The 56,128-nt window shown below is 76.9% G+C and carries 53 protein-coding genes and 1 rRNA gene (1 of these 54 cut by a window edge); 24 read left to right on the forward strand and 30 right to left on the reverse strand.

What is annotated here, in order from left to right:
* Positions 1-143: 143 nt before the first annotated feature.
* From rrf to allB, 8 genes are all read left to right on the forward strand, one after another.
* Positions 144-260, forward strand: a 5S ribosomal RNA gene (gene rrf, locus ACI79F_RS19210).
* A 305-nt stretch (positions 261-565) separates the two neighbouring features.
* On the forward strand, positions 566-868 hold the full coding sequence (locus ACI79F_RS19215) for an urease subunit gamma (RefSeq protein WP_073417724.1): 303 nt from the start codon (positions 566-568) through the stop codon (positions 866-868).
* The gene (locus ACI79F_RS19220; RefSeq protein WP_456545125.1) at positions 865-1,176 is read left to right on the forward strand and encodes an urease subunit beta; all 312 of its coding nucleotides are present in this window, start codon (positions 865-867) and stop codon (positions 1,174-1,176) included. The genes ACI79F_RS19215 and ACI79F_RS19220 overlap by 4 nt, the downstream gene beginning before the upstream one ends.
* Positions 1,176-2,897: an urease subunit alpha gene (locus ACI79F_RS19225; RefSeq protein WP_456545124.1), complete on the forward strand. Its 1,722-nt coding sequence runs from the start codon at positions 1,176-1,178 to the stop codon at positions 2,895-2,897. Before ACI79F_RS19220 ends, ACI79F_RS19225 begins: the two co-directional genes overlap by 1 nt.
* Positions 2,897-3,568 (forward strand): urease accessory protein UreF, encoded by a 672-nt coding sequence (locus ACI79F_RS19230; protein WP_456545123.1) that lies wholly within the window; start codon positions 2,897-2,899, stop codon positions 3,566-3,568. The genes ACI79F_RS19225 and ACI79F_RS19230 overlap by 1 nt, the downstream gene beginning before the upstream one ends.
* Before the next feature lie 12 nt (positions 3,569-3,580).
* Entirely contained in the window at positions 3,581-4,258 is a 678-nt protein-coding gene (ureG, locus tag ACI79F_RS19235) for an urease accessory protein UreG (RefSeq protein ID WP_456545122.1), read from the forward strand.
* Positions 4,255-4,959: an urease accessory protein UreD gene (locus ACI79F_RS19240; RefSeq protein WP_456545121.1), complete on the forward strand. Its 705-nt coding sequence runs from the start codon at positions 4,255-4,257 to the stop codon at positions 4,957-4,959. Before ureG ends, ACI79F_RS19240 begins: the two co-directional genes overlap by 4 nt.
* Positions 4,956-6,275 carry an allantoinase AllB gene (gene allB, locus ACI79F_RS19245; protein WP_456545120.1) on the forward strand — a complete coding sequence of 440 codons (1,320 nt, stop codon included), beginning with the start codon at positions 4,956-4,958 and terminating at the stop codon, positions 6,273-6,275. The genes ACI79F_RS19240 and allB overlap by 4 nt, the downstream gene beginning before the upstream one ends.
* 1 nt (position 6,276) lies before the next feature.
* Here the strand turns inward: allB and ACI79F_RS19250 are convergent, their stop codons facing one another.
* On the reverse strand, positions 6,277-6,438 hold the full coding sequence (locus tag ACI79F_RS19250; RefSeq protein ID WP_456545119.1) for a hypothetical protein: 162 nt from the start codon (positions 6,436-6,438) through the stop codon (positions 6,277-6,279).
* 93 nt (positions 6,439-6,531) lie between these two features.
* On the opposite strand from ACI79F_RS19250, the gene alc reads away from it, so the two are divergent.
* Positions 6,532-7,530: an allantoicase gene (alc, locus tag ACI79F_RS19255; RefSeq protein ID WP_456545118.1), complete on the forward strand. Its 999-nt coding sequence runs from the start codon at positions 6,532-6,534 to the stop codon at positions 7,528-7,530.
* A gap of 35 nt (positions 7,531-7,565) precedes the next feature.
* Here alc and pucD read toward each other — a convergent pair whose 3' ends face one another.
* From pucD to ACI79F_RS19270, 3 genes are read right to left on the reverse strand one after another with little or no spacing between them, the layout of a single operon-like run.
* Positions 7,566-9,935: a xanthine dehydrogenase subunit D gene (pucD, locus tag ACI79F_RS19260; RefSeq protein ID WP_456545117.1), complete on the reverse strand. Its 2,370-nt coding sequence runs from the start codon at positions 9,933-9,935 to the stop codon at positions 7,566-7,568.
* Positions 9,932-10,423: a (2Fe-2S)-binding protein gene (locus ACI79F_RS19265; protein ID WP_456545116.1), complete on the reverse strand. Its 492-nt coding sequence runs from the start codon at positions 10,421-10,423 to the stop codon at positions 9,932-9,934. The genes pucD and ACI79F_RS19265 overlap by 4 nt, the downstream gene beginning before the upstream one ends.
* A gap of 1 nt (position 10,424) precedes the next feature.
* Positions 10,425-11,306, reverse strand: coding sequence for an FAD binding domain-containing protein (locus tag ACI79F_RS19270; protein WP_456545115.1), 882 nt, complete (start codon positions 11,304-11,306; stop codon positions 10,425-10,427).
* A gap of 120 nt (positions 11,307-11,426) precedes the next feature.
* On the opposite strand from ACI79F_RS19270, the gene ACI79F_RS19275 reads away from it, so the two are divergent.
* On the forward strand, positions 11,427-12,797 hold the full coding sequence (locus tag ACI79F_RS19275; protein ID WP_456545114.1) for an 8-oxoguanine deaminase: 1,371 nt from the start codon (positions 11,427-11,429) through the stop codon (positions 12,795-12,797).
* Positions 12,798-12,888: 91 nt separating this feature from the next.
* Here the strand turns inward: ACI79F_RS19275 and egtE are convergent, their stop codons facing one another.
* The 9 genes from egtE to egtA all read right to left on the reverse strand — a co-directional run bounded on the left by egtE (position 12,889) and on the right by egtA (position 21,299).
* On the reverse strand, positions 12,889-14,013 hold the full coding sequence (gene egtE / locus ACI79F_RS19280) for an ergothioneine biosynthesis PLP-dependent enzyme EgtE (RefSeq protein WP_456545113.1): 1,125 nt from the start codon (positions 14,011-14,013) through the stop codon (positions 12,889-12,891).
* A 35-nt stretch (positions 14,014-14,048) separates the two neighbouring features.
* Complete coding sequence (locus tag ACI79F_RS19285; protein ID WP_456545112.1) at positions 14,049-14,828, reverse strand: anti-sigma factor domain-containing protein; 780 nt, start codon at positions 14,826-14,828, stop codon at positions 14,049-14,051.
* On the reverse strand, positions 14,806-15,486 hold the full coding sequence (locus tag ACI79F_RS19290) for an RNA polymerase sigma factor (protein ID WP_456545111.1): 681 nt from the start codon (positions 15,484-15,486) through the stop codon (positions 14,806-14,808). The genes ACI79F_RS19285 and ACI79F_RS19290 overlap by 23 nt, the downstream gene beginning before the upstream one ends.
* Positions 15,483-16,157, reverse strand: a complete 675-nt coding sequence (locus tag ACI79F_RS19295) for a class F sortase (RefSeq protein ID WP_456545110.1) — start codon at positions 16,155-16,157, stop codon at positions 15,483-15,485. Before ACI79F_RS19295 ends, ACI79F_RS19290 begins: the two co-directional genes overlap by 4 nt.
* A gap of 25 nt (positions 16,158-16,182) precedes the next feature.
* Positions 16,183-17,004 (reverse strand): DUF4397 domain-containing protein, encoded by an 822-nt coding sequence (locus ACI79F_RS19300; RefSeq protein ID WP_456545109.1) that lies wholly within the window; start codon positions 17,002-17,004, stop codon positions 16,183-16,185.
* Between the two features lie 89 nt (positions 17,005-17,093).
* On the reverse strand, positions 17,094-18,062 hold the full coding sequence (gene egtD / locus ACI79F_RS19305; protein WP_456545108.1) for an L-histidine N(alpha)-methyltransferase: 969 nt from the start codon (positions 18,060-18,062) through the stop codon (positions 17,094-17,096).
* Entirely contained in the window at positions 18,059-18,754 is a 696-nt protein-coding gene (egtC, locus tag ACI79F_RS19310) for an ergothioneine biosynthesis protein EgtC (RefSeq protein ID WP_456545107.1), read from the reverse strand. Before egtC ends, egtD begins: the two co-directional genes overlap by 4 nt.
* Positions 18,754-20,052, reverse strand: a complete 1,299-nt coding sequence (gene egtB, locus ACI79F_RS19315) for an ergothioneine biosynthesis protein EgtB (RefSeq protein WP_456545106.1) — start codon at positions 20,050-20,052, stop codon at positions 18,754-18,756. The genes egtC and egtB overlap by 1 nt, the downstream gene beginning before the upstream one ends.
* Positions 20,049-21,299, reverse strand: a complete 1,251-nt coding sequence (gene egtA / locus ACI79F_RS19320) for an ergothioneine biosynthesis glutamate--cysteine ligase EgtA (RefSeq protein ID WP_456545105.1) — start codon at positions 21,297-21,299, stop codon at positions 20,049-20,051. The genes egtB and egtA overlap by 4 nt, the downstream gene beginning before the upstream one ends.
* Positions 21,300-21,465: 166 nt before the next feature.
* Between egtA and ACI79F_RS19325 the strand changes: the two genes are divergently transcribed.
* Positions 21,466-21,909, forward strand: a complete 444-nt coding sequence (locus ACI79F_RS19325) for a DUF309 domain-containing protein (RefSeq protein ID WP_456545104.1) — start codon at positions 21,466-21,468, stop codon at positions 21,907-21,909.
* Here the strand turns inward: ACI79F_RS19325 and ACI79F_RS19330 are convergent.
* A complete protein-coding gene (locus ACI79F_RS19330) occupies positions 21,900-25,181 on the reverse strand; it encodes a BTAD domain-containing putative transcriptional regulator (RefSeq protein WP_456545103.1) in 3,282 nt (1,093 codons plus the stop codon). The two genes, ACI79F_RS19325 and ACI79F_RS19330, sit on opposite strands and share 10 nt — an antisense overlap.
* 50 nt (positions 25,182-25,231) lie before the next feature.
* A complete protein-coding gene (locus ACI79F_RS19335; RefSeq protein WP_456545102.1) occupies positions 25,232-26,152 on the reverse strand; it encodes a CPBP family intramembrane glutamic endopeptidase in 921 nt (306 codons plus the stop codon).
* Between the two features lie 135 nt (positions 26,153-26,287).
* On the opposite strand from ACI79F_RS19335, the gene ACI79F_RS19340 reads away from it, so the two are divergent.
* The 4 genes from ACI79F_RS19340 to ACI79F_RS19355 all read left to right on the forward strand — a co-directional run bounded on the left by ACI79F_RS19340 (position 26,288) and on the right by ACI79F_RS19355 (position 30,304).
* Positions 26,288-26,665, forward strand: a complete 378-nt coding sequence (locus ACI79F_RS19340; protein WP_456545101.1) for a cupin domain-containing protein — start codon at positions 26,288-26,290, stop codon at positions 26,663-26,665.
* A 48-nt stretch (positions 26,666-26,713) separates the two neighbouring features.
* Positions 26,714-28,210 (forward strand): malic enzyme-like NAD(P)-binding protein, encoded by a 1,497-nt coding sequence (locus ACI79F_RS19345; RefSeq protein WP_456545100.1) that lies wholly within the window; start codon positions 26,714-26,716, stop codon positions 28,208-28,210.
* A gap of 8 nt (positions 28,211-28,218) precedes the next feature.
* Entirely contained in the window at positions 28,219-29,376 is a 1,158-nt protein-coding gene (locus ACI79F_RS19350; RefSeq protein WP_456545099.1) for a MalY/PatB family protein, read from the forward strand.
* A gap of 73 nt (positions 29,377-29,449) precedes the next feature.
* The gene (locus tag ACI79F_RS19355; protein ID WP_456545098.1) at positions 29,450-30,304 is read left to right on the forward strand and encodes an Fpg/Nei family DNA glycosylase; all 855 of its coding nucleotides are present in this window, start codon (positions 29,450-29,452) and stop codon (positions 30,302-30,304) included.
* Between the two features lie 42 nt (positions 30,305-30,346).
* On the opposite strand, the gene ACI79F_RS19360 is transcribed toward ACI79F_RS19355, so the two are convergent.
* On the reverse strand, positions 30,347-31,894 hold the full coding sequence (locus ACI79F_RS19360; RefSeq protein WP_456545097.1) for a GAF domain-containing protein: 1,548 nt from the start codon (positions 31,892-31,894) through the stop codon (positions 30,347-30,349).
* 158 nt (positions 31,895-32,052) lie between these two features.
* Positions 32,053-33,261, reverse strand: coding sequence for an MBL fold metallo-hydrolase (locus ACI79F_RS19365; protein WP_456545096.1), 1,209 nt, complete (start codon positions 33,259-33,261; stop codon positions 32,053-32,055).
* A gap of 51 nt (positions 33,262-33,312) precedes the next feature.
* On the opposite strand from ACI79F_RS19365, the gene ACI79F_RS19370 reads away from it, so the two are divergent.
* The 3 genes from ACI79F_RS19370 (at position 33,313) to ACI79F_RS19380 (ending at position 35,688) form a co-directional block, all read left to right on the forward strand.
* Complete coding sequence (locus ACI79F_RS19370; RefSeq protein WP_456545095.1) at positions 33,313-33,447, forward strand: hypothetical protein; 135 nt, start codon at positions 33,313-33,315, stop codon at positions 33,445-33,447.
* Positions 33,448-33,683: 236 nt separating this feature from the next.
* Complete coding sequence (locus ACI79F_RS19375; protein WP_456545094.1) at positions 33,684-34,055, forward strand: DUF485 domain-containing protein; 372 nt, start codon at positions 33,684-33,686, stop codon at positions 34,053-34,055.
* Entirely contained in the window at positions 34,048-35,688 is a 1,641-nt protein-coding gene (locus ACI79F_RS19380) for a solute symporter family protein (RefSeq protein ID WP_456545093.1), read from the forward strand. Before ACI79F_RS19375 ends, ACI79F_RS19380 begins: the two co-directional genes overlap by 8 nt.
* A gap of 71 nt (positions 35,689-35,759) precedes the next feature.
* Here ACI79F_RS19380 and ACI79F_RS19385 read toward each other — a convergent pair whose 3' ends face one another.
* Both ACI79F_RS19385 and ACI79F_RS19390 read right to left on the reverse strand, forming a co-directional pair.
* Positions 35,760-36,620, reverse strand: a complete 861-nt coding sequence (locus tag ACI79F_RS19385) for a manganese catalase family protein (protein WP_456545092.1) — start codon at positions 36,618-36,620, stop codon at positions 35,760-35,762.
* 160 nt (positions 36,621-36,780) lie between these two features.
* Entirely contained in the window at positions 36,781-37,515 is a 735-nt protein-coding gene (locus ACI79F_RS19390; RefSeq protein WP_456545091.1) for a sensor histidine kinase, read from the reverse strand.
* Positions 37,516-37,631: 116 nt separating this feature from the next.
* On the opposite strand from ACI79F_RS19390, the gene ACI79F_RS19395 reads away from it, so the two are divergent.
* Positions 37,632-38,270, forward strand: coding sequence for a response regulator (locus ACI79F_RS19395; RefSeq protein WP_456545090.1), 639 nt, complete (start codon positions 37,632-37,634; stop codon positions 38,268-38,270).
* A gap of 91 nt (positions 38,271-38,361) precedes the next feature.
* Here the strand turns inward: ACI79F_RS19395 and ACI79F_RS19400 are convergent, their stop codons facing one another.
* Positions 38,362-39,846: a PH domain-containing protein gene (locus ACI79F_RS19400; protein ID WP_456545089.1), complete on the reverse strand. Its 1,485-nt coding sequence runs from the start codon at positions 39,844-39,846 to the stop codon at positions 38,362-38,364.
* A 7-nt stretch (positions 39,847-39,853) separates the two neighbouring features.
* Positions 39,854-40,366 (reverse strand): PH domain-containing protein, encoded by a 513-nt coding sequence (locus tag ACI79F_RS19405; RefSeq protein WP_456545088.1) that lies wholly within the window; start codon positions 40,364-40,366, stop codon positions 39,854-39,856.
* 56 nt (positions 40,367-40,422) lie between these two features.
* Here ACI79F_RS19405 and ACI79F_RS19410 point away from each other — a divergent pair, with 56 nt between their 5' ends.
* Entirely contained in the window at positions 40,423-40,752 is a 330-nt protein-coding gene (locus ACI79F_RS19410) for a rhodanese-like domain-containing protein (RefSeq protein ID WP_456545130.1), read from the forward strand.
* 41 nt (positions 40,753-40,793) lie between these two features.
* Here the strand turns inward: ACI79F_RS19410 and ACI79F_RS19415 are convergent, their stop codons facing one another.
* The 5 genes from ACI79F_RS19415 to ACI79F_RS19435 form a co-directional block, all read right to left on the reverse strand.
* On the reverse strand, positions 40,794-42,410 hold the full coding sequence (locus ACI79F_RS19415) for a long-chain fatty acid--CoA ligase (protein ID WP_456545087.1): 1,617 nt from the start codon (positions 42,408-42,410) through the stop codon (positions 40,794-40,796).
* Positions 42,411-42,460: 50 nt separating this feature from the next.
* Positions 42,461-43,429, reverse strand: a complete 969-nt coding sequence (locus tag ACI79F_RS19420) for a hypothetical protein (protein WP_456545086.1) — start codon at positions 43,427-43,429, stop codon at positions 42,461-42,463.
* Positions 43,426-43,941, reverse strand: a complete 516-nt coding sequence (locus tag ACI79F_RS19425; protein ID WP_456545085.1) for a SigE family RNA polymerase sigma factor — start codon at positions 43,939-43,941, stop codon at positions 43,426-43,428. Before ACI79F_RS19425 ends, ACI79F_RS19420 begins: the two co-directional genes overlap by 4 nt.
* 201 nt (positions 43,942-44,142) lie before the next feature.
* Positions 44,143-45,420, reverse strand: a complete 1,278-nt coding sequence (locus ACI79F_RS19430; protein ID WP_456545084.1) for a DUF222 domain-containing protein — start codon at positions 45,418-45,420, stop codon at positions 44,143-44,145.
* Between the two features lie 101 nt (positions 45,421-45,521).
* Positions 45,522-46,733 (reverse strand): cytochrome P450, encoded by a 1,212-nt coding sequence (locus ACI79F_RS19435; protein ID WP_456545083.1) that lies wholly within the window; start codon positions 46,731-46,733, stop codon positions 45,522-45,524.
* A 43-nt stretch (positions 46,734-46,776) separates the two neighbouring features.
* Between ACI79F_RS19435 and ACI79F_RS19440 the strand changes: the two genes are divergently transcribed.
* Positions 46,777-47,715, forward strand: coding sequence for a DUF5926 family protein (locus tag ACI79F_RS19440; protein ID WP_456545082.1), 939 nt, complete (start codon positions 46,777-46,779; stop codon positions 47,713-47,715).
* A 64-nt stretch (positions 47,716-47,779) separates the two neighbouring features.
* Positions 47,780-48,436, forward strand: coding sequence for a hypothetical protein (locus tag ACI79F_RS19445; protein ID WP_456545081.1), 657 nt, complete (start codon positions 47,780-47,782; stop codon positions 48,434-48,436).
* A 67-nt stretch (positions 48,437-48,503) separates the two neighbouring features.
* Here ACI79F_RS19445 and ACI79F_RS19450 read toward each other — a convergent pair whose 3' ends face one another.
* Together ACI79F_RS19450 and ACI79F_RS19455 are read right to left on the reverse strand one after the other, a co-directional pair.
* Positions 48,504-49,397, reverse strand: coding sequence for a hypothetical protein (locus ACI79F_RS19450; RefSeq protein WP_456545080.1), 894 nt, complete (start codon positions 49,395-49,397; stop codon positions 48,504-48,506).
* Between the two features lie 118 nt (positions 49,398-49,515).
* On the reverse strand, positions 49,516-50,715 hold the full coding sequence (locus ACI79F_RS19455) for an arginine deiminase (RefSeq protein WP_456545079.1): 1,200 nt from the start codon (positions 50,713-50,715) through the stop codon (positions 49,516-49,518).
* Between the two features lie 157 nt (positions 50,716-50,872).
* Here ACI79F_RS19455 and ACI79F_RS19460 point away from each other — a divergent pair, with 157 nt between their 5' ends.
* Entirely contained in the window at positions 50,873-51,640 is a 768-nt protein-coding gene (locus ACI79F_RS19460) for an SDR family oxidoreductase (RefSeq protein ID WP_456545078.1), read from the forward strand.
* A gap of 18 nt (positions 51,641-51,658) precedes the next feature.
* Here ACI79F_RS19460 and ACI79F_RS19465 read toward each other — a convergent pair whose 3' ends face one another.
* Both ACI79F_RS19465 and ACI79F_RS19470 read right to left on the reverse strand, forming a co-directional pair.
* A complete protein-coding gene (locus tag ACI79F_RS19465) occupies positions 51,659-52,126 on the reverse strand; it encodes a DUF7144 family membrane protein (protein ID WP_456545077.1) in 468 nt (155 codons plus the stop codon).
* 92 nt (positions 52,127-52,218) lie between these two features.
* A complete protein-coding gene (locus tag ACI79F_RS19470; protein WP_456545076.1) occupies positions 52,219-55,602 on the reverse strand; it encodes a BTAD domain-containing putative transcriptional regulator in 3,384 nt (1,127 codons plus the stop codon).
* A 160-nt stretch (positions 55,603-55,762) separates the two neighbouring features.
* On the opposite strand from ACI79F_RS19470, the gene ACI79F_RS19475 reads away from it, so the two are divergent.
* Positions 55,763-56,128, forward strand: partial view of an FAD-binding oxidoreductase gene (locus ACI79F_RS19475; protein ID WP_456545075.1) — the beginning only. 1,095 nt of this gene lie beyond the right edge of the window; the window shows 366 of its 1,461 coding nt (coding positions 1-366); its start codon is at positions 55,763-55,765; the stop codon falls past the right edge of the window.

Genomic DNA, 56,128 nt, shown 5'->3' on the forward strand with positions numbered 1-56,128 from the left:
TGACCGGTACTAACAGGCCGAGGGCTTGACCACACAACCCACTTCACACCACGAACACCGCGGTGAAGAACAAGCGTCCACTGTGCAGCTCTGAACGAACGACCCCCACACACGTGGATGTGGGTCGGACAAGTTCACAGCGTTACGGCGGTCATGGCGAGAGGGAAACGCCCGGTCCCATTCCGAACCCGGAAGCTAAGCCTCTCAGCGCCGATGGTACTGCCCTGGAGACGGGGTGGGAGAGTAGGACACCGCCGGACAACCATTCCCGAAAGGGCCCCAGCCAGCCGGCTGGGGCCCTTTCGCATTCCCCGGCAACGAACACCGGCGCGCAACCGCCACACCGCCCTGCAGCGGGCGGGAGAGCCCAGCGGGTGCGCCCGCGCCGCACGAACGACCCGGTCCTGCCGCCTCGGCGCACCCGCTAGACCGGCCGGGCCGGCTCGAGGGCCAGTCCTGCCGGCAGCGCATCAGGGATCGAGCGGCGGGCGGGTGAACGACGCAACACGGCTGTCATCCGGCCGGGTTAGCGTCCGGGCTCCGCCCACGTCCGGAGGTCTCCCGCGTGCACCTGTCCCCGCACGAGCAGGAACGTCTGCTGCTCTCCTACGCCGCCGAGCTGGCGCGGCGCCGCCGGGCCCGGGGGCTGCGGCTGAACCTGCCGGAGGCGACGGCGATCGTCACCGACCACGTGCTCGAGGGCGCGCGGGACGGCGTCCTGGTCGCCGAGCTCATGCAGTCCGGACGCACCGTCCTCACCCGGGACGACGTGATGGACGGCGTCCCCGAGCTGCTGGAGGAGGTGCAGGTGGAGGCGACCTTCCCGGACGGGACGAAGCTGGTGACCGTCCACCACCCCATCCCGTGAGCGGGATCGTGCCCGGCGAGGTGATCCCGGCGGAGGGGTCCATCGAGACCCTCGAGGGGGCGCCGCGGATCGAGCTCGAGGTGACCAACACCGGCGACCGCCCCGTGCAGGTCGGCTCGCACTTCCACCTCGCCCAGGCCAACCGGGCGCTGCGCTTCGACCGCGCCGCGGCGCACGGTCACCGGCTCGACATCGCCGCCGGCACCGCCGTCCGGTTCGAGCCCGGCATCACCCGCACCGTGACCCTCGTGCCGCTGGCCGGCGCGCGCGTCGTCCCGGGCCTCACCAGCGAGGGGGGCCTGGGCTGATGGTGCAGCTGTCCCGCGAGCGCTACGCGCAGCTCTACGGCCCTACCACCGGGGACCGCATCCGGCTGGCCGACACCGACCTGCTGATCGAGGTCGAGGAGGACCGCAGCGGCGGGCCCGGACGGGCCGGCGAGGAGGCCGTGTTCGGCGGCGGCAAGGTGATCCGCGAGTCGATGGGCCAGGGCCGCGCCACCCGCGCCGACGGCGCGCCCGACCTGGTGATCACCGGCGCCGTCGTGCTGGACCACTGGGGGATCGTCAAGGCCGACGTCGGCGTCCGCGACGGGCGGATCGTGGCGCTGGGCAAGGCGGGCAACCCGGACACGATGGACGGCGTCCACCCGGACCTGGTCATCGGGCCGGGCACCGAGGTGCTGGCCGGCAACGGGCGGATCCTCACCGCCGGCGGGATCGACTGCCACGTGCACTTCATCTGCCCGCAGATCGTGCCGACGGCGCTCGGGTCGGGCGTCACCACACTGATCGGCGGCGGCACCGGCCCGGCCGAGGGGTCCAAGGCCACCACGATCACCCCGGGCGACTGGTACCTGGCCCGGATGCTCGAGGCGATGGACCCGTGGCCGGTCAACGTCGCGCTGCTGGGCAAGGGCAACACGGTCTCGCGGGCCTCGCTGGTCGAGCAGCTGCGGGCCGGCGCCAGCGGGTTCAAGCTGCACGAGGACTGGGGCTCGACGCCCGCGGCGATCGACGCGGCGCTGACCGTCGCCGGCGAACACGGCGTCCCCGTCGCCCTGCACAGCGACACCCTGAACGAGGCCGGCTTCGTCGAGGACACCCTCGCCGCCATCGCCGGCCGCAGCATCCACGCGTACCACACCGAGGGGGCCGGGGGCGGGCACGCGCCGGACATCATCACCGTCGCCGGGCACCCGAACGTGCTGCCGTCGAGCACCAACCCGACCCGGCCGCACACGGTGAACACGCTCGACGAGCACCTCGACATGCTCATGGTCTGCCACCACCTGGACAGCTCCGTGCCCGAGGACCTCGCCTTTGCCGAGAGCCGGATCCGGCCGACGACGATCGCCGCCGAGGACCTCCTGCACGACATCGGCGCGATCTCGATGATCGGCTCCGACGCCCAGGCGATGGGGCGGGTCGGCGAGGTCGTGCTGCGCACCTGGCAGACCGCGCACGTGATGAAGCGCAAGCGCGGGTCCCTGGCCGGCGACGGTGCGGCGGACAACCTGCGGGCCCGCCGGTACGTCGCCAAGTACACGATCTGCCCCGCGGTCGCGCACGGCATCGACGGCGAGGTCGGCTCGGTCGAGCCGGGCAAGCTCGCCGACCTGGTGCTGTGGGACCCGAAGCTGTTCGGGGTGCGGCCGCACGCCGTCCTCAAGGGCGGGGTCATCGCCTGGGCGCAGATGGGCGACGCGAACGCCTCCATCCCCACACCGCAGCCGGTGCTGCCGCGGCCGATGTTCGGCGCCTACGGGCGGGTGCCGGCCCGGACGTCGCTGCACTTCGTGGCGCCGGCGGCGCTCGAGGCGGGCCTGGCCGACCGGCTGGCCGTCGACCGGCGGCTGGCCGCGGTCACCGACACCAGCCGGCTGACCAAGGCCGACATGCCGGAGAACACCGCGCTGCCGGAGATCCGGGTCGACCCGGACACGTTCACGGTCACCGTGGACGGCGAGGTGTGGGAGCCCGAGCCGGTGCGCGAGCTGCCGATGGCGCAGCGGTACTTCCTCTTCTGATGACCGCTGCTCTCCTCACGCTCGCCGACTCCCGGCTCCCCGCCGGCGGGCACACCCACTCCGGCGGCGTCGAGCAGGCGATCGCGGCCGGGTACGTGCACGACCCGGGCTCCCTCGCGACGTTCCTGCGCCGCCGGCTGCAGACCGCCGGCGCCGTGGCCGCCGGGCTCGCGGCCGCGACGACTCTGTCGTCCTCGGGGAGCCCTCCCGGCCCCGCCTCGTCGGATCTCCTCCGGCTCGACGCCGAGGCCGACGCGCGGACGCCGTCCCCGGCGCTGCGCGCGGCCTCGCGACAGCAGGGCCGCGGGCTGGTCCGGGTGGGCCGGCGGGCCTGGCCCTCGCCGGTGTGGGACGCGCTGCCGCCCGCCCCGCACCACCCGGTCGCCCTGGGCGTGGCCGCCGCGGCCGGCGGGCTGACCGCCCGGGACGCCGCCGCGGCCGCCGCCTACCTGGCGATCAGCGGCCCGGCCACCGCGGCGCAGCGGCTGCTGGCCATGGACCCGCTGACCGTCGCCGCCGTGACCGCGCGGCTCTCGCCCGAGGTGGACGCCGTGGCCGCCCGGGCCGTCGACGAGGTGGCCGCCGGGCGGCTGCCCGCCGACACCGACCCCCTGCTGGACCTCCTCGCCGAGGTCCACACCGTCCGCAGCGACCGCTACTTCGCCTCGTGAACAGGAGTCCCCGTGCCGCCTGACCACAACCTCGACGACTACGTCGACCCGTACGAGCACGGCCACCGCCACGGCGGGCCGTTGCGGGTCGGCCTCGGCGGCCCGGTCGGCTCCGGCAAGACGGCGCTGGCCGCCGCGCTGTGCCGCACTCTCGGCACGGAGTACGACCTCGCCGTCGTGACCAACGACATCTACACGACCGAGGACGCCGACTTCCTGCGCCGCAACGCCGTCCTCCCCGACGACCGGATCGAGGCGGTGCAGACCGGCTGCTGCCCGCACACCGCGATCCGCGACGACATCACCGCCAACCTCGACGCCGTCGAGCTGCTCGAGGCCCGCCACCCCGGGCTGGAGCTCGTGCTCGTCGAGTCGGGCGGGGACAACCTGACCGCCAGCTTCAGCTACGGCCTGGTCGACGTGCAGATCTTCGTCATCGACGTCGCCGGCGGGGACAAGGTGCCGCGCAAGGGTGGGCCGGGCGTCACCGCCAGCGACCTGCTCGTGGTGAACAAGACCGACCTCGCGCCGCTGGTCGGCGCCGACCTCGACGTGATGCGCCGGGACTCGGCCGTGGTCCGCGGGGAGAAGCCGACCCTGCTGATCTCGCTGCGCGAGGACCCGACGGCGGCCGAGGTGGCCGAGTGGGTGCGCGAGCAGGTGCGGGCGCGGGCGAGGACGCCGGTGTGAGGACCCGGGTCGAGGTGGTCGCCCGGCCGGGGCCGGGCGGCCGCACCGTGCTGCCCGTGGTCCGGGCGAGCGGGCAGCTCGCGGTCCGCCGCACCGGTCCGGCCTCGGTGCACCTGGTCGCGACCGCCTTCGGCCCGCTCGGCGGGGACGACGCAGAGGTGTCCCTCGTCGTGGCGGAGGGCGCGCGGCTGGCCGTGCACACCGTCGCGGCGGCGGTCGCGCTGCCGGCCCGGGAGGGCGCGGCACCGTCGGTGCAGCGGGTGCACGCCGTCGTCGGCGGGTCGCTGACGCTGGCGCCCGAGCCGACGGTGGTCGCCGCGGGCGCCCACCACCGCGCCGAGCTGGTCGCGGAGCTCGCCGAGGGGGCCACGCTCACCGCGGTCGAGCAGGTGCTGCTCGGCCGCGCCGGGGAGGAGCCCGGCCGCTGGACCGGCACCACCCGCGTCGAGCGGGCCGGCCGGCCGCTGCTGCACACCACGGTGGCGCTGGGGCCGGGCGCGCCGGGCTGGCTGCCGCCGGTCGCGCCGCGCGCCTACGCGGCCACCGTGTCGGTCGGGGCGGCGCTCCCGGTCGCGACGGGGGACGATGCCGTGCGGCTGCCACTGGACGGCGGGTGGTCGGCGACCGCCTGGGGCAGCGAGCTGCACCGGGTGGTGCGCGCGGTGGAGGCCCTGGGCGGGGCGGGCGAGGAGGTGGCGTGAACCGGCTGGTGGTGCGGGCCCGCCGGGTGGTGCTGCCCGACGGCGAGCGGGCCGCGGCGGTGCACACCGAGGACGGCGTCGTCACCGCCGTCACCGCGTTCGACGACGCGCCCGCGGGCGCGGTCACCCTCGCCGACGACGAGGTGCTGCTGCCCGGGCTGGTCGACAGCCACGTGCACGTCAACGAGCCCGGCCGCACCGAGTGGGAGGGCTTCGCCACCGCGACCCGCGCCGCGGCGGCCGGCGGCGTCACCACGATCGTCGACATGCCCCTGAACTCCGTGCCGGCCACCACGACGCTCGACGCGCTGCGCGTCAAGCAGGAGGTGGCCCGCGGGCAGGTGGCCGTCGACGTCGCCTTCTGGGGCGGCGCGGTGCCCGGCAACGTCGACCAGCTGCGGCCGCTGCACGAGGCCGGCGTGGTGGGCTTCAAGTGCTTCCTGCTCGACTCCGGCGTCCCGGAGTTCCCGCCGCTGGACGACGCCGGGCTCCGCGCCGCCCTGACCGAGCTGGCCGGCCTGGACGCCCTGCTGATCGCGCACGCCGAGGACGCCGACGTCATCGCCGCCGCCCCCGAGCCCGCCGGCGCCAGCTACGCCGCGTTCCTGGCCTCCCGCCCGGAGGCGGCCGAGGAGACCGCGATCGGCCGGCTCGTCGCGGCGACCCGGGACACCGGCGCGCGCAGCCACGTCGTCCACCTGGCCGACGCCGACGCCCTGCCGCTGCTGCGCGCCGCCCGCGCCGAGGGCGTGCGGATCACCGTGGAGACCTGCCCTCACTACCTGACCTTCGCCGCCGAGGAGGTGCCCGACGGCGACACCGCCTACAAGTGCTGCCCGCCGATCCGCGAGGTCTGGCACCGGGAGGCGCTGTGGGCGGCGCTGGCCGACGGCCACGTGGACCTGGTCGTGAGCGACCACTCGCCCTGCACGCCGGAGCTCAAGCGGCTCGACGCCGGCGACTTCGGGCTGGCCTGGGGAGGCATCGCGTCGCTGCAGGTGGCGCTGCCGGCCGTCTGGAGCGGGGCGCGGGCCCGCGGGGTGCCGCTGACCCACGTCGTGCGCTGGATGTCCGCGGCGCCCGCGGCGCTGGCCGGGCTGACCGGCAAGGGGGCGATCGCCGTCGGGAAGGACGCCGACCTGGTCGCCTTCGCGCCCGAGGAGCGGTGGACGGTCGACCGGCTGCTGCACCGCAACCCGGTGACGCCCTACCGCGGGCGCGAGCTCACCGGGGTGGTGCGGCGCACCTGGCTGCGCGGGCGGGAGGCGGACGGGACGCCGACCGGCCGGCTGCTCGGCCGAGCGACGACCCGGTGACTCAGCTGGACTGCTCCCCCTCCTCGCGGGCGGCCTCGTCGAGCACCTGCGGGTCGTCCCGCACGCCCCCGGCGGGGTCGGCGTTGCCGAGGGCGGTCTCGGCGGGCAGCTGCTCGACGTGCTGGCGGGCCCGCTCGCGCAGGTCGTCGGTGGGTTCGGACACGGTGCCTCCCGGGGGGCGACGGACGGTGGGTCGAGGGACCCGGCTGCCCTACCCTCGCCGCCGCAGCGGAACCCGATCCGAGCGAGGAGCCCCATGACCGACCCGTTCGGCCTGCCCGACCTGGCCAGCCGGGCCCTGGGCGGCGCCGTGGTCAGCGCGAACGACGAGTTCTTCGCCGCCAAGGAGAACCTGGTCCTCCCCGGGCCGGCGCAGGCCCGGGCCGAGTTCGGGCACCGCGGCAAGGAGTACGACGGCTGGGAGACCCGCCGCCGCCGCGAGCCGGGCAGCGACTGGGCGGTCGTGCGGCTGGGTGCGCCCGGGGTGGTCAGCGGCGTCGTGATCGACACCGCGTACTTCCTCGGCAACTTCCCGCCGCGCGCCTCGGTGGAGGGCGCCGCCGTCGAGGGGTACCCGCCGGCCGCCGCGCTGGCGGGGGCCGACTGGTTCCCGCTGCTGCCGCGGTCGGACCTGGCCGGCGGCACGGCCAACGCCTTCGCCGTCGCGCCGGCGCCGCGGGTGACCCACGTGCGGCTGTCCATCCACCCCGACGGCGGCGTGGCCCGGTTCCGGGTGCACGGCACGGTCGTCCCCGATCCGCGGCTGCTGGACGCCGGCCCGCTGGACCTGGCCGCGCTGGAGAACGGCGGGCTGGTCACCGGCGTCAGCAACGCCTTCTACGGCACGCCGCACCAGCTGCTCGGCCGCGGGTTCGCCCGGTCGATGGGCGAGGGCTGGGAGACCGCCCGCCGCCGCGACGACGGCAACGACTGGGTCGACGTCGCGCTGGCCTGCGAGGGACGGGTGACCCTGGCCGAGCTGGACACCTCCTACTTCCTGGGCAACGCGCCCGGGGCGGCCGGGCTGACCGGCACCACGGCCGACGGCGGCGCGGTCGAGCTGCTGCCGCGCACGCCGCTGCAGCCCGACACCCGCCACCGCTTCGTGCTGCCCGGCGACGCCGCGGTCACCGGCGTGCGGCTGGACGTGTTCCCCGACGGCGGCATGGCCCGGCTGCGGCTGTGGGGCCGCCCGACCGACGCCGGCCGCGCGGCCCTGCAGCGCCGCTGGGAGGAGACCGCGCGCCGCGCGTAGCGCGGTCAGGCCCCCCGCAGGGTCCCGCCGCGAGCTCACGAGTGGTGGGGGGCGGGGGGTCCGTCAACGGTGAGGTGCTCCGGGCGCACGGGCACGCGGGAGAGCGGCAGCCCGGTCGCCTGCCGGATCGCGGCGAGCACCGCCGGCCCGGAGGAGATGTTGGGCGCCTCCCCGACCCCGCGCAGCCCGTAGGGGGCGTGCGGGTCGGCGTACTCGAGCACCTCGATCCGCATCGGCGGCATGTCGAGCACCGTCGGGATCAGGTAGTCGGTGAACGACGGGTTCTGCACCCGCCCGTCGCGGACCAGGATCTCCTCCATCACGGCCAGCCCCAGGCCCTGCGCCGTCCCGCCCTGGATCTGGCCGATGACCGCCTGCGGGTTGATGGCCTTGCCGACGTCCTGGGTGCAGGCCATCTCCACGACCTTGACCAGGCCGAGCTCGGTGTCGACGTCGACCACCGCGCGGTGGGCGGAGAACGCGTACTGCACGTGCGCGAACCCCTGCCCGGTCTCGGGGTCGATCGGCTGGGTGGGCCGGTGCCGCCACTCCAGGGTCTCCTCGACCGCGTCGTCGCCGAGCACCTCGGCCAGCGGCAGCTCCAGGCCCTCGGCGACCACCGCGCCGTCGAACAGCCGCAGCTCGCCGGCGGGCCGGCCGGTCAGCGCCGCCGCGCGCTCCAGCAGCCGGCCGCGCACGGCCTCGCAGGCCGCCTTGACCGCGCCGCCGGTGACGTAGGTCTGCCGGGACGCCGACGTGGAGCCGGCGGAGCCGACCTGGGTGTCCTTGGGGTGGACGACGACCCGGTCGACGCCGAGCTCGGTCCGTGCGATCTGCTGCTCGACGGTGACCAGGCCCTGCCCGACCTCGGCGGCGGCGGTGTGCACGGTGACCACCGGCTCGCCGCCGACCACCTCGATCCGCACCCGGGCGGTGGAGTGGTCGTCGAAGCCCTCGGAGAAGGCGACGTTCTTGTAGGCGACCGCGTACCCGACCCCGCGCCGCACGCCCTCGCCGTGGGTGGTGTTGGAGACCCCACCGGGCATGTGCCGGAGGTCGTCCGGGGCCGGGCCCGGCAGCGGCATGGCCTCCAGCCGGCGCAGCAGCTCGACCACCGGCGCCGGGCTGTCGACCACCTGGCCGTTCGGGGTCACCGAGCCCTGCTCCATGGCGTTGCGGCAGCGCAGCTCGACCGGGTCCATCCCGAGCTCGGCGGCGAGGGCGTCCATCTGCGACTCGTAGGCGAACGCCGTCTGCACCGAGCCGAAGCCGCGCATGGCGCCGCACGGCGGGTTGTTCGTGTACGCGCCGTAGCAGTCGACGTGCACGTTCGGGACGACGTAGGGCCCGATGCCCATCGTCCCGGCGTTGCCGACCACCGCGGGGGTGCTGGAGGCGTAGGCGCCGCCGTCCAGGTAGATCTCCGCCTTCACGTAGACCAGCCGGCCGTCGCGGGTGGCGCCGTGCTCGTAGCGCATCGTCGCCGGGTGGCGGTGCACGTGCCCGAAGAACGACTCCTCGCGGTTGTACGACATCTTCACCGGCCGCCCGGTGTGCAGCGCCAGCAGGCAGGCGTGCACGTGCATGGAGAGGTCCTCGCGGCCGCCGAACGCGCCGCCGACCCCGGCCAGGGTCAGCCGCACCCGCTCCGGCGGCAGGCCCAGCGCCGAGCAGATCTGCCGCTGGTCGACGTGCAGCCACTGCGTGGCCACGTGCAGCTCGACGCCGCCGTCCTCGGCTGGGACCGCCAGCCCGGACTCCGGGCCGAGGAAGGCCTGGTCCTGCATGCCGACCTCGTACTCGTTCACCACGACCACGTCGGCGGCCGGCGCGGGGTCGCCCTTGCGGATCTTCAGGTGGCGGACGAGGTTGCCCTCCGGGTGCAGGTGGGCGGCCTCCCGGCTGAGCTCGGTGACCGGGGCGGAGGAGTCGTGCAGCTGGTTCCAGGTGGGGTGGCCGAGCGCCTTCCGGGCGTCGGTGACCGGCTCCCACACCTCGTAGTCGACGACGATCCGCGCCGCCGCGCTCCGCGCGACCTCCGGGTGGTCGGCGGCGACCAGCGCGACCGGCTCGCCCTGGTAGCGGACGACGTCGACCGCCAGCACCGGCTGGTCGGCCAGCTCCAGCCCGTAGACCTTGGAGCCGGGGACGTCGGCGGAGGTGAGGACGGCGTGCACGCCCGGGACGGCCAGCGCCGGGCCGACGTCGATCGAGCGGATGCGGGCGTACGGGTGCGGGCTGCGCAGCGTGACGCCCCAGAGCATGTCGTCGGTCCACAGGTCGCTGCCGTAGGCGAACTCGCCGCGGACCTTGAGGGTGCCGTCGGGCCGCTGGGCGTCGGTGCCCACGCCGCCGCTGCCGGTCCCGGTGAGCTGCCCGGGGGCGGTGCGGGCGGGGGCGCTCATCGGGCCGTCTCCGACATCCGCTCGGCCGCCAGCCGGACGGCGTCGAGGATCTTCTCGTAGCCGGTGCAGCGGCACAGGTTGCCGGCCAGGGCCTCGCGGATCTCGGCGTCGCCGGGCGGTCCGCCGCCGTCGGCGAGCGCGCGGGTGAGCAGGTCGTCGGTGGCCACGAGCAGGCCGGGGGTGCAGAAGCCGCACTGGACGGCGCCGGCGTCGAGGAACGCCTGCTGGACCGGGTGCAGCGCCTCGTCGGTGGCCATCCCCTCGACGGTGCCGATCGCGCGGCCCTCGGCCTGGCCGGCGGCGACCAGGCACGAGCAGACCGGCACGCCGTCCAGGTAGACGGTGCACGAGCCGCACTCGCCCTGCTCGCAGGCGTTCTTCGAGCCGGGCAGGCCCATCCGCTCGCGCAGGACGTAGAGCAGGCTCTCGCCCTCCCAGACGTCGTCCACCTGCTGCGTGGTGCCGTTGACGGTGCAGGTCAGGCGCATGTCAGGCCTCCGTCCGGGAGTCGGTGCGGTAGTCGGCCCAGGCCCACGTCAGGGCCCGGCGGGCCATGACCGAGAGCGCGTGGACGCGGTAGGCGGCGGTGCCGCGGACGTCGTCGATGGGGGAGGCGGCCGTGGCGACCAGCTCGCCGAAGCGGGCGGCGGTGGCGGGCGGCAGCTCGGCGCGGGACCCCCACAGCCCCGTGTCGGCCAGCTCGCCGGCGAGGAACTCCTCGGCCGCGGTCGCCCGGCGCGGGGTGGGGGCGGCCGAGCCGATGCCGGTGCCGACGGCGCCGCGGTCGGGGTGCAGCGCCAGCGCGAAGGCGGCGACCGCGATCACCATGGCGTTGCGGGTGCCGATCTTGCTGTACTGCTGTGGGCCGGACGGCGGCCGCAGCAGCACGGCGGCGATGAGCTCGTCGTCGGCCAGGGCGCTGCGCTTGACCCCCCGGTAGAAGTCGGTCACCGGGATGCGCCGGGTGCCGCGGGCCGAGGCGACCTCGACCTGCGCGTCGGCGGCCAGCAGCGCGGGGTGCGCGTCGCCGGCGGGGGAGGCGGTGGCCAGGTTGCCGCCGACGGTGCCGCGGTTGCGGATCTGCGGCGAGCCGATGGTGCGGGCGGCCATCGCCAGGCCGGGCAGCCGGTCGCCGAGCTCGGTGATGACGCGGGCGTAGGGGACGCCGGCGCCCAGCCGCACCACGCCGTCCTCGGTGTCCCACTCCTGCAGCTCGCCGACCCGGGTCAGGTCCAGCAGCAGCGGCGGGCGCAGCCGGCCGAAGTTGATCGCGACCATGACGTCGGTGCCGCCGGCGATGGCGACGGCGTCCGGGTGCTCGGCCCTGGCCTCCAACGCCTCGGCCCACGTGGTGGGCTGCAGGAACCGCATGCGTCGCCTCTCGTCCGCCGGTCGGGGACGGTCACGGTAGCTCCGCGGTGTTCCGTTGGGGTTGCGGCCGCGCGCGCGGCGACTCGCCGCCGACACACGGCGTCGGCAGGATCGCGCGTCATGGACACCGCCGACCTGCTGGTGCGCGACGCCGAGCTGCTGGCCACCGTGGACGACGCCCGGCGGGAGCTCGCCGGCGGCTGGGTGGCGGTCACCGGCGGCGTGGTGACCGGGATCGGCGGGCCGGCCGACCCGCCGCCGGCCGCCGTCCGGACCGTCGACGCGCGGGGCTGCCTGGTCACACCGGGGCTGGTGAACACCCACCACCACCTGTACCAGAACCTGACCCGCGCCTACGCCCCCGCGCTCACCGGCGGCCTGTTCGACTGGCTGGTCACGCTGTACCCGCTGTGGGCGCGGCTGGACGAGGAGGCGGCGTACGTGTCGGCCTACGTCGGGCTGACCGAGCTCGCACTCGCCGGCTGCACGACCTCCACCGACCACCTCTACGTGCACCCGCGCGGTGGCGGCGACCTGATCTCCGCGGAGGTCGCGGCCGCCCGCGACCTCGGCGTGCGGTCGCAGTTCACCCGCGGCTCGATGTCGCTGTCGGAGAAGGACGGCGGGCTGCCCCCGGACTCCGTCGTCCAGGACGACGACGAGGTCCTGGCCGACTCGCAGCGGCTGGTGGAGGCCCACCACGACCGCTCGCCGACCGCGCTGACCCGGATCGCGCTGGCGCCGTGCTCGCCGTTCAGCGTGTCGACGTCGCTGATGACGCGGACGGCGGAGCTGGCCGAGACCCTCGACGTCCGGCTGCACACCCACCTGTGCGAGACGCAGGACGAGGACGCGTTCTGCCTGGAGACCTTCGGCCGCCGCCCCGTCGACTACCTCACCGATGTGGGCTGGCTGTCCGACCGGGTGTGGCTGGCGCACGTCGTCTGGCCCTCGCCGGACGAGGTGGCCCGGCTGGGCGCGGCGCGGGTCGGGGCGGCGCACTGCCCGTCGTCCAACATGGTGCTGGGCTCGGGGCTGGCGCCGGTCGCCGAGCTGCGGGCGGCCGGGGCGCCGGTGGGGCTGGGCGTGGACGGCTCGTCGTCGGCGGACGCGGCGTCGCTGTGGCTGGAGGCGCGGACGGCGATGCTGCAGGGCAAGCTGCGGCACGGCGCCGGCTCGTTCTCCGCCCGGGACGCGCTGGAGATCGCCACCCGCGGCGGCGCGGCCTGCCTGGGGCGCACCGGCGAGATCGGGGAGCTGTCGGTCGGCGCGTGCGGGGACCTCGTGGTGTGGCCGCTGGAGGGCGTGGCGTTCGCCGGCGCGCTGTCGGACCCGGTCGAGGCCTGGCTGCGCTGCGGGCCCGTGGCGGCGCGGCACACCGTGGTCGGCGGGCGGTTCGTGGTCGAGGACGGCGTCCCGGTGCACCCCGGGCTCGACGAGCAGCTCGCCGTCCACCGCCGGGTGTCGGCGCGGATCCAGGCCCCGCTGTGACCGGGCACGGGAAGCTCTCCGCGCGTCTCCGGGCGTAGGACGTGCGGCTTGCTTCCCATGCCTCGCGCGGTGGGCGCCTGCAGCGGGGCCGTCAGAGGGCGGCGGCGAGCGCCTCCAGGTCGTCGACGGTGGCGTCGACGTGCGGGGAGACCCGCAGCACCGGGCCGGTCATCTCGCCCGGCGCCCGCTCGACGCCGATCGCGGTGGTGACGATGCCGTGCTCGGTCAGCAGCCGGACCCGGGTGGCGACGACGTCGACGCCCTCGGGCGGGGTCAGGGTGGTGGCCGCCGTCGGCTCGTCGACGGGCTCGACCACCCGCCAGCCGGCCGCGCCGTCCAGCAGCTCCCGGCCGACCCGGCCGAGGGCGGCCAGCCGCTCCCGCACGCGCTCCGGCCCGGCCGCGAGGTGCTCGCCGACCGCCAGCACCAGCCCCACCCGGCCGGCGACGTGTGCCTCGCCCGACTCGAACGCCCGCATCGGCGGCAGGTCCGCGGGGGCGGCGAGCACCGGGGTGAGCCGCGCGGCCAGCGCCGGCCGCACGCACAGGAAGCCGACGCCCCGCGGACCGGCCAGCCACTTGCGCGAGGTGCCGTAGACGGCGTCGGCGCCCAGGTCGGCGTCCACCTGGCCCAGCGACTGGGCGGCGTCGAGGACCAGCGGCACCCCGGCCGCCCGGCACGCCGCGGCGACCTCGCGGGCGGGCTGGAGCAGGCCGCGGTGGCTGGGCACGTGGGTGAGGTGCACCGCGGCCGGCGGGTCCGCGGCCAGCAGCCGCTCCAGCTGGTCGGGCACGACCCGCCCGCGGGCATCGACCGGCAGCGGCACGGGCGTCAGCCCGGCCGCGCGGAGGATCGCGACGTTGGGCGCGTACTCGCCGGGCAGGACGGCGACCCGGCTGCCGGCCGGCAGCCGCCAGCCGGCCAGCAGCGTGGTGAGCGCGGCCTGCGCCGACTCGACGAACGCGAGGTCGGCCGCGGCCATCCCGACCAGGCCGGCCAGCACCGACCGGCCCTGCTGGAGCAGGTGCTCGGCGGTGGCCTCGGCGACGTACCCGCCCAGCTCGGCCTCGTGCCGGGCGTGGTGGGCGACCGCCTCCAGCACCCGCGAGCTCTGCCGGCTGCAGGCCGCGGTGTCCAGGTGCCGGCCGGCCGGGCGGGGGCGGGCGGCGCGCCAGGCGGCGGCGAGGTCATCGTGCGGGAGGGCGGTGAGGCTCACCGCCTCCACGCTAGGCGAGGGCCCGGAGGCGCCCGTCAGACCTCCAGCTGGCCGCGGACGATCGAGACGCCGGAGTGCGTCGGGTCGCCGTCCAGCGGCTCGATCGAGACGTCGACGATCGGGAACTCATCCAGGTCGAGGTCGGCGGGCAGCTCGAGCTCCTCGGTGCCGGCGTCGACCACGCCGACGGGGACCATGCCCTGGACCGCCTCGTCGATCAGCCACAGCTCGTAGTAGCCGTCCTCGGGTACGGCCCCGACGTCGAGCTCCAGCCGGAGCACGCGGGTGCCGTCCGGCCGCTCGACCACCTCGGCCTGGCCGGAGGAGTCGCTCCCGTCGAGCGGGTCGAGGTCGGCGGCGGCGAGCGCGACGACGGCGTCGTCCTCGTCGTCGTCCCCGCCGAGGGCGACCGCGCCCGCGCCGATCCCGGCGCCGACGACCAGCGACGCGGCGGCGGCCAGGAGCAGCCGCGACCGCCCGCGGCGCAGCGGCACCACCTCGGCGGCGGCCGGCGCGGGCGCGTCGTCGGCCGGCGCGGCCGCGGCGGGGACGGCCGGCGGGGACGGAGCGGCAGCCGGCGGGGCGGCGCGGACGCCGGTGGCCGCGGCGATCGCCGTCCACACGTGCGGCGGCGGGGCGACGGCGGCGCCGGGGGCGGCGAACTCGGGGATCGCCAGCGCCTCGACGCCGCGGCGCAGGCCCGCGACCTCGTCCGTGCAGGCCGGGCACCCGGCCAGGTGTGCGGCGTCCTCGGCGGGCAGCGGCTCGCCGAGGGCGGCCAGCGCGAGGTCCTCAGGCGTGCAGTGCTTCGGCACCGTCCACCTCCAACCGGCTGCGCAGGCGCTCCAGTGTGCGCCGGATGTGGCTCTTCACCGTGCCCAGCGGCAGCCCGGTCCGGGTCGCGATCTGGGCGTGGGTCAGGTCCTCGAAGAAGGCCAGCTCGATGATGCCGCGCTGCGGCTGGTCGATGCGGTCCAGCTCGTCGAGCAGCAGCACGCGGTCGGCGACCGCGGTGTCCAGCGGGCGCGCGGCCGACGGGCCGGGGCGGGCCTCGGCGTCGGCGGCCGCGGCCTCGGCGAGGCGGCGCTGGCGGTCCCGCCGGGCCCACGTGTCGGCGATCTTGTGCCGGCAGACGCCGACCAGCCAGGCCGGCAGCGGGCCGGACTCGGGGCGGTAGCCGGCCCGGCCGGTCCAGGCCGACACGAAGACCTGCTGGGTGACGTCCTCGGCGTCCGGGCCCGGGCCGAACGCCCGCACCGCCATGCCGTGCACCTGCCCGGCCCACCGCTGGTAGGCGATCGCCAGCGCCTGCTCGTCGCCCGCGGCGAAGCGGCGGCCGACCTCGGCGTCGTCGGGCTCCGGGGCGACCCCCGGGAGCGGGACGACGTCGTTGGCCACGAACTCGACCCTAGCCGGGCGGCGGCCGGGTGTTGATCGAGGTGCGACCGCCGGGCGGTCCAGGATCTCGGTCACGGCGCGGGCTCCGCCACCACGACGAGGTTGTCGCGGTAGCTGCGGTACTCGGGCAGGAACGGCCCGCCGCAGGTGACCAGCACCAGCCGGGGCGGGCCGCCGCGGGCGAAGAGGTCCTCCAGCGGCAGCTCCCGCTTGGTGATCAGCTCCCGGGCCACCACCCGCCAGCGGGTCGCCGTCCCGGCCGCGTCGGTGACGAGCACCTCGTCGCCGGGTTCGGCCTCCCGCAGCGGGGCGAGCGCGCCGAGGCCCTGGGCGGCGTCGTCCACGTGCCCGGCGAGGACGGCCGACCCGGGCGCGCCCGGCACGGGCCCGAACCGGTACCAGCCGACCCGGTCGACGTCGGCGGGGAGCTCCATCTGGCCGTCGGTGCCGACGCCGACGGGGTCGAGGGGCGCGTCGACGCCGAGCGCGGGGACGGCGACCCGCTGCGGCGCCGGCGCGTCGGCGGCGGGGGCGGGCGCGGCGTCCCGGGCGACGGCGGGTGGCAGCGAGCCGGGGTCCGTCGGCGCCGCCGGGAGGGGGAGCGGCGGCGCCGACGGGGTGGACGCGGACAGGACCTGCTCGACCGGCGCGCCCGCCGCCGCCGGCTCCCGGGTCAGCTGCCAGGTGACCGGCGCACCGATCGCCACGGCCAGGCCCAGGGCCGCTCCGGCGGCGGCGGGTCGCATCGAGGTCCTCCCGGTCCGGGTCCGGTCAGGCCCGCGAGCCGGCCAGCCGGCGGGCCGACAGCCCGGCGACGACGAGGCCGGCCAGCGACAGGGCCGCCAGCGGCGCGGGGAACCCGCCGTCGTCGGTCAGGCCGGCGCTGCCGCCGGGGACGCCGGAGGGAGCCGAGTGCCCGCCGGAGATCGTCTGGACGGCGAGCTCGTAGCCGGCGTCCTGGGAGCCCCAGGCGTAGACGATCGTGGTGGCGCCCTCGGCCAGGGTCAGGTCGGCCGGCCCGATGGCGACGGTGTCGGTCCCGGCGAGGACGACGTCGGCGCTGACGGTCCCCGCGGGCACCTCCAGCGTGGCCTCGTTGGGGTTGGCGAGCCCCGGCGCGACGACCTGCCCGCCGGCGCGCACGTCGACCGCGGGGGCGGCGGCGGTGTGCCGGACGGTGACCCGGGCCTGCCCCGCGGGGACGGCGGAGGCGTCGTTGACGAACGGCGTGAGCACCGGGCCGCCGTCGGCGTTCAGGTGCGCGACGACGGTGGCGTTCGCGCCGGCGGGCACGGCCACGCCGTTCGCCGACAGCAGCGGGGTGCCCGAGCCGTCCGCGGCGTCGGCCGGGAACAGCGCCAGGTCGTAGCTGCCGGCGGGCAGCTGCAGCGGGTCGGTCAGCGTGCCGGGCTGGAAGTCGTCGATCAGCCGCTCGCCGTTGGCGTAGACGTCGACGGGGGTGTCCGGCACGGCGTGCAGGACGGAGACGGTGGCCGTCTCCTCGGCGGCCGCGGGGCCGGCGCCGGCGACGAGCGCGGCGGTGACGGCGCCGGCCGCGCCGGCGGCGAGGCCCAGGGAGCGGGTCCGGGTCATGGGACGGGTCCTTCCGGGAGGGGGTGACTGCGTTGTCACCCCTCCTTCCGGGCGCCCGACAGGGCTGGATGCAGCCCCTCCGGCCCGACTCAGGCGGGCACGGACAGGGAGACGCCGAAGTCGCCGTCCGGGTCGGTCCACCAGTGCGTGAGCCGCAGGCCGGCCGCGGCGAGCTCGGCCGCCACCCCCTCGGGCCGGAACTTGGCCGACACCTCGGTGCGCATCTCCTCGCCGGCGGCGAAGGCGACCTGCAGGTCCAGCGCGGGCACCGCCACGACCTGGTCGATCGTCGAGCGCAGCCGCATCTCGATCCACTCGGCCCCGGCGTCCCACAGCGCGACGTGCTCGAAGGTCGCCGGGTCGAACCCGGCGCCCAGCTCACGGTTCAGCACGGTCAGCACGTTGCGGTTGAACTCCGCGGTCACGCCGGCCGCGTCGTCGTAGGCGGGCACCAGCCGGGCCGGGTCCTTGACCAGGTCGGTGCCGAGCAGGAACGCGTCCCCGGGAGCGAGCCCGGCGGCGAGCTCCGCGAGGAAGGCCGCGCGCGGGCCCGGCTCCAGGTTGCCGATCGTGGAGCCCAGGAAGGCGACCAGCCGCCGGCCGCCGCGCGGCAGCCGGGACAGGTGCTCGGTGAAGTCCCCGACCACCGCGTCGACGCCGACGCCGGGGTACTCGGCGGTGATCGCCGCGCCGGCCGCCTCCAGCACCGTCGGGTCCACGTCGAAGGGCACGAACCGGCGCAGCGTCCCGGCGCCGGCCAGCGCCGACAGCAGCAGCCGGGTCTTCTCCGACGTCCCGCTGCCCAGCTCGACCAGCACCTCGGCGCGGGTCGCCGCGGCGATCTCCGCGGCGCGGGCGGCGAGCACCGCCCGCTCGGCGCGGGTCGGGTAGTACTCGGGCAGCCGCGTGATCGCGTCGAACAGCTCGCTGCCCCGCTCGTCGTAGAACCACCGCGGCGGCAGCGACTTCGGCGTGGCGGTGAGCCCGGCCAGGGCGTCGGCGCGCAGGGCGGCGCGGGCGGCGTCGGGGGCGAGGTGGCTGGTCAGCGAGACCGTCATGCGGCTCCGATCGGGGTGAGGGTGAGGCCGTCCGGGGTGACCTCGACGAGGTGCCGGTCGGGGAGGTCGCGCCAGGCGGGGTCGTCGTCCCAGGGCTCGCTGGCCAGCGCCGTCCCCTCGTCGGTGACCAGCGCCGACAGCGTGTCGCCCCAGGTGGTGGCCAGCAGGCGGGTGCCGTCGGCGGCGAGCAGGTTCAGCCGCGCGGCCGGGTCGGCCGCGGCCACCTCGGCCACCGTGGCGGCGAGCGCGTCGAGGCCGCGGTCGAACACGAGCGCGGCCAGCAGCGCGCTGTCCACCGTCGACTCGGCGTCGCGGACCGGCGGCAGCACCGCCCGCTCGACCCGGCCGTTGTGCGACAGCAGCCGGCGCCCGTCGGTGAACGGCGCGGCGGCGCTCTCCTCCAGCGGCATGCCGACCGTCGCCGAGCGGACGGCGGCGACCACGCAGCCCGACCGCAGTACCGGCGCGACCGAGGCGAACGACGGGTCGCCCCACAGCGGGCGGGCCGACCGCCAGCGGGCCGGCTCCGGGCGGTCGGGCACGTAGAAGCCCACGCCCCAGCCGTCGGCGTTGACCGTGCCGTACCGCTGCCGCCGCGGCGCGTACGACTGCACCAGCAGGGACGACGGCGGCTCCAGCACCAGCGACGCCAGCGTGCGCGGCCGGCCGAGCCAGGCGAGGTGACGGCACATCAGGCGTCCGGCCCGTCGACGGACCAGGCCAGCCGGATGCCGCTGAAGACCTGCCGGCGGATCGGGTGGTCCCAGTTGCGGAAGCTCGGCCGCAGGATCGAGGCCCCGACCGCCCACGACCCGCCGCGCAGCACCTTGTAGTCGCCGCCGAAGAAGGGCGCGGAGTAGTCGGCGTAGAGCATCGGCCGGAACCCGGGCCAGGGGGTGAGGTCGGACGACGTCCACTCCCAGACGTCGCCCATCAACTGCTCGACGCCGGTGGCCGAGGCCCCGGCCGGGTAGGCGCCGACCGGGGCGGGGCGCAGGGCGGCGCCGTCCAGGTTGGCCAGGGCAGGGGTGGGCTCGCTGTCGCCCCACGGGAAGCGGCGGCGCCGGCCCCGCGCCGGGTCCCAGGCGGCGGCCTTCTCCCACTCGACCTCGGTGGGCAGCCGGGCGCCCGCCCAGGCGGCGTACGCCTCGGCCTCGAAGTACGTGACGTGCTGGACCGGTTCGTCCGGCGGCAGCTCCTCGACCACCCCGAACCGGGTGCGGGTGCCGTCGGCGCCCCAGTACATCGGCGCGGTGAGCCCGGCCTCGGTGCGGTGGGACCAGCCGCGGTCGGACCACCAGCGGCGCTCGCGGTACCCGCCGTCGGCGACGAACGCCGCGTACTCGGCGTTGGTCACCGGCACCCGGCCGATGCGGAAGGCCGGGACGTCGACCGTGTGCGCCGGCCGCTCGTTGTCCAGGCTGAACGGCTCGTCGGCCGCGTCGACCCCGAGCACGAACTCCCCGCCGGGAACGAGCACCGAGGTGCCCGCGACACCGGGCCGGCCGGGGGGCAGGGGCGCGCCGGCCCCCAGCAGCGGCGGGCCGGGCCGCAGCGCGAGCGCCTGCAGCATCGTCTCGTCGTGCTGCTGCTCGTGGCTGACGACCATCGCGAAGTGGAAGGGGTCGCCGTCTCCCTCGGTGCCCAGCCGTTCGAGCCGGTCCAGCACCCGGCCGCGGACCTCGCGGCAGAAGGCGCGGGCCTCGACCGGCGGCAGCAGCGGCAGCCGGGCGCGGACCGCGCGCGGCTGGGTGAACGCGTCGTACAGGGCCTCGACGTCGGGCGGCAGCAGACCGGGGCGGGCGGCGTCGCCGCGGCGCAGCAGCCAGAGGTCCTCCTGCTGGCCGACGTGCGCGAGGTCCCAGACCAGCGGCGACAGCAGGGGCGTGTGCTGGGCCAGCAGCTCGGGCTCGTCGTGGTCGGTGAGCAGCAGGGTGCGCTCGCGGGCGGCGGTCAGGTCGCGGGCCAGCCGCTCGCGGGGGTCGGTCACCGCTGCTCCCCGGTGGCCGCCAGCAGCGCCGCGGCCGGGCCGCCGGCGCGCAGCGCGTCGAGCAGCGCCCGGCCCGGGTCGGTGCCGCGCTCGACCAGCTCGGCCAGGGCCTCGACCTCGCCGCGCAGGTCGGCGGGGACGGCGTCCAGCGCGGCGGCCAGGCAGCCGCGGGCGGCGGCGTGCAGCGCCGGGTCGGCCAGCCCGGCGCGGGCGGCGCGGTCCCACGCGCCGGCGGTCGGGGCGCTCGCCTCGGCGGCCCGGCCGGCCGCGACCGGGTCGTCGAGCAGCACCGCGGTGACCGCGGCCAGCGCCGGCCACCACGGCTCCGGGGCGGCGTCGAGGTAGCGGATCTCCAGCCAGCCGCGCGGCCGCACCGGCGGGAACAGCGTGGTCAGGTGGTAGTCGAGGTCGGCGGCGGTCGCCCGGCGGGAGCCCAGCGGCACCTCGCCGGTCACCCAGTCGGAGAAGGCCACGCGCCCGAGCACCGGCTCCGCGGCGTCCCCGTCGCGGACCAGCATCACCGGCGCCGCGAGGGCGTAGGCCGCCCACTCCCCGGCCGGGTCGTCGCCGCGCAACAGCGGGCCGCAGCGCGCCTGGTCCAGGTCGCCCCACACCTGCTGTCGCGTCGACCGCCACCCGGTGGGCCGGCCGCCGGCCAGCGGCGAGGACGCCGAGACGGCGACCAGCACCGGCCCCAGCTGGTGGGCCAGGGCCACCCGGTCGCGCCAGCCGGCGGCGGGCCCCGCCTCGAGGTTGACCTGCAGCGACGCGGTCGAGGTCATCATCGCCGTCCCCGCGCCGGCGCAGCCGACGGCGGCGAAGTGCCGCTCCATCGCGGCGTACCGGGCCGCGGGGTTGACCCGCTGCGGCGGGCGCAGCGGGTCGACGCCGACGGGGGCCAGCGCCAGCCGGTCGGCGGCCAGGGCGGCGGCGAGCACCGCCCGGTCGGCCCGCAGCGCGGCCACCGCGGCGGCGACGCCGGGCAGCGGCGGGCCGGAGAGCTCCACCTGGCCGCCCGGCTCGCAGGTGAGCCGGCTGCCGCCGGGCAGCGGGGGCACCGAGGCCAGCGCGCCGCAGACCCGCCCCCACGGCACCCGGGCGGCCGGCCGCTCCAGGTCGACGAGGTGGCCCTCCAGCTCGAGGCCGACGGCGCCGACCGGCCCGTCGCGCAGCGCGGCCGCGGCCACGGCGGCGAACGCGGTGTCGAGGTCGAGCGCGCCGCGGCGCTGAGCGGTTCCGGGGGCCATCGGCCCCACCCCCTCCAGGTCCGGACCGGTCGCCGGGGCGACCGCGGGTCGGTGCGGGGGCGGCCCGTCGTGCCCGGCCGTCCTCGTCGTCCATCCTGCACGCGGGCACCGACAGGACAACCCCCGCCGGCGACCGCTCACCCCGTGTTCGTACGACGATGGCCGGGTGGATCCCCCCGACCCGCGGCAGGCGCCCCGTCCCCGCGACGCGCTGGGCCGGCCGCTGCCGCGCGGGGCCGCGGGTGTCGAGCGGATGCCGGAGGGGGTGCGGCGCACCCCGGAGGAGGCGCTCGACGAGGCGCAGCGGCTGCTCGACACCGGCCTGCCGTTCCACGCCCACGAGGTGCTGGAGGACGCCTGGAAGGCCACCGCCGGACCGGAGCGGGAGCTGTGGCGCGGGCTGGCGCAGCTCGCCGTCGGGGTGACCCACGCGGCCCGCGGCAACCCGCGCGGCGCGGCCACGCTGCTGGACCGGGCGGCGGGCAACCTCGCGCCGTTCGCCGCCGCGCCGCCGCACGGCGTCGACGTCGCCGGGCTGGTGGCCTGGGCGCGCACCGCCGACCCGGCCGGGCCGCTGACCCCGCCGCCGCTGCGCGCGGCTCAGCAGTAGGCGTCGAGCAGCCGCCGCGCCCGCGCGGCGAACGGCGCGAAGCCGAACAGCTCGCAGACCTCGACGGCCCGCTCGAGCTCGGCGCGGGCCGACGGGTCGCCGGTGAGCGCCAGCACCCCACCGCGGTAGAGCGCCGTCGGCCCGAGCACCGTGGTGCCGGCCCACAGCACGACGACGGTGTCGCCGTAGCCGCGCAGCGCCGGCAGGAGCGTCGCGGCGCGCCCGGCGTCGCCCAGCGTCAGGTGGACGTCGGCCAGCAGGATCGTCTTCACCGGCTCGCGGATGCCGGCGCCGGGTGCGGCCAGCATCCGGTCGGCGGCCGCCAACGCGGCGTCGGCCCGGCCGGCCTGGGCGTGGGCCAGCGCGACGACCCCGAGCCAGTCCAGATCGACCGTCGTCGCGAGGTCGACCACCTCCGGCATGACGGTGGGCAGCCGGTCCTCCAGCCAGGTGGCGATGCCCTCGATCGTCTGCCGGGACATGCGGGTGACGTCGGCGGCGGCCGGTGAGGTGGTGGGGGCGTCGCGGACGGCGTCGTCGGCCAGCCGCCGGGCCTCGTCGGTCTCGCCGCGGGCCAGGGCGAGCCCGGCGTGCCACCAGGCGTCGAGTTGCAGCAGGTCGCCGTCGCCGCGGCGCTGGGCGAGCTCGGTGAACCGGCGGGAGACGGCCGCGGCCTCGTCGGCCTGGACGCTCTCGGTGAGCGCGCAGCGCAGCAGGTGCAGCGCCGTGGCCTCGGCGACGGGGTCGCCCGTGCTCTCCCGCAGCATGCTGCGGGCCAGGTCGACCCGCGTGGCCGCGTGCGCCGGGGTCCAGCGGGCCACGAACCCGGCCACCCGCGCCCGGGCCCGGGCGCCGCGGTCGTCGCCGGCGGCGGCCAGCGCCCGCGCGGCCAGCTCCGGTGCACCCGGGCGGCCCGTGGTGGCCCGGCGCACGCCCAGCGCGGCCAGGGCGGCGGCGGCCAGCGGTGGGGAGACGGCGTCCGCCCGCGCGACCGCCTCCTCCAGCAGCGGCTCGTCGGCCGCCTGCAGCGCGCCGACGATCGCCCAGTAGCCGCCCACCCCGCCGCCGGCGGAGACGACGGCGGCGCGCACCAGCCGGTCGTCGTCCCCGGCCGCGCGGGCCAGGCCGGCGGCGGCGGACAGGGCGGCGCCGCTCTCCTCGATGAGGCCGAGCAGCCGCAGCGCGGCGCCGCGGATCAGCTGCAGGTCGGCGGCGGTGGCGTCGTCGCCCGCGGGCACGTGGGCCAGGCCGCGGCCGGCCAGCGCGGCGGCCTCCTCCACGCCCGCCCGGTCCAGCGCCTCGCGGGCCGCGCGCAGGCAGGCGAGCGCGGCGGCGGCGTCGCGCCGGCCGGCGGCCGCCTCGCTGCGGTGCACCGCGATCGCGGCCGCGGCGGTGGCCGCGGCCGGGGCGGCGGCCAGCGCGTCGGCCAGCCGGCCGTGCAGCGCCGCGCGGGGCACCGGGCCGAGGTCGGCCAGCACCACCTCGCGCACCAGGTCGTGGGCGATCCGGATCCGCCCGGGCGCCGGCTCGACCAGCAGGCCGGCCCGCAGCGCGCCGCCGACCGGGTCGCCGCCGGCCGGCTCGCCGCCGCCCGGGTCGCCGCCGCCCGGCCCGCCGCCGGCCGGCCCGCCGTCCAGCGCCGCCTCGAGCACCGCGACCGACACCTCCCGGCCGGCGACCGCGGCGGCGGCCAGCACGTCGCGGACCGGTGCCGGCAGCCCGTCCAGCCGCAGCCGGACGACGTCGCGGACCCCGGCCGGCACCGCGCCGCCGTCCCGCCCGCCGACCGCGGCCAGCTCGGTGACGAAGAACGGGTTGCCGCCGGAGCGCTCGGCCAGCTCGCGGGCGGCGTCGTCGTCCAGCGGCGCGCCGGTGAGCCCGGCGGCGAGCGCGGCCACCTCGCCGGAGGCCAGGCCGGCCAGCCGCAGCCGGCGGGCGCCGGGCAGCCGGGCGGCGGCCCCCAGCACCCGGGTCAGGGCCGCGGCGCCGAGGGCCTCCTCCCGGCAGGTGAGCGCGAGCAGCAGCCTGCTGCCGTGCAGCTGGGCGAGCACGACCTCCAGGACGTGCAGCGAGTCCGGGTCGGCCCACTGCAGGTCGTCGAGGACGACGAGCAGCGGCGCCTCCCCGGCGACCGCGCGCAGCCGCCGGGCGGTGTCCAGGCCGAGGGCGAACCGGGCGCCGGGGTCGCCGCCGCCGGCGCCCTCGGGCAGCCCGCCGAGGACCTGCTGCCACGGCCAGTAGGGCGGGGCGCCGCCGATCTCGGCGCACCGGCCCCAGCGGACCGCGGCGCCGACGCGGGCGGCGAAGGCCTCCACCAGGCGGGTCTTGCCGATGCCGGGCTCCCCGGTGACGACGACGGCGGTCCCGCGGCCGGCCGCGGCGGCCGACCAGGCGCCGGTCAGCGCGGCCAGCTCCTCCGGGCGGCCGACGAAGCCGTCGTCCGTGCCGGGCGCGGCCGGCGGCCGGGCGGCGGTCGCCTCCTCGCGCGCCGGGGCCGCCGGGGCCCGGATCCCCCGGGCCTCCAGTGCCGGGTCCTGGCGCAGCAGCGCGGCCTCGAGGTCGCGGACCTCCGGGGAGGCATCCAGGCCGAGCTCGTCGGCGATCCGCTCGCGGGTGCGGCGGAGGACCTCCAGCGCCTCGGCCTGCCGGCCGCCCCGGTAGAGCGCGCGGGCCAGCAGGGCCGCGGTGTGCTCGCGCAGCGGATCGGCGGCGGCCGCGGCGGAGAGGTCGGCGACCAGTTCCGCCCCGGTCCCCAGCGCCAGCCGCGCCTCGGCCAGCCGCTCCAGGCCGGCCAGCCGCAGCTCCTCCAGCCGGGTGGCGACCGGCGCGACCTCGGGGACGTCGGCGACGTCGGCGTAGGGCTCGCCCTGCCAGCGGGCCAGCGTGGCGGGCAGCCGCGCCGCGGCCTCGGCGTCCCCGGCGGCCGCGGCGGCGGGGACCTCGTCGGCGAAGGCGTGCGCGTCGACGGCGGCGCGCGGCAGCACCAGCGCGTAGCCGGCGCCGCGGGTGACCAGGACGGCCGCCTCCCGCGCGCCCAGCCCGGGGTCGAGCAGCCGGCGCAGCCGGGCCACGTGGCCCTGGAGCGTGGTCGTCGCCGAGGCCGGCGGCCGGCCGCGCCACAGCCGGTCGGCCAGCACGTCGGCGGCGACGGTGCGGCCCTCCGCGGCGGCCAGCAGCGCGAGGACCTCGGCGGGCTTGCGCCCGCCGAGGTCGAGGTCGGCGCCGTCGCGGGTCACGCGGGTCGGCCCGAGCACGTGTACCCGCAGCTCCACGGCTGCCGACGGTAGGGGACCGGAGCGGTTCCGCCGATCACCCGCGCGGGTCAGCTGTCCGCGGCCTGCGTGCCGCCGGCGGCGGTGCGGCGCAGCGGGTACCACCGGGACCAGACCACCGCGCCGCCGACCAGCGCCAGGGCCGGGAACAGGCCGCTCTCGGTGGCGAACCAGCCGGTGGAGCCGGTGTCCCCGGTCAGCGGGTCGAGCACGTGGTACAGCGCCGCGTTGACCACCGCGTGGGCCAGGACGCCCGGCCAGATCCCCCAGCGCAGCTGCATGCTCGCCAGCACCGCCCCGAACGCCGTGGTGCCGACGGCGAAGCAGAGCAGCGCCCACGCGACCGGCACCCCCTCCGGCGCGCCGCCGAGGAACACGATCAGCGGGGCGTGGAAGGCCGACCAAGCCAGGCCGCCGACCAGCACGACCGTCCGCGGGTCGGCGACCTGGGCCAGCCGGGTGACCAGCAGGCCGCGCCAGCCGACGTCCTCGGCCAGCGCCAGCAGCACGTACGGCGCGACCAGCACGGTCAGGCCCAGCGGCACCACGGCGTCCAGGCCCTCGGTGCGGAAGGCGCCGGTGCCGGTCGCCCACACCAGCGCGCCGCCGGCCAGCGTGGTGACCAGCGCCCACAGCCAGGCGCGGCCGAGGGCGCGCCACGAGGGCCGCCGGAAGCCCCAGCCGGGCCGGCGCAGGCTGCCGGCGGTGACGAACCGGGCGAGGAGCGCGGCCAGCAGCGGGATCAGCGCCTGGCCGAACAGGAGCGCCTGCACCAGCGGCGGCGCCTGGTCGACGTGCCGGACGTCGGCGTCCTGGCTCGCGGCGATCACGGTGGTGGCCGTCAGCAGCACCGCGACGGTGCCGAGGAAGACGCCGATCTCCTTCCGGGCCGTGGCGCGCGCCGGCGGGGGCGCGGCCTGGCCGGACAGCTGCGCGGACAGCTGCGGGGACAGCCGGGGGGACGTGGTCATGGCGGGAGGGCTCCTGCGTTCGAGGGGCGAGTGCGTCGCCGCAGACGCTGGGCCGCGCGCCTGGTCGGGTGCTTGTCGCTGCCTGGTCGGCCGCCACCAGCCGACCACCAGCGCCCGCGGGGACCGTGCCGGTCCATGGAGCCCCTGGACCTGCCCGGCCCGCCCGGCGTCGCCGTCGTCCCGCTGCCCGCGGGCGCGGCGCTGCCCCGCTGCCGGGCCCGCCGCGCCGACGTCGTCCTGGTGGTGCTCGCCGGCTGCCCCGAGGTCGCGGTCGGGGACGGCGCCGCCCGGCCCGCCGTCCCCGGCGACGTGCTGGTCTGCCCGCGCGGCGCGCCGTGGACCCTGCGGGCCGGCCCGCTGCCCGCCCGGCTGGTGGTCGTGGCGTTCCCGGCCGGGCCGGAACGCGCCGTCGCCGTCCTCGCCGGCCGCCCGCGGCTGGACGACGCGGCGCGGGTCGGGGTGGCCGCCGACGGCGGGCTGGAGCTCGTGCTCGAGCCGGCGCCGCCCGGCTGACCGCCGCCGCCCAGTGGCGCGAGTCACGGTGGGACCATCGGGGATGCCATGAGCACCGACACCACCGCCGCCGCGGACCCGACCTCCGGCGCCGAGCCCGCCGCGACGCCGGTCCGCGGGCCGGTCACCTCCGCGTCCTACTCGGTCACCGTGCGCCTGCGGGCCGACGTCGACCCGGCCAGCATCGGCCGGATCGCCACCGCAGTCGGCACCGCCGGCGGGGCGGTCACCGCCATCGACGTCGTCGAGTCGCGGTCGGACCACCTGACCGTCGACGTCACCTGCTCGGCCGCCGACGCGGCCCACTCGCAGGAGATGGTCGACGCGATGGGCGCCCTCCCCGGGGTGGAGGTGCGCAAGGTCAGCGACCGCACCTTCCTGCTGCACCTGGGCGGCAAGCTCGAGGTCGCCTCGAAGGTGCCGCTGAAGACCCGCGACGACCTGTCGATGGCCTACACCCCGGGCGTGGCCCGCGTCTGCCTGGCACTGGCCGACCACCCCGAGGACGTCCGCCGGCTGACCATCAAGGGCAACACGGTCGCCGTCGTCACCGACGGGTCGGCCGTGCTCGGCCTGGGCGACATCGGCCCCGGCGCCGCCCTGCCGGTGATGGAGGGCAAGGCGGTGCTGTTCAAGCGGTTCGCCGACATCGACGCCTGGCCGATCTGCCTGGACACCCAGGACGTCGACGAGATCGTGCGCACCGTCGAGCTGCTCGCCCCCGGCTTCGGCGGGATCAACCTCGAGGACATCTCCGCGCCCCGCTGCTTCGAGATCGAGAAGCGGCTGCGCGAGCGGCTGGACATCCCGGTCTTCCACGACGACCAGCACGGGACGGCGATCTGCGCCCTGGCCGCGCTGACCAACGCGCTGCGCGTGGTGGACAAGCACCTGCCCGACGTGCGGATCGCGGTGGCCGGCGGCGGCGCGGCGGGGACGGCGATCGTCAACCTGCTGCTGGCCGCGGGCGCCCGGCACGTCCTGGTCTGGGACCGCGAGGGCATCCTCAGCCCCGACGACGAGCGGCTCACCCCGGCCAAGCGGGACCTGGCACAGCGCACCAACCCCGACCGCGTGCGCGGGGAGCTGCCCGACGCGCTCGACGGCGCCGACGTCTTCATCGGCGTGAGCGCGGGCAACGTGCTCGCCGTCGAGGACCTGGCCCGGATGGCGCCCGGCGCCGTCGTCTTCCCGATGGCCAACCCCACGCCCGAGGTCGACCCGGTGCGGGCCCGCCAGCACGCCGCGGTCGTCGCGTCGGGCCGGTCGGACCTGCCGAACCAGATCAACAACGTGCTGGCGTTCCCCGGGGTGTTCCGCGGCCTGCTCGACGCCCGCGCCACCGAGATCGACACCGCGATGCTGCTGGCCGCGGCCGAGGCCCTGGCGGCGATCGTGCGCGACGACCAGCTCAACGCGAACTACATCATCCCCAGCGTCTTCGACCCGGCCGTGACGACCGCGGTGGCGCAGGCCGTGGCCGACGCGGCGCGCGCGACCGGCGCGGTGGTCGAGCTCCCCGGCCGGCCCGGCCTGTCCGACTGAGGGCCGGCGTGACCGCCTTCGACGCCCCGTCGGCGGAGGAGCTGCGGGCGGCGGGCAGCCTGAAGTGGACCCGCTTCGCGCCCGCCCTCGGCGCGTGGGTGGCGGAGATGGACTGGGGGACGGCGCCCGCCGTCACCGCCGCCCTGCACGCCGCGGTCGACGCCGGCCTGCTCGGCTACCTGCCGGACGGGCTCGCGGAGGAGATGGCCCGCGAGTGCGCCGCCTTCCTGGCCCGCCGGCACGGCTGGTCGCTGCCCGCGGAGTGGATCACCCCGCTGCCCGACGTCCTCGCCGGGCTCCGGGCCGCGATCGAGCACTTCACCCCGCCCGGGTCGCCGGTCGTGCTGCCCACGCCGGCGTACATGCCGTTCCTGACGCTGCCCGGGCTGCTCGGGCGGGAGGTCCTCGAGGTCCCGCTGGTGCCCGGCCCCGACGGCCGGCCCACCTACGACCTGGCCGGGCTGGACCGCGCGTTCGCCGCCGGCGGCCGGCTGCTGGTGCACTGCAACCCGCACAACCCCGTCGGGCGGGTGTTCACCGAGGCCGAGCAGCTCGCCGTCGCCGAGGTGGTCGCCCGGCACGGCGCCCGGGTCTTCGCCGACGAGATCCACGCGCCGCTGGTCCACCCCGGGGCGGTGCACCGCCCGTACGCGGCGCTGTCGGCGGTCACCGCCGCCCACGCGGTGACGGCCACGTCGGCGTCCAAGGCGTGGAACCTGCCGGGCCTCAAGGCGGCGCAGCTGCTGCTGTCGGACGAGGCCGACGCCGCGCACTGGGCGGCGGTGGGCGCGGAGATCGCGCACGGCACCTCGACGCTCGGCGTCGTCGCCAACACGGCGGCCTACCGCGACGGCGAGCCGTGGCTGGCCGACGTCCTCGCCGTCCTGGACGCCAACCGCCGGCTGCTGGCCGACCTGCTGGCCGAGCACCTCCCGCGGGTCCGGTACACCCCGCCGGAGGGCACCTACCTGGCCTGGCTGGACTGCCGCGCGCTCGGCGTGGAGCAGCCGGTGGGGGAGCTGCTGCTCGCCCGGGCCGGCGTCGCCCTCGTCGACGGGCCGGCCTGCGGCGCCCCGGGCGCGGGTCACGTCCGGCTGAACCTCGCGACGCCGGCGCCCGTGCTGCGCGAGGTCGTCGAGCGGATGGCCGCCGTCCTGCCCCGCTGACCTCGGGCGACGGCTCACCTGCACGGGGGACGGCGCCTGGCCGCGGTGTCGCCCGGAGGGCGACGATGTGGTCGTGCCCGAGTTGCCCGAGGTGGAGGCGCTGGCGGCGTTCCTGCGGGAGAACGCCGTCGGCAGGGTCCTGACGCGCGCCGACCTGGCGTCGGTCCAGGCGATCAAGACGTTCGACCCGCCGCTGTCGGCGCTGGCCGGCCTGGAGGTCACCGGCGCCGCCCGGCACGGCAAGTTCCTCGACCTCGACGTCTCCGGGCTGCACCTCGTCGTCCACCTGGCGCGGGCCGGCTGGCTGCACTGGCGGGAGAACCTGCCGGCCGCGCCGCCGAAGCCGGGCAAGGGGCCGCTGGCGCTGCGCGTGCACCTGGAGGACGGCAACGGCTTCGACCTCACCGAGCAGGGCACCCGCAAGGGGCTGGCGCTGTACGTCGTCCGCTCGCCGGCCGAGGTGCCGGGCATCGACCGGCTCGGGCCCGACGCGCTGGCCGTCGACCGCGAGCAGTTCGCCGCGCTGCTGGCCGGCCGCAGCGGCCAGCTCAAGGGCGCGCTCACCGACCAGACGCTCATCGCCGGGATCGGCAACGCCTACTCCGACGAGATCCTGCACGCCGCCCGGCTGTCGCCGTTCAAGATGGCCGACAAGCTCACCGACGACGAGGTGATCCGGCTCTACGACGCGATGCGCGCCGAGCTCACCGACGCCCTGGACCGCCAGGTCGGCCAGCGGGCGGCGACGATGAAGGGCGAGAAGCGGTCGGGGCTGCAGGTGCACGCCCGCACCGGGCTGCCGTGCCCGGTCTGCGGCGACACCGTCCGCGAGGTGAGCTTCGCCGACACCTCGCTGCAGTACTGCCCGACCTGCCAGACCGGCGGCAAGCCCCTCGCCGACCGCCGGATGTCCAAGCTGCTCCGGTAGCGGAGTCGCTCGGGAACGGAGACCGTTCCCGAGCGACTCCGCTCAGGACAGCAGCTCGCGGGTCACGGCCGACTGCTCGGTCAGCACCCCGCCGATCACCTGCTGCGTCTCGTTGATGCTCTCCACCAGGGCGCTGATCGCCGCCAGTGCGGTGACGACGCGGTCGACCTGCTGCTGGATCGCGGTCACCTTGCCGTCGACGTCGGTGGTCGCCCGGGCGGTCTCGGTCGCGAGCTCCTTGACCTCGTTGGCGACGACCGCGAACCCCCGCCCGGCCTCCCCGGCGCGCGCGGCCTCGATCGTGGCGTTGAGCGCGAGCAGGTTGGTCTGGTCGGCGATCCCGCGGATCACCTTGACCACCTTCCCGATGTCCTGGCTGGACCCGCCCAGCCCGGCGACCTCCTCGTTGGCCTGCGCGGTCAGCCGCTGCCCGTCCGAGGCCACCGCCGTCGCCGACAGCACGTTGCGCTCCACCTCGGTGATCGACTCCAGCAGCTGCCGGCCGGCCTCGGCCAGCCGCTCGGTCGCCGCGAACCGCTCCAGGGCCTGGCCGAGCAGGAACGCGGCGCTGCGCAGCGCGGAGGCCCGCCCGGGGGCGAGGACGAGGGTGCGGGTGGCGAAGAAGTCCATCGTGCCCACGACCTCGCCGCCGACCAGGATCGGCAGGCACACGCCGCTCCTCACGCCCGCGCGCCGGGCGGCCGGCGCGCGCACGCAGTCGGTCATCTCCGCCAAGTCCTCGACGAAGAACAGGTCGCGGGTCCTCCAGGCGCGGCCGGACAGCCCCACGCCCTCGCGGAACGACGCCGTGAGCGTCACCTCGCGGAACTCCTGGCCGGCGCTGCCGGACTCCAGCACGAAGTGCAGCGCGCGGTCGGCCGGGTCGACGGCCCAGTAGGAGCCGTAGTCCCAGCCGAAGCCGTCGCGGATGGTCGACAGCGCCCGCCGCATCGCCTCCTCGCGGGTGGTGGCGGCGGTGACCTCGCGCAGCAGGTCGGTGACGGCCTGGGTGTCCTCGGCGGCCTCGGCCTGGCGGACGGCGGCGCTCATCCGCTCCAGGGCCTGCGACACCAGGACGCCGACCGCGCGCAGCGTCCCCAGGCGGGCGTCGGAGAGGGTGAGCGTCTCGGTGGTGGAGAAGTCCAGGGTCCCGGTGACGACGCCGTCCTCGGTGAGCGGGATGCACACGCCGCTGCGGAGGCCGGCGCGCTGGGCGGCCGGGGCCCGCACGCAGTCGCCGAGCCGGCCGAGGTCGGCGACGGCGACCACGTCGCGGGCGCGCCAGGCGCGGCCGGCGAGCCCGACACCCTCGCGGAAGGTGGCCGCGCGGGTGACCTCGCGGAACTCCGGGCCGGCGTCCCCGGACTCCTGCGCGAAGCGCAGCACCCGCTCGGCGGGGTCCACGCGCCAGTGGGAGCCGTAGGCCCAGCTGAAGCGCTGCCGGACGAGGTCGAGGGCGGTGGCCACCGCCTGGTCTGGGGTGGCGCTGTCGCGCAGCGCGGCGACGATGTCGGTGACGGCGCCGACGTCGGACCGCGCCTCGAGCACGGACGGGGCGTCGGCGGGGGCGGGACGGCGGGCGAACGGCATGGCGAGACTCTCCTGTGAGGCTGCCGGGACGCCGGGCGCGCTGGTTGGCCCGACGTCCGACCTTCGGCCCCGCGGGTGGCGGACTTGAGTCCGAACTGAGTCTGTTTCGCCCACGAGAGTTGGGCGCAATGGAACGGGAACGGGCTCGTTTCGCCTGCTCAGCGGGGCGCGCGTCGCCCGGTGAGCCAGGCGCCGGCCCGCGCGACGGCGCTCGAGGTGCTGCCCGCGTCGTCCCCGCCGGCGAGCTCGTCGGCCCGCGAGCCGACCGCCGTCCACCAGTCGGCGGCCGGCGGCGGGGCCAGGGCGTCCACCCGCTCCCCGGGCCGGGGGACGGCGACGGTCGCCCCGGACCGCTCGGCCGCCGCGCACAGCCGCTGCACCGGCTCGGCCCAGCGGTGGAACCCGAGGTTGAACGTCGCCCAGTGCACCGGCACGAGCAGCCGGCCGCCCAGGTCCCCGTGCGCCCGCACCGCCTCCTCGGGCGTCATGTGGATGAACCGCCACGCCTCGTTGTAGGCGCCCACCGGCAGCAGCGTCAGGTCGAAGGGGCCCAGCCGGGCGCCGATGGCGGCGAACGCGGGCGTGTAGCCGGTGTCGCCGCCGAAGAACACCCGGTGCCGCGGGCCGGCGACGACCCACGAGGACCACAGCGTCGTGTCCCGGGAGAGGAACCGGCCGGAGAAGTGCCGGGCCTCGGTGCAGGTCAGGGTGAGGCCGCCGAGCTGCACCTCGCCGTCCCAGTCCAGCTCGACCACGCGGTCCTCCGGCACCCCCCAGCGGCGCAGGTGGGCACCGATCCCCAGCGGGACGACGAACGGCGCCCGCTGCGTCCGCAGCAGCACGCGCACGGTGGGCAGGTCGAGGTGGTCGTAGTGGTCGTGGCTGATCAGGACGGCGTCGACGTCCGGCAGCTCGTCCAGCGGGGTCGGCGCGGGGTGCAGCCGCTCGGGGCCCACCAGGGGGGACGGCGAGACGCGGCGCCCCCACACCGGGTCGACCAGCACCCGCCGGCCGTCGACCTCCAGCAGCGCGCTGGAGTGGCCGAACCAGGTGACGGCGAGCTCGGCGGCCTCGGCGGGGAACCGCGACCCGGCCAGCGGCACGGGCCGGGCGGGCACCCCCTTCAGCCGGTCCTCGCGGACCTGCTTCCACAGGAGGCGGCGCTCCTCGGGGCCCGGCAGCGAGGGCGTGGGCAGCGCGTTGTGGAACCGGCCCTCGGCGAACTGCGGCGAGCCCGCGACGTGCGGGCGCAGCGCCCGTCGGCTCGCGCCCAGCGCCGTCGGCAGGCTCCACGCGGCGCGGGTCACCCAGGCGGCGGGGGCGGCGAGCAGGGCGGCGGCGGCGAGGCGGCGGGCGCGGGAGGGCACGACGTCGAGCATCCCAGGCCGGGCGGGCCGCCGTCGGCGCATGCTGACCGGGTGGCCGACGACGAGGAGACGGGCGGCGACCCGGTGTGCTGGCTGGACCGGGTGTGCCCCGCCTGCGGGCGGCTGGCGGAGGGCGAGCCGCGACCCGAGCGCTGCCCGGAGTGCGGCGAGCCCCTGCCGGACTGAGCGCCCGCCCGGCCGGCGTCCTCCCTCACCCCAGCGCGTCCTCCCTCGCCGCAGCGCCTTCTCCCTCACCGCCGACCGTGAGGGAGGACGCGCCACGATCAGGGGACCTGATCCGGGCCGGGCGACGCCGGCCGCCGGCTCCGGATGCCGGTCGACGGCGACCTCCATAGGGTGATCCAGATCACAACTGTTCTCCCCCCTGCTGGAGGCGCACCGTGACAGGACCAGAACGCCGGATGCTCACTCCGGAGGAGTACCGCCAGGCGCAGGACTCCCCGGAGTTCACCGAGCTGCGCCGCCGCTTCCGCCGTTTCGCCTTCCCGATGACGGTGGCCTTCTTCACCTGGTACCTGCTGTACGTCCTCCTCTCGACCTACGCCGACGACTTCATGGCGCAGGAGGTCTTCGGGGCCGTCAACGTCGGCCTCCTGCTGGGCCTGGCGCAGTTCGTGACGACGTTCCTGATCACCCAGCTCTACGTGCGGCATGCCGGGCGCAACACCGACCCGATCGCCGACGAGATGCGCGAGCGGCTCGAGCACCACGAGTACGCACGGCACCCGCAGGCCGGCGGCGACGCCGCGACGCAGGGGGTGCCCCGTGCCTGACGCCGCCGGCGTCTCCGTCACGGCCGCCGACTCCACGATCGGCGAGCCCGCGGTCAACATCGCGATCTTCGGTGCGTTCGTGCTGATCACGCTCGTCATCACGTTCCGCGCCAGCCGCAACAACCGCACCGCCGCCGACTACTACGCCGCCGGCCGCAGCATCAGCGGCACCCAGAACGGCCTCGCGATCGCCGGCGACTACCTGTCCGCGGCCTCGTTCCTGGGCATCGCCGGCGCGATCGCCCTGTTCGGCTATGACGGCTTCCTCTACTCCATCGGCTTCCTGGTGGCCTGGCTGGTCGCCCTGCTGCTGGTCGCCGAGCTGCTGCGCAACACCGCCCGCTTCACGATGGCCGACGTCCTGGCCTTCCGGATGCGGCAGCGCCCGGTGCGCATGGCCGCCGCCATCTCGACGCTGGCCGTCTGCCTCTTCTACCTGGTGGCGCAGATGAGCGGCGCCGGCGGCCTGGTCACCCTGCTGCTCGGCGTGGAGGGCGACGCAGCGCAGGCCCTCGTCGTCGTCCTGGTCGGCGCGCTGATGATCATCTACGTCCTGGTCGGCGGCATGCGCGGCACCACCTACGTGCAGATCATCAAGGCCTCGCTGCTGATCGCCGGCGCGCTGGTCATGACCCTGTGGGTGCTGGTGGAGGTCGGGTTCAACCTGTCCACCCTGCTCGGCGACGCCCAGGAGAGCGCAAACACCGTGGCCGAGCCGGTGAACGTGCTGGCCCCCGGCGCCCAGTACGGCGCGACGTCGACCAGCCAGCTCGACTTCGTCTCGCTCGGCCTGGCGCTGGTGCTGGGGACGGCGGGCCTGCCGCACGTTCTCATGCGCTTCTACACCGTGCCGACGGCGAAGGACGCCCGCCGCTCGGTGCAGTGGGCCATCTGGCTGATCGGCACCTTCTACCTGTTCAGCCTGATCATCGGCTACGGCGCCGGCGCGCTGGTCGGGCCGAACGAGATCGCCAACGCGCCCGGCGCGGTCAACTCGGCGGCTCCGCTGCTGGCCTTCGAGCTCGGCGGCACCGTGCTGCTGGGCGTCATCGCCGGCGTCGCGTTCGCCACGATCCTCGCCGTCGTCGCCGGGTTGACCATCACCGCGTCGGCGTCGTTCGCGCACGACGTCTACGCGTCGGTGATCAAGAAAGGCGACGTGCCGCCCAACGGCGAGGTCCGGGTCGCCCGCATCACCGCGGTGGTGATCGGGGCGATCGCGATCGGGCTGGGGATCCTGGCGCTGCAGGCCGGCCTGAACATCGCCTTCCTGGTGGCGCTGGCCTTCGCCGTCGCAGCCTCGGCGAACCTGCCGACGATCCTCTACACGCTGTTCTGGAAGCGGTTCACCACCCAGGGCGCGCTGTGGTCGATCTACGGCGGGCTCGTCGTGTGCGTCGGGCTGATCGTGTTCTCGCCGTCGGTGTCCGGGTCGCCGACGTCGATGTTCCCCGACGTCGACTTCTCGTGGTTCCCGCTGGCCAACCCCGGCATCGTGTCCATCCCGCTGTCGTTCTTCCTCGGCTGGCTGGGCACCGTGCTCTCCCAGGAGAAGCCCGACACCGACAAGTACGCCGAGCTCGAGGTGCGGGCACTGACCGGCATCGGGGCGGAGAAGGCAGTCCAGCACTGAGGTCCCGCCGGCCGGCGGCCGATCGATCGGATCGGCCGCCGGCGCGGCGACGGAGCGGGTGCTGCCGGCCCTCAGGTGAGCTTGTCCTTCAGCTTCTGCAGCGTGGACTGGCCGGGCTGCTGCGGCGTCGGGAACAGCCGCGGGTCGCCCGGCGGGAGGATCGGCGCGTCGGCCGTGGCCTCGATCGGGCGGGCGGCGAACTCGGCGCGGCCGTCGACCGACGGGCCCGAGGCCCACTTGCCCGCGGCGGCCTCGGGGCCGTCGGAGGCGTCGATGAACGTGTAGCCCAGGTCGCCGACCTCCTCCTCGATCGGGAACGCCTCGGGCACCGGGATGCCCTCCAGCCCGTCCTCCTTGAGCTGCTCGATCGCGGCCAGCCACATCTGCTGGTGGTAGTGGTCGCGGGTGATGAGGAACCGCAGCATGTCCTTGACCCCGGGGTCGTCGGTCATGTTGTAGAGCCGGGCCACCTGCAGCCGGCCCTGCATCTCGGCGGTCACGTTGTACTGGAAGTCGGCCATCAGGTTGCCGCTGGCGGTGACGTACGCGCCGGTCCAGGGGTTGCCCATGCTGTCCATGTACGAGGCGCCCGCGCCGTTGACGATCGGGTGCTGCGGGTTGTGCTGGCCGTAGCCGGCGGCGGCCTCCTTGGTGCGGTCGGCGGCGTCGGGCTTGAGCGGGATGTGGTCCAGCAGCCGGTCGATCATCGTCACGATCATCTCGACGTGGGCGAGCTCCTCGGTGCCGACGGCGAGGAGGAGGTCCTTGTACTTGCCGGGCAGCCGGCAGTTCCAGCCCTGCAGCAGGTACTGGGTGGCCACGGTCATCTCACCCCACTGACCGCCCAGGACCTCCTGCATCTTGCGCGCGAAGTCCGGGTCGGGGCCGTCGGGCTTGGCCTCGTACTGCAGGGCGTGGGTGTGCGTGAACATGGGGTCCTCCCTCACTCGTCGCGACCACCGCCGGTGCGGTGACACCAGGGATCTGCCCGCGCCCGGTGGCCCGCCCGTGCCGTCCGCTGGCCCCCGGGTGCCAACCTCCGGCGGGGCGCCCGGGCGCGGATCCCGCCCGCCGGCGCCCCCCGCGCACCCCTCAGCGGTCGGGGAGCTGGATGGTCAGGGTGAGCGAGGCGCCGTCGTCCTCGGCGAGGATCCGGCCGCCCAGCTCCCCGGTCTGCCGCTGCACCGACCACAGCCCGAGCCCGGTGAGGTCGACCGGCGGCGTCCGCGTCCGCAGCTGCCCCACCACGCGGTGGGCCGGCACCCCGGCCTGGGTGAGGGAGAGGTCGACCCAGCCGGGGCGGCACGCCACCGACAGCCGCACCGGCTCGCCCCGGCCGTGGCGGTGGGCGTTCTCCAGCAGGTTGGTGAGGATCCGCTGCACCCGGGCGTCGGCGACGGTGACGTCGGCGGCGCAGCCGGACATCGCGGTGGTCAGCTGCCCGGCCGGCAGCCCGGAGGCGGCGATCGCGGCGCGGACGACGTCCACCAGCCGGCGCCGGGCCGGCCCGCGCCGCTGCGCGCCGCCGGTGGCGTCGGCGGTGCGCAGCATCGACGACAGGTGCGCGGTCTGCGCCCGGGCCAGGTCGAGCAGCTCGGCCCGGGCGGGGTCGGCCTCGTCGAGCGAGCCGAGGGCGGCCTCCAGCGAGGCCAGCGGGCTGCGCATGTCGTGGCACATCGCCCGCAGCAGCGCCTCGCGCGGGTCGGGCGGCGGCGCCTCCGCGGTCGCCCGGCGGCGGCGGGTCAGGTGGTCGCGCAGGACGCGCCCGAGGTCCGCCACCAGGCGGGCGGGCGACGAGGTGGCCGGGGGGTTGGCGATGACGGTCATGGGCACCTCCGGTTGTGCGACCCGGTGAGAACCGCCGGACGCGCACGACCGTCGGGGAGCGATACCGGGTGGATGACGCCGTCTCTGGACGTCGGACGGAACTGGACGTCGTCCTGGTGGACGACCACCCCCTGTTCAGCCGCGGGCTGGCGCTGCTGCTGCCGGGCGTGAGCGGGGGACGGGTTCGCGTGGTGGGGACGACGGAGGACGCCTCGGCGGCCGCCGCCCTGGTGCGCCGGCACCACGCGGACGTCGCCGTCGTCGACCTGCACATGCCGCCGCCGGGCGGCACCCGGGCGATCGCCGCCATCCGCCGGGCCGACCCGATGGTGCGGGTCGTGGCGCTGTCCGGGCTGGCGGAGGCCGACGCCGCGCTGGAGGCGCTGCGGGCCGGCGCGGTCGGCTTCCTGCCGAAGACGGCCGACCCGGAGGCGCTGGTCCGGCCGCTGCTCGCGGTGCTGGACGGCTGGTCGGTGCTGCCCGAGGAGCTGCTGCGCCAGCTGCTGGACTCCGCCGCGCCGACCGGGGGGCAGGGCGTGGCGGCCCGGCTGTCCGCCGACGAGCGGCGGCTGTGGCGGCTGGTGGCCGACGGCACCGCGACGGTGGACATCGCGACGACGCTGCACGTCTCCGAGCGGACGGCGAAGCGGCTGGTCGCCTCGCTGCTGCGCTCCCTCGGCGTCTCGACGCGGGTCGAGGCGGCCGCGCTGGCCGGGCGGGTCGGCCTGGACAAGGGCGGCACCGCGACGGACTGAGGCGGACCGGTCCGTCTCGGAGAGCATGGCGGCCGGGCTACCCGGCCCGGAGATCGACACTCCCGATGCCGCGGTGAACTCTGGAAGCGTTCTAGTCGGCGAGCGCTCCGGCCCACTCCCCGGACGCCGCCCGGGTGAACGGGACGACGTCGCCGGCGGCCAGGTCCACCGCGGAGTAGCCGCCGCTGCCGGCGCCGACGCAGGCGACCACCGTGGCCACCCCCGCGCGCCGCTGGAACGGGGACTGCCGGACCTGCCAGCCGACCACCGCCCGGCGCTGCAGCACGGCCCGCTCCTGGACCACCCAGCCGCTGCGGACGGCGAACGAGCGCGGGCCGGCCGCGTGCCCCAGCGCGGCGTAGCGGCCGAGGCCCACCGGCACGCCGAGCACGGCCAGCGCGGCCCCGGCGGCCAGCAGCGGCCACCAGCCGGCCGCCAGCGCGGTCGCGACGGCGCCGGCCGCGGCCACGGCGAGCCCGGGCGCCACGGCGCGGACCAGCCGCCGGCGGCGGGCCGCCGCCGGGTGCCGGCGCAGCGGGCCCGGGTCGTCGGCCAGCCGGCCGGCCAGCTCCTCGGCGCGCGGGCGCGGGCCCAGCGGCAGCAGCTGGCCGGGGCGCTGCTGGCCGCCCAGGCCGGTGACCAGCGCGCTGACCCGCGCCGCCCCCACCCAGCGCATGCCCAGCCCCGCCGAGACGGTGACGCCGCGGATCCGGTCGATCTCGAGCTCGGTGTGCCGCCGGGTCACCAGCCCGCGGACGGCGACCAGCGAGCCGCCGCGCCGGACCAGCCGGAACCGCCAGTTGACCACCGCCGCCCCGACCACCGAGCCCGCCACCAGCAGGAGGAGCGCGACCGGCAGCACGACGAGCAGCACCCGCGGGGAGCTGAGGTCGGGCCCCGGCACGTCGGGCACCAGGCTGCGGGGGAGCTCCTGCGCCAGCCGCATGAGCGCCCCGACCGCGGCCAGCGGGACGGCCAGGTAGCTGCCGACCAGCGGCGCGTACAGGAGCCAGCGGTGGTCGAAGCGGGCCACGACCTCCTCCGGCTCGGGGAGGGGGTCGGGCTCGACGGGTGCCGCGTCGTCCCCGACCGGGCCGGCCGGCACGCGGCGCCGGTCCAGCAGCGCGGTGCGCAGGCGCTCGCCCTCGGCGCGCGGGACGCCGTCCAGGACGACCTCCTCGCCCTGGCCGGTGGCCGCGCCCGCGGCGGCGTCCACCCGGACCCGCACCAGGCCCAGCAGCCGGTGCAGCGGCGGAGCCTCGACCTCCACGCCGCGGATCCGGTCGCGCGGCACGGTCCGCACCGAGCGGGCCAGCAGCCCGCGGGTGACCACCACCGCGGTCGGCCCGTCGGCGTAGCCGAAGCGCCACCAGTTCAGCGCGGCGAAGGCCAGCGAGGCGAGAGTGACGAGCACGACCAGCACCACCACGGTCGCCGCGCCGCCGTCCAGCCCGATCGCCGCGGCGAGGGGCAGCACCACGGGCACGAACTGCCGGGCCTGCTTGAAGGTGACCGTGTGCACCAGCACGACCAGCGGCGACGTCCGCCGGGCCGGGGCCCCGTCGGCCGTGCTCACCGCCCGCTCACGTCGCCTCGTCCCGCACCTGGTCGGCCCGCCGGACGAGGTCGGCGGCGACCCGCTCGGCGACGTCCGCGGGCAGGTGCCGGATGGTGACGGTGCCCTGCGAGGACGCGGTGAGGACGGCGATGCTGGCCAGGCCGTAGAGCTGCTGGGTGACCCCGCGGGTGACGTCGACGGTCTGGATGCGGGCGATCGGCACCAGCGTCCAGGTGCGGGTCAGCCAGCCGGTGAGGGCGTAGACCGCGTCGCCGGTGACCTCCCAGCGGTGCACCCGGTAGCGGATCCACGGCTCGAGGCCGATCGAGACGACCGCGTACAGGGCGAGCAGCGCCGGGCCGGCCCAGGGCAGCAGCGACAGCGGCGCCTCGTCGGTGGGCACGAGGAGCAGGGCGACGGTGAGCAGGACGCCCCAGAACAGCGTGCCGATCACCCCGTGGGTGACCCACAGCCAGATCGCGGAGCGGGACAGCGGCCACGCCGGCTCGCGGACCGGGGCGCTGCTGGGGGCGGTCATCGCGGCCATCCTCCCAGCCGGACCGGCGGCGCCGGGGTGGGACCATGGGTGGCGTGATGCCCCAGCAGGTGCCGACCGTGTCCGCCGACCAGGTCCCCGAGGACGCCGTCGTCCTCGACGTGCGCGAGGACGACGAGTGGGCCGCCGGCCACGTCGAGGGTGCCACCCACATCCGGATGGGGGAGGTGCCGGCGCGGCTGGACGACCTGCCGGAGGCCGACCCGCTCTACGTCATCTGCCGCAGCGGCGGCCGCTCGGCGCGGGTTGCCGCGTGGCTCAACGTCAACGGCGTCGACGCGGTGAACGTCGCCGGCGGGATGGGCGAGTGGGAGGCGGCCGGCCGGCCCATGGTCAGCGAGACCGGCCGGCCCCCCTTCACGCTCTAGCGGAGTGCGGGAGCGCAGGTCTCCTGCGCGCCCCACTCCCCTCAGGACTCGAGCTGGTACTCGGCGAACTTCGAGCGCAGGTCCTTCTTGGAGAACTTGCCGACGCTGGTCTTGGGCACCTCGTCGATGAACTCGACGGCGTCGGGCATCCACCACTTCGCGACCAGCGGCTTGATGTGCTCGAGGATCTCCTCCTCGGTGGCGTCCTCGCCCTCCTTGAGGACGACGCAGGCCAGCGGGCGCTCGTCCCACTTCGGGTGCGGGATGCCGACGACCGCGGCCTCCTTGACCTTCGGGTGGCTCATGATCGCGTTCTCGAGGTCGACGGAGCTGATCCACTCGCCGCCGGACTTGATGAGGTCCTTGGTGCGGTCGGCGATCCGGATCGACCCGTGCTCGTCCATGGCGGCGACGTCGCCGGTGCGCATCCAGCCGTCCGGGGTGGTCAGCTGCACGCCCGCGTCCGGGTTGTAGTAGTCCTGCGCGCACCACGGGCCGCGGACCTGCAGCTCGCCGGTGGCCTTGTCGTCCCACGGCTGCGGCTCGAGGCTCTCGGCGTCCACGATCCGCGCCTCGACGCCGAACAGCGGGGTGCCGGCCCGGGCCCGCCGGTCGGCCTTGGTGGCCTCGTCCGCGTCGAGGTAGCCGAGGGGGAGCATCGCCGACGAGGCGACCGGGTGCGTCTCGGTCATGCCCCAGGCCTGCAGGATCGGCAGGCCGACCTGCTCGCGGTAGGCCTCGCTCAGCGCCTTGGGCACCGCCGACCCGCCGCAGCCGATCTCCCGCAGCTTGTGCGGCTTGCCGGCCAGGTGCGGCAGCACGCCCTGCCAGATGGTCGGGACGCCGGCGGTGAACGTGACGCCCTCCTCGACGATCAGCTTCGCCAGCGCTTCGGGCTGCATCATCGGACCGGGCATGACCAGCGAGGCGCCGGCGGCCGGGGCGGCCTGCGCGATGCCCCAGGCGTTGGCGTGGAACATCGGCACGACCGGCATGGCGACGTCCCGCACGCCGAGCCCGAACACGTTGGGCGCGATGACGGCCATGGTGTGCAGGTACGTCGAGCGGTGCGAGTAGACGACGCCCTTCGGGTTGCCCGTGGTGCCGGACGTGTAGCACATCGAGGCGGCCGAGTTCTCGTCCGTCACGCGGAAGTCGACCGGCTGCGCCTCGGCCAGCAGCGCCTCGTAGTCGAGCACCCGCGGGTCGTCGGGGATCTCGTTGTCGCCGCCGTCGTCCATGACCACGACGTGCCGGACGGTCGTCATGGTGTCGACGAGCTTCCAGAACAGCGGCAGCACCGAGCGGTCGACGAAGACGACCTCGTCCTCGGCGTGGTTCGCGATGTAGGTGAGCTGCTCGGGGAACAGCCGGATGTTGAGGGTGTGCAGCACCCGGCCGGTGGACGGCGCCGCGAAGTACAGCTCCAGGTGCCGCTGGCTGTTCCAGCCGAAGGTGCCGACCCGACCGTCGGCGCTGATGCCGAGGGTCTCCAGCACCCCGCCCAGACGGCGGGTCCGGTCGGCCCACTCGGCGTAGGTGACTCGGGTGACCCCACCCGGGTGCCCGGTGGCGATCGTCCCGTCGCCGTAGTGCTGCTCGACGTGCCGGAAGATCGCGTCGATCGTGAGGGGGTAGTCCTGCATCAGGCCACGCATGGCGAGATCGTGCCAGTGGCGCCGCTCACCTTCTACCCATGGGTAGCCGGTCAGCCGTAGATCGCGCTCACTTCCCCGACGAGCACGGCGAGCGCCTCGGCGGAGCTGGTCCCGGTCTCCGTCTGCGCGCTGGCGGCGAGGGTCCACACGCCCCCGCCGCGGGCGTCGGGGAGGACCAGCGTCCACTCCGCGTCGTAGCGCGCGTCCGGGGACCCGCAGCGCAGGAGCGCGCCGCCGCCGGGGACGTCGGTGGAGGGGCAGGGGAGACCGCCGGGGAACTCGTCCTGCCCGCCGCCCATCACGAACTGGCCGCGCTGCTGGTCGACCGTGGTGCCGCCCTCGAAGGCGACGCGGACGACGTAGGCGTAGTCGTAGGGCCCGTCGTAGCGCAGCGGCACCGGCACCCAGGTGCAGCCGCCGGGGTACGGCAGCGTGCCGGTCCAGTAGCTGAAGCGCATGCCGAACTCGGCCCCGAGCCGGTCGGCCAGCCGCGGGCAGGTCGAGATGTCCTCCTCGGTGGACGCACCCGGGTAGGGCTTGTCGCCGGGGAGCCACCGGTCCCACTCGGCCGGGGAGGACAGGACGACCGGGCCGCCGAGGGCGGCGGCGAGCGCGTCGAGCTCGGGCTGCGCCGCCTGCTGGGCGGCCGTGGCCGCAGCGGCCGCCGCGGCCTGCTGCTCGGCGACCTGGCGGCCGGCCTCCTCCTGACGGCTCTCCGCGGCTGCCGACGCGGAGGCGGCCGACGCCTCGGCGTCCGGTTCGGCGGTGGGGCCCGCGGTGGACGTCGTGGCGCCCGGGCCGGCGACCTCGCCGGGAGCGGCCGACAGGGATCCGGCCACCGTCGGCACGGCGACGACGAGCGCGGCGACGGCGGCCGCGGCGGCGACCAGGCCGGCGCGGGTGCGCCGCCGGCGGCGGTGCCGCGCGAGGACGGCGGCGGGGGAGACGTCCGGGTCCGGCCAGGTCAGCTCGTCGGCCAGCGCGGTCAGCCGGGCCGGCAGGTCGTGCTCGACGGTCACGAGGCCCCCCTCGTGGGCTCGGGCTGCGGGGCGAGCAGCGTGCGCAGCACGGCCAGGCCCCGGGTGACGTGGTTGTTCACGGTGCTGCGCGAGCAGGACATGAGCCGCGCGGTCTCGGCCTCGCTGAGGTCGTCGAAGTACCGCAGGACGACGGCGGTGCGCACCCGCGGGGACAACCGCAGCAGCGCCGCCCGCAGCTCCGCGGCCTCGGCGTGCGCGGCCTGCAGGTCGGCGCCGTCGCCGCGGTCGGGCACGGTCTCGACCACCTGCTCGGTGCTGGTGAGCCGGCGCAGCCAGCTCAGGTGGGCGTTGACCATGACCCGGCGGACGTAGGCGACCGGGTCGTCGGCGGCGCGGACGGTGGCCCACCGCCCGTAGGCGCGGGCCAACGCGGTCTGCACCAGGTCCTCGCCGGAGTGTCGGTCGCCGGTCAGCAGGACGGCGGTGCGCAGCAGCCGGGGCCCGCAGTCGAGGACGAAGTCGGTGAACCCGTCGTCCCGCTCTCGTGCCACCCGCGCTCCCCGTGGTCGGTGCCTCCACCCCGTAGACGCATCGGCAGCGGCAGTCGACCCCAGGACGGACCGGTCTCGGTTCGGTAACGACCCTCCGACCGGGAGGAGCCCCGCGCGCGCACGCCGCCCGCCCCCGCGGACGGTGTCCGTGGGGGTGGCGGCGGCGCCGTTCCGGTGCCCGGCCGGCAGCGGCCGGTGGGGTCAGACGGGGACGAACGCCTCGTCCGGGTCCACGGTCAGGTCGCGGTCGGGGAGCTCCTCCTGGATGGCGAGGGCCACCTGGCTGAGGAGGTCGTCCCGGTCGATCAGGATCTCGGTGCCGTCGGGCCGGTAGGTGTGCCACCGACCGTCGGGGTCGCGTTCGATGCGGTAGCCGTGATGGACCTTGCCGTGGTGGCGCTCGCACAGCAGGCCCAGGTTCTCGGGTGTGGTCTGGCCGCCGAAGGCCCAGTGGATGCGGTGGTGGGCCTCGCACCACCAGTGCGGGGCGTCGCAGCCGGCGAACACGCAGCCCCGGTCCCGCAGGTCGAGCAGCTGGCGGAGGGCGGCGGGGACGATGCGGACCTCGCGGCCGCGGTGGATCGGTTCCCCGTCCGGGCCCATCACGATCCGGGCGACGGTGGAGTCGCAGGCCAGCCAGCGGGCGCGGGCGGCGGAGATGGTGGCGCCGAAGCCCAGCTCCGCGGCGGTCTTGCCGATCGCCGGGTCGACCAGGTCGTCCAGGTCCAGCACGGCGGCGATGCCCGGCCGGCGGGTGCGCTGGATGGGCACCGCTCCGGCGGCGAGGGTGTTGTCGGCCCACTGCACGAGCACGTCCCCGCGGAGCTGGGCGGGGGTGCGCTCGTCCCCGGCGCAGCGGGAGGTCGCGGCCATCGGTTCGATGACGGCCTTGATCTTCTCCCCGCCGACGGCGTCCAGCTCCGCGTAGAGGGTGACGGTGCTGTCGGGGTGGGTGAGGATCCGCAGCGACCGCTGGGTGATCGGCTCCGGCTCCGGGCCGTCGGGGTCGAGCCGGGCCAGGTAGTCGGCCACCGCTTCGGCGAGGGTCTGGAAGCTCTGCCCGGCGGCGATCGTGGCCAGCGCCTGGTCGACCTGCCCCAGGTCGATGCCCTGCTCGGCGGCCATCGCCGCATGCCTGGGTGCCACCACCTTGCTGATCTCGGTGACATGCCCGACCCCGATCGCGCCGGCGGCGAACGCGGCGACGGTGGCGGGAAGCAGCTGCAGCGCCCGGCCGCGGTGCACCAGCGCCGCGGCGGCGTTCGCCTTCAGCCCGGTATGGGTGCGCAGCCAGGCCTGCATCGTCTTCACCCCGTCGTGCTCACACGCCAGCCGCGCATCGGCCGCCCGCACCGCGGCGGTCAACCGCGCAGCCACCCGGTTCTGCTCGGCGGCCAACTCGGCCACCTCGGCCAACAGCTCACCGTCGGACAGCGCATGCAAGGCCTCGTCGGACGGATCACCACCGGTCGAACACATGTACGGATCCTATCGGCTCGGCCCCTCTCCGAGCCGACAGATCCCCAGGTCAGGCGCCCATCCACAGATCGTCGTGCAGGGTTGCGTCAGCCCGAGCGCCGCTATCTCGGCGTGAGGACCACGGGCAGCTCCGCCAGCCCCCGGATCACGAACTCCGGCCGCCGCCGGGCCGGCCGCCCGAGCTCCAGCCGCGACGTGCGGTCGAGCAGCGCGCCGAAGGAGGCCTGCAGCTCGACACGGGCCAGCGGGGCCCCGATGCAGAAGTGGACGCCCGCGCCGAAGGAGATCTGCGGGTTGGGGGTGCGGCCGACGTCCAGGGTGTCCGGGTCGGCGAAGACGGCGGGGTCGCGGTTGGCGCTGCCCAGCAGGGCGGCGATCTTCCGCCCGCGCGGCACGACCACGCCGCCGATCTCGACGTCCTCGGTCGCCGTGCGCTCGAACAGCTGCAGCGGCGAGTCGAAGCGCATCAGCTCCTCGACCGCCGTCGGCAGCAGGCCGGGGTCCTCGCGCAGCCGGGCCAGCTGGTCCGGGTGCTGCAGCAGCGCCAGCAGCCCGTTGCCCGAGACGTTGACGGTCGCCTCGTGGCCGGCGTTGAGCAGCAGGATGCAGGTGGTGACCAGCTCGTCCTCGGTCAGCCGGTCGCCGTCGGCGTCCCGGACCGAGACGAGGTGGGAGAGCAGGTCCTCGCCGGGGGAGCGGCGGCGCTGCCCGGTCAGCTCGCGCAGGTAGGCGACGAACTCCGCGGCGGCCCGCTCGGCGGCGTCCTCGACCGCCGTCGTCCGGCCGTACTCGTACATCTTCACGATCGCGTTGGACCACGGCCGCAGCAGCGGCCGGTCGGCGTGCGGCACCCCGAGCAGCTCGGCGATCACGGCGACCGGCAGCTCCTCGGCCATCCCCGAGAGGACGTCGACCGGCTCGGTGCCGGCCGACCGCTCGACCAGGCCGTCGACCAGCTCCCGGGCCAGCTCCTCCACCCACGGGCGCAGCCGCTCCACGTGCCCGCGGGCGAACGCGGTGCTGATCAGCCGGCGCAGCCGGGTGTGGTCCGGCGGCTCCATCTCCAGGATCGCGTTGCGGTGGATGAGGTTGAACGCCTCGAACCGCTCGCCGGGCTCCCTGTCCCGCCAGATGCGGCCCAGCCGCCGGTCACGCAGCACGGCCCCGGCCTCGGCGTGGGAGAACGCCAGCCACAGGCCCAGGCCCTGGTGCCACTGCACCGGCGCCTGCGCGCGGGCCCGGGCGAAGGAGGGGTACGGGTCGGCCACCACCGCCGGGTCGCTGAGGTCCAGGGGCGGGGCGGTGCTCGTCACCGTCGAAGCCTAGGACGGTGGCCCGCTCACTAACCTGGACCCCATGGCCCGCTCCGCGACCCGCCGCAAGCCCAGCTCCCCCGCCGCCGAGAGCGGTGGCGTCAACCCCAAGGCGCCCTGCCCCTGCGGCTCCGGCCGCCGCTACAAGCACTGCCACGGCTCGGGCTACGCCCCGCCCGTCACCCGGCCGTTCGAGGGTCTGCCCGGCGAGCCGGACTGGGTGGCGCTGCGCGAGCTGGTCCCGGCCGCGACGGCCCCGCTGAAGACGGCGGACGGCCGCGAGGTCACCCTGGCCAGCGTCCTGCCGGGCGGGGCGCCGGCGCTGGTGCGGGCCAACGGCGAGATCCTGCTCGGCGTCCAGCTGCCGACGTCCTCCGACGACGTCAGCCGCGACCTCGGCACCGCGCTGGCCGCCGCACTGGAGGCGCCGAAGGGCGCGCCGGTCGACCCGGGCCCGGTCGGCGCGGCCGGCTCGGCCGGGCCGCGGCTGCAGGAGCTGCTGGACCTCGAGGCCCCGCTCGAGGTCACCGTGCACGAGGACTTCGCGTTCTGGCTGGAGGGCGCCGACCCGTCCCCGGCCGCGCAGGCCGGGCTCGAGCAGGCCAACCAGGCGGTGCTGCCGACCGTGCGGCTGCCCGGCCTCGGCGCCGCCTACTGGGTGCGGCCCAGCGGCGAGCGGGCGCACCTGCGCTGGGTCCGCCCCGAGCCGGAGGAGCCGCTGCTCGACGCGCTGGCCCGGCTGTCGGCGTCCGAGCAGATCCTGCTCGGCGAGGGCACCCGCTACGCCGGGGCGTTCCGGGCGCACGGCCTCGTCGTCCCCGTCTGGGACCTGCCCGCCGACGCGCTCGCCGACGACTGGACCGACGCCGCGACCGACTTCCAGGCCCGCCTGGAGCAGGCCCTGACGGTCACCGACCCGCTGACCGCCGACGAGCGCCGCGCCCGCGCCGGGCTGATCTCCCGCCAGATCACCCTGCGCTAGACCCCGGGGGAGCCGTGGCCGTGGCCATACCGCTGCGGCCCCGGCTCCCCTACATTGCCGCGCCGTGACGCAGCAGCAGGAGCTCTCGCCGCGGGCGCAGCGGCGGCTGGAGAAGCGCCTCCGCGAGGCGCTGCCGCCCCACGACGGGCCGGAGGCGGTCTCCCCGCCGCTGCGCTGGGTCCGCCGGTTCACCCCGCTCGGCATCGGCCGGCGCCGGGTGGTCCTGCGAATCGAGGGCGGCCGGCTGCAGGTCGTCCGGACGCCGTTGCTCCGCGCCGAGCGGGTCGTGGCGGAGGGCCCGCTCGCCGAGTTCCACGGCGCGGCCGCCTCGCGCAGCGGCCGCGGGCTGCACCTCTGGCACGGTGACCGGCTCTACCGGCTCACCGGCCGGTCCGACGCGAGCCACGGCGGCGGTGGCGACACGAACTCGTGGACGCTCGGCGACGACCCGGTCAGCGCGGTGATCGGCCTCATCCTGCTGCCGTTCCTGCTGATCTACGGGGTGTGGTTGCTGCTGGGGCTGTGGTCCTCGACGGTCGCGTCGGAGCGGGAGAACGCGACGACCACCCTGCGGTGGCTCGCCCCGGTGCTGGGGGCGGCGCCGCCCGGCCGCGGCTACCGCCGGCCGCTGCCCGGGGGGTGGCTGAGCCTCGGCCGGTGGCTGGTGCGGCTGGCGGTCCTCGGCGCGCTCGTCGCCGTCCCGGTGGTCCTGCTCGGCTAGGGGTCCCGGCGTGCTCGTGCTCCGCCCACCACGGTGGGCAGAGCACGAGCACCCGGAGGAGAGGTGGTCAGGCCTGGCGGCGGCGGCCCAGGAGCTGCAGCCCGGCGCCGAGCCCGAGGGCGGCCACCCCGCCGAACAGGTAGGGCTTCGGGTCCAGGCCGGTGTAGGCCAGCTGGCCGCCACCGCCGGTGGGGCCGCCACTGGACACCGGCACGACGGCCGGCTGCGGCTGCTGCTCCGGGTGGACGACGGGGTGCGCCGGCTGCGGGTGCTGCGGCTGCTCGGGCCGGGGCTGCTCCGGCGCCGGGCCCGGGATGAGCGCGCACAGCTGCTCGACCAGGCCGACCAGCGGCGCCGGGTCCACGCCGAGGGCGGCACCGCCCTGCTCGATCAGGCCGATCAGCGAGTCGCAGCCCTCCTCGAGGCTCGTCGGCAGCGCGGCCAGCAGCTGCTCCAGCAGGTCCTGGATCGCCGCAGTCGGGTCGGCCTCGGCCGCCTCGCAGAGCTGGTCGATCCCGGCGGCCAGCTGCGGGTCCAGCGCGCCCAGCCCGTCGCGGAGCTGGCCGCACAGCCCGGCGACCGGGTTGGGCGCCGGCTCGTCGGCCCCGGGGTCCCCGGCCGTCTCGGCCGGGGTCTGCTCACCGGAGGCGCCGGCGCCGGAGCCGCTCCCGGGAGCCGGGTCGCCGCCGGCCCCGGGGATCGCGCCGGGAAGCGCCTCGCCGGCCTCCTGGAGCGCCTCGGGCAGCGCCGTGCCGGGCTCGGTCCCGCCCGTGGTCCCGGACGGCGCCGGTGCCGGTGGCGTCGGGAGCTCCGGGAAGCCGCCGGTCAGGGTGTCGGAGAGGTCCCGCAGCGCGCCGAGCGGGTCGGGGGTGGCGGGCTCGGCGGAGGCCGTCCCCGGCGAGACGGCGAGCAGGGCGAGCGCTGCGGCGGGTGCGAGCAGCAGGCGGGTCTTGCGGGACACGGATCCCCCGAGGAGTCGGCACCGGTTGGCGCGCTGTCCTACGAGCGGCGGCGAGGGAGGTCACGCCGTCGTTTCGGTGCCCTGCGCGCCGCCACCCAGCGTGACGGAGCGGTCCGCGTCAGGTGAGCGGATCGCGCGCGATCGGGCAGGACATGCACCGCGGGCCGCCGCGGCCGCTGCCCAGCTCCGCCCCCGCGATCGCGACCACCTCGATGCCGGCGGCCTCCAGCGCGGCGTTGGTGACGGTGTTCCGCTCGTAGGCCACGGCCAGCCGCGGGGCCAGCGCCAGGGTGTTGTTGCCGTCGTCCCACTGCTCGCGCTCGGCGGTGACCGGGTCCAGGCCGGTGTCGATGACCCGCAGCCGGTCGATCCCCATCGCCCGGGCGGCGGCGGTCAGGAAGGGCTCGGGCCCGCGGACGGCGAGGTCGGTCGCGTCGGCGTCGTCCCCCGGGCCGTCCGCGGTGACGGTCCAGGCGACCAGCGAGCCGGCGACCGCCGGGTACATGACCATGGCGTCGGCGTCGACCATCGTGGCGATGGTGTCCAGGTGCATCGTCGCCCGCCGCTGCGCGATGGGGACGGCGAGCACCGTGTGCGCCAGCCCGCGGGCGAACACCCGCCGCGCCAGCCGCTCGGCGCCGCCGGCCGTCGTCCGCTCGCCGACGCCGACCGCCACCACCCCGGGCGCCAGCAGCAGGACGTCGCCGCCCTCCAGGTGCTCCAGCGACGGGTCGTAGAGCCGGTCGACGCCGGCGAAGCGCGGGTGGTGGGCGTACAGCGCGCCGGTGATGGTCGACTCCCGCCGCCGGGCCGGCATGGCCAGCGACGTCACCGCCACCTGCCCGCCCACCCACACCGACGAGTCGCGGGTGAACAGCAGGTTCGGCAGCGGCGGGACGACGAAGCCGCCCCGCCCCATGAGCTCCCACCCCAGCCCGCGGGCGCCGGGCAGCTCGTCGTGCGCCAGCCCCGCGATCAGCGTGGCCGCGAGCTCGGCGGCCGGCAGGTCCGACAGGTGGGCGGCCGCGGTGCGGCGCAGCGTGGCGCCCAGCCGGGGGTCGTCGACGGCGGCGTCGACCAGCTCGGCCCGGGCCGCGGGCAGCTCGAGCACCTCGGCCAGCAGCCGGTCGACGTGCAGCACCTCGACGCCGCGGGCGGTCAGCTCGGCGGCGAACGCGTCGTGCTCCTCCTGCGCCCGGGCCACCCACGGCACGCCGTCGAACAGCAGCTCGTCGTTGTTGCGCGGGGTCAGCCGGCGCAGCTCGGCGCCGGGCCGGTGCAGCAGGACGGTGCGCAGGCGGCCGACCTCGCTGGTCACGCCCAGGCCCTGCCGCAGGGGCCCACCGCGAGCCTGCGAGTGGGAGGGGGCGGCGGGGTCCTTCATCACCTCCCGAGGCTGCCACCGGCACGCGGAGGGCGCTCGGTAGCGTCGTCCGTCCGGGGGACGGCGCCGTCCCCGCGAGACGGAGGTACGCGTGGACCTGTTCGACCTCACCGGGAAGGTCGCCCTCGTCACCGGGGGCACCCGCGGCATCGGTCTGATGATGGCCCGCGGGCTGCTGCAGGCCGGGGCCTCGGTGTTCATCAGCTCCCGCAAGGCCGACGCCGGGGAGGCCGCGGTCGCCGAGCTGTCGCCGTTCGGGCGGGTGGAGTCGATCCCGGCCGACGTCTCCACCGAGGCCGAGTGCCTGCGGCTGGCCGAGGAGGTCGGTCGGCGCACCGACCGGCTGCACGTGCTGGTCAACAACGCCGGCGCCACGTGGGGCACGCCCTACGAGGAGTTCCCCGCCTCGGCGTGGGACAAGGTCCTCGACCTCAACCTCAAGGCGCCGTTCTTCCTCACCCGCGCGTGCACGCCGCTGCTCGAGGCGGCCGCCACCCCCGACGACCCAGCCCGCGTGGTGAACGTCGGCAGCATCGACGGGCTGCACGTGCCCGCGCTGCCCACCTACTCCTACTCGGCCAGCAAGGCCGGCGTGCACCAGCTGACCCGGGTGCTCGCCAAGGAGCTGGGCCCGCGCGGCATCACGGTCAACGCCGTCGCGCCGGGGCCGTTCGAGTCGAAGATGATGGCCGCCACGCTGGCCGCGTTCGGCGACGAGATCGCCGCGTCCGCGCCGCTCAAGCGGATCGGCCGCCCCGACGACATGGCCGGCGTCGTCGTCTACCTGACCAGCCGGGCCGGCGCCTACGTCACCGGCGCCGTCATCCCCGTCGACGGCGGCCGCGCGACGACCCTCTGACCGGGGTCGGGGTCGGGGTCAGGCCGACGCCGCGACCTCCGACCCGTGCACGGTGATCGCGTAGATCACGATCACGTCGAAGGCGATGATCAGCGCCGACCAGAAGGGGAAGGCCGGCAGGAACGCCAGGTGGACCACGGCGTTGACGCCGGCGAACACCACGCCGGCGATCAGAGCCGCGCGGTGGCCGCGCATCAGCCCCGCGCCGACGACGATCGCCAGCGCGCCCAGGACGACGTGCACCCATCCCCAGGTGGTGTAGCCCAGGTCGAGCAGCAGCGCCTCCGACCGCACCGGGAAGAAGTCGTCGTTGACCAGCGCGGAGAGCCCCTCCACCAGCGCGAAGAAGCCGATGATCACCAGCATCACGGCGGCGAAGACGATCCAGGACGCCCAGCCGGTCGGGCGGTCCGTGTCCCCCCGGAGGCCGCCTCGCTCGCCGGCCCGCCAGTCGACCCCGTACCCGCTGCTGTTCGCCGTGGACATCGCCGTCCCTCCTCCCCGGGGCGCGGGGCGGCCCCGACCGCCCGAGCCTGGCGCGCCGGGGAGCCGGCGCGCCTCGTGCGGAGCGGACGATGTCAGGCCGACTCGGCCGGCGGCGGACGACGGCGGACCGGGCGGTGCGCGGCCGACTCCGGCACCCGGGCCAGGTGCGCCTCGGCGACCGCGACCTGTTGCGGCGACCCGACCGCCCGGCCCTGCCGCCGGGCGCCGGCCCACCACTCCCGCGCGGCCACGGTGTCGCCCTGGTGCTCGGCGATCCGGCCGAGCACCTCGTCGTAGGCGCCCAGGGTGAACGCGGGCGTGCCGAGCACCGCCTGCCGGCCGCGGAAGGGCAGCAGCGCGACGACGGCCACCTCGAGCTCCGGCTCGTCGCCGAGCAGCAGCGCCGTCTCGGCCTCCAGCAGCACCGCGACGTCGCTGGCCCAGTCGCGCACCCGAGTGCGCCCCCAGCGCCGGCGCAGCCGCCGCGCGCAGGCCAGGTCGCCGGACTCGGCCGCGGCCAGCACCGCCATGAGCTGCAGCAGCGGGTTGCCCTCGTCGCCGGTCTCCACCAGCAGGTCGACCGCCTCGGGCAGCCGGGCGTCCGCGCGGCGCAGCGCGAACTGGTGGGCGGCGAAGGCATGTCGGGCGTGCGGGGTCACCCGGCGGTACAGCTCGTAGGCCTCGGTGGTGAGCTCCTCGGCGCGGGCGGCGTCGCCGTTGAGCCACGCCGCCCCCGCCTGCTGCCACAGCACGTGCGGGCGCACCTCGGGGCCGGACAGGGACGCCGACAGCCGGCGGGCGGCGTCCAGGTCCTCCTCGAAGCCGCGCCGGTCGGCCAGGTGCAGGCGGATCGCGGCCCGGTGCAGCCGCGCGTAGAACTCCGTGCGCCGGGGCAGGCCGCGGCCGGCCAGGCCGAGCGCCTCGTCGGTGGCCGCCAGCCGCAGCTCGGCCGCGCCGGGCCGGCCCCACACGGCGAGCGAGAGGTTGTTCAGCACCCGGCCGAGCAGCTCCGGGTCCCCGGCGCCGCGGGCCAGCTCCACCGCCCGCTCGGCGTAGCGGGGGCCGCGCTGCAGGTCCTCGCTGAAGGCGAGCTCCACGCCGAGCGTGCCCAGCAGCCGCGCGGTGAGCCGGTCGCGGTCGGCCTCCGACGCGTCCGGCGCGATCTCGTCGCGGTGCTCCAGCAGCTCCTCCAGCAGCGCCACCATCGCGTGGTCGACCACGCCGTGCGGCCGCCAGTTCCACAGCGTCGGCGAGCCCCACACCGAGGCGGCCTCCAGCAGGCAGCGCCGGTCGCCGAGCTCCCGGGCCACGCCGATCGCCTCGCCGAGCACCTCCCGGGCCTCGGTCCGCTCGCCGCTGCGCAGCAGGTCGTCGCCGAGGGCGGTGAGCAGGTCGTGCCGGGTGCGCGCCGCGTCCGGCACGCCCGGGTCGAGCAGCTGCAGCGCCCGCCGGGTGTGCGCGGCGGCCTCGCCGTGCGCCAGCCGGGCCCGGGCGGCGTCGGCCGCGGCGGCCGCGTACCGGCGGGCCGGGCCGGTCCCGGTCACCGGCACCGCCTCGACGAAGTGGTGCGCCAGCCGCTCGAGCAGGGTGTCCTCGCCGGGCGTGCCGGCCCGCCGCTTCTCCAGCGCGGCGCCCAGCCGGGCGTGCAGCCGGGCCCGCTGCAGCGTGCTCAGCTCCGCGGCCAGCACCTCCTGCACCAGGGCGTGGGTGAACCGCCAGCTCCACGGCGTCCTGCCGGGCACCAGCAGGCCCAGCGCCATCGCCGACTCCAGCGCCGGCAGCGCCTCCTCCGCCGGGGTGCCCGCCCCCTCGAGCAGGTCGAGGGTGACCTCCCGGCCGGCGAGGGCGGCCAGGTCCAGCACGGTGCGGGTCTCGGTCGGCAGCCGGTCCAGCCGGGTGTGCAGCACCGCGCGCACCGACGGCGGGACGGCGTCGCGGCCGGCGTCGGCCGTGCCGGCCAGCCAGCGGGTGAGCTCGACGACGAAGAAGGGGTTGCCCGCGGTGCGGTCGTGCACCGTCGAGGCCAGCGCCGGGTCCGGGTCGGGGCCCAGGCGGGCGGCCAGCAGCGCCGCGACCTCCTCGGGGTCCAGGCCCTCGAGCCGCAGCCGGCTGGCGGACGGCTCCCGGCCCAGCCGCGCCAGGCAGTCGGCGACCGGCGCCGGCAGCTCCTCGCCGACGTCGCGGACGGTGACCAGCAGCAGCAGCGGCAGCCGGGGCAGGTGGCGGGCGACCAGCGAGAGCAGCTGCACCGAGGTGGTGTCCGCGCCCTGCAGGTCGTCGAGCACGACGAGCAGCGGCTGGCGGGCGGCGGCGGCCGACAGCCGGCTGCACAGGTCCTCGAACAGCCGGTACCGGGCGTCGTCGGCGTCGTCCTCGGTGGTGGGCGCGAGCCGCTCCTGGCCAAGCGCCTGCAGCACCTGGGTCCACGGCCACAGCGCGGGCGCCCCGGCGTCGTCCGCGCACCGGCTCCAGGCCACCGCCCAGCCGGCGGCGCGCGCCACCTCGGCGGCCGCCTCGGCCAGCCGGGTCTTGCCGATGCCGGCCTCGCCGCCGACCACCACCACGGCCGGCCGGCCGCCGGCGGCCAGGTCCAGCGACACCCGCAGCTGCGCCAGCTCGATCGCCCGCCCCACCAGGCCCTCGGCGCGCGCGGCCGGCACGGGCGCCGCGGGCGCGGGCAGCGGCGCGGGCCGGGGCCGGGGCACCCGCTCGGTGAGCCTGGGGTCCTGGCGCAGCACCGCCTGCTCGAGGTCGCGCAGCTCCGGGCCCGGGTCGATGCCCAGCTCGTCGCGCAGCAGCTCGGCGCAGCGGCGCAGCGCGTCCAGGGCGTCGGCCTGGCGGTCGGCGGCGTACAGCGCGGTGACCAGCCGGGCCCACAGCCGCTCGCGCAGCGGGTGCTCGGCCACCAGCCGCTGCAGGTCCGGGACGGCGGCCTCGGGCCGGCCGGCGGCCAGCAGGGCGTCGCAGCGCCGCTCGCGTGCCCGCACGTACAGCTCGGTGAGCCGCAGCCGGTCGGTGGCCGCGGCCGGCTGGTCGCCCAGCTCGGCCAGCGGCTCGCCGCGCCACAGCTCCAGCGCCTCGTCGAGCAGCGCCACCCCGCGCTCCGGCTGGCCGGCGGCGACGGCCCGGTCGCCGTCCTCCAGCAGCGTGGCGAAGCGGAGGCTGTCCAGCTGCTCGGGGCCGACCTGGATGAGGTAGCCGGGCGGCCGGGTGAGCAGCACCTCGGGCGGCTGCCGCGGCCCGCGGTCGGGCTCGAGCACCCGGCGCAGGTGGGAGACGTAGGCCTGCAGGGTGCCGGTGACCGTGGGCGGGGGCTCGTCGCCCCACAGGGCGGAGACGATGCGGTCGAGGCCGACGGCCCGGCCGGGCTCGGACAGCAGGAGGGTCAGCAGCGCGCGGGGCTTGGCGCCGCCGACGTCCAGCGGCCGACCGTCGGGACCCGTGACCTCGAGCGGGCCGAGGACGCGGAAGTGCACGGCGCGGGAGTCTCGCAGAGCCGCCGCCGGAACGGGAGCGTCCCGCGCGCGGCGGCGCACGGCGGAGGGGCCCGCAAGACCGCTGCAAGTCACGGTCAAGACGCCCCGGCCAGGGTCGGCCCCGACCTGATCGACCCGTCCGACTCCCGGAGCCCCCGCGATGATCCCCACCCCGCGCACCAGCAGCCTGCTCGACGAGACCGCCCTCGACGCGCTCGCGCCGTCCTTCCCCGCCGCCGCCGTCGACGAGCTGCGCAGCCGCGTGCACGGCCCCGTCTACGCCGCCGGGGACGACGGCCTGGCCGCCGAGGTGGCCACGTGGAACGTCGCCGTCCAGCACACCCCCGCCGTCGCGGTCGGGGCGACCTGCGCCGCCGACGTCGTCGCGGCCGTGCAGTTCGCCGTCGCCCACGACCTGCCGGTCGCCGTCCAGGCCACCGGCCACGGCCCGGTGCGCAACGCCGCCGGCGCGATGATGATCACCACCCGCCGGATGCAGGGCGTCGTCGTCGACCCGCAGCGCCGC

Source organism: Blastococcus sp. SYSU D00868 (genome assembly GCF_054050575.1).

Bases quoted from the DNA above. Each gene is read 5' to 3' on its own strand.
- ACI79F_RS19225 (WP_456545124.1), top strand. From the start codon at position 1,176: ATGGTGCAGCTGTCCCGCGAGCGCTACGCGCAGCTCTACGGCCCTACC.
- ACI79F_RS19230 (WP_456545123.1), top strand. From the start codon at position 2,897: ATGACCGCTGCTCTCCTCACGCTCGCCGACTCCCGGCTCCCCGCCGGC.
- alc (WP_456545118.1), top strand. From the start codon at position 6,532: ATGACCGACCCGTTCGGCCTGCCCGACCTGGCCAGCCGGGCCCTGGGC.
- pucD (WP_456545117.1), bottom strand. From the start codon at position 9,935: ATGAGCGCCCCCGCCCGCACCGCCCCCGGGCAGCTCACCGGGACCGGC.
- ACI79F_RS19265 (WP_456545116.1), bottom strand. From the start codon at position 10,423: ATGCGCCTGACCTGCACCGTCAACGGCACCACGCAGCAGGTGGACGAC.
- ACI79F_RS19270 (WP_456545115.1), bottom strand. From the start codon at position 11,306: ATGCGGTTCCTGCAGCCCACCACGTGGGCCGAGGCGTTGGAGGCCAGG.
- ACI79F_RS19275 (WP_456545114.1), top strand. From the start codon at position 11,427: ATGGACACCGCCGACCTGCTGGTGCGCGACGCCGAGCTGCTGGCCACC.
- ACI79F_RS19295 (WP_456545110.1), bottom strand. From the start codon at position 16,157: ATGCGACCCGCCGCCGCCGGAGCGGCCCTGGGCCTGGCCGTGGCGATC.
- ACI79F_RS19300 (WP_456545109.1), bottom strand. From the start codon at position 17,004: ATGACCCGGACCCGCTCCCTGGGCCTCGCCGCCGGCGCGGCCGGCGCC.
- egtD (WP_456545108.1), bottom strand. From the start codon at position 18,062: ATGACGGTCTCGCTGACCAGCCACCTCGCCCCCGACGCCGCCCGCGCC.
- egtC (WP_456545107.1), bottom strand. From the start codon at position 18,754: ATGTGCCGTCACCTCGCCTGGCTCGGCCGGCCGCGCACGCTGGCGTCG.
- egtA (WP_456545105.1), bottom strand. From the start codon at position 21,299: ATGGCCCCCGGAACCGCTCAGCGCCGCGGCGCGCTCGACCTCGACACC.
- ACI79F_RS19335 (WP_456545102.1), bottom strand. From the start codon at position 26,152: ATGACCACGTCCCCCCGGCTGTCCCCGCAGCTGTCCGCGCAGCTGTCC.
- ACI79F_RS19340 (WP_456545101.1), top strand. From the start codon at position 26,288: ATGGAGCCCCTGGACCTGCCCGGCCCGCCCGGCGTCGCCGTCGTCCCG.
- ACI79F_RS19345 (WP_456545100.1), top strand. From the start codon at position 26,714: ATGAGCACCGACACCACCGCCGCCGCGGACCCGACCTCCGGCGCCGAG.
- ACI79F_RS19360 (WP_456545097.1), bottom strand. From the start codon at position 31,894: ATGCCGTTCGCCCGCCGTCCCGCCCCCGCCGACGCCCCGTCCGTGCTC.
- ACI79F_RS19375 (WP_456545094.1), top strand. From the start codon at position 33,684: ATGCTCACTCCGGAGGAGTACCGCCAGGCGCAGGACTCCCCGGAGTTC.
- ACI79F_RS19385 (WP_456545092.1), bottom strand. From the start codon at position 36,620: ATGTTCACGCACACCCACGCCCTGCAGTACGAGGCCAAGCCCGACGGC.
- ACI79F_RS19390 (WP_456545091.1), bottom strand. From the start codon at position 37,515: ATGACCGTCATCGCCAACCCCCCGGCCACCTCGTCGCCCGCCCGCCTG.
- ACI79F_RS19405 (WP_456545088.1), bottom strand. From the start codon at position 40,366: ATGACCGCCCCCAGCAGCGCCCCGGTCCGCGAGCCGGCGTGGCCGCTG.
- ACI79F_RS19410 (WP_456545130.1), top strand. From the start codon at position 40,423: ATGCCCCAGCAGGTGCCGACCGTGTCCGCCGACCAGGTCCCCGAGGAC.
- ACI79F_RS19415 (WP_456545087.1), bottom strand. From the start codon at position 42,410: ATGCGTGGCCTGATGCAGGACTACCCCCTCACGATCGACGCGATCTTC.
- ACI79F_RS19430 (WP_456545084.1), bottom strand. From the start codon at position 45,420: ATGTGTTCGACCGGTGGTGATCCGTCCGACGAGGCCTTGCATGCGCTG.
- ACI79F_RS19440 (WP_456545082.1), top strand. From the start codon at position 46,777: ATGGCCCGCTCCGCGACCCGCCGCAAGCCCAGCTCCCCCGCCGCCGAG.
- ACI79F_RS19465 (WP_456545077.1), bottom strand. From the start codon at position 52,126: ATGTCCACGGCGAACAGCAGCGGGTACGGGGTCGACTGGCGGGCCGGC.